At 36.5% G+C, this 43,779-nt stretch carries 38 protein-coding genes; 15 read left to right on the forward strand and 23 right to left on the reverse strand.

Annotated features, from left to right (window positions below):
* Nucleotides 1–167: 167 nt before the first annotated feature.
* Nucleotides 168–509 carry a DUF4907 domain-containing protein gene (locus ACRD7B_RS18460; RefSeq protein ID WP_430826109.1) on the reverse strand — a complete coding sequence of 114 codons (342 nt, stop codon included), beginning with the start codon at nucleotides 507–509 and terminating at the stop codon, nucleotides 168–170.
* Nucleotides 502–1,518: a Kelch repeat-containing protein gene (locus ACRD7B_RS18465; RefSeq protein ID WP_430826110.1), complete on the reverse strand. Its 1,017-nt coding sequence runs from the start codon at nucleotides 1,516–1,518 to the stop codon at nucleotides 502–504. The genes ACRD7B_RS18460 and ACRD7B_RS18465 overlap by 8 nt, the downstream gene beginning before the upstream one ends.
* A 257-nt stretch (nucleotides 1,519–1,775) precedes the next feature.
* Between ACRD7B_RS18465 and ACRD7B_RS18470 the strand changes: the two genes are divergently transcribed.
* A complete protein-coding gene (locus ACRD7B_RS18470; protein WP_430826111.1) occupies nucleotides 1,776–3,122 on the forward strand; it encodes a hypothetical protein in 1,347 nt (448 codons plus the stop codon).
* The gene (gene bamG, locus ACRD7B_RS18475) at nucleotides 3,109–4,356 is read left to right on the forward strand and encodes a BamG family beta-barrel-assembly machinery protein (RefSeq protein WP_430826112.1); all 1,248 of its coding nucleotides are present in this window, start codon (nucleotides 3,109–3,111) and stop codon (nucleotides 4,354–4,356) included. Before ACRD7B_RS18470 ends, bamG begins: the two co-directional genes overlap by 14 nt.
* Nucleotides 4,357–4,642: 286 nt before the next feature.
* Here bamG and ACRD7B_RS18480 read toward each other — a convergent pair whose 3' ends face one another.
* From ACRD7B_RS18480 to ACRD7B_RS18530, 11 genes are all read right to left on the reverse strand, one after another.
* Entirely contained in the window at nucleotides 4,643–4,774 is a 132-nt protein-coding gene (locus ACRD7B_RS18480; protein ID WP_430826113.1) for a hypothetical protein, read from the reverse strand.
* Nucleotides 4,775–4,937: 163 nt separating this feature from the next.
* Nucleotides 4,938–5,399: a VOC family protein gene (locus tag ACRD7B_RS18485; protein ID WP_430826114.1), complete on the reverse strand. Its 462-nt coding sequence runs from the start codon at nucleotides 5,397–5,399 to the stop codon at nucleotides 4,938–4,940.
* 72 nt (nucleotides 5,400–5,471) lie between these two features.
* Nucleotides 5,472–6,047, reverse strand: coding sequence for a YdeI/OmpD-associated family protein (locus ACRD7B_RS18490; protein WP_430826115.1), 576 nt, complete (start codon nucleotides 6,045–6,047; stop codon nucleotides 5,472–5,474).
* A 110-nt stretch (nucleotides 6,048–6,157) separates the two neighbouring features.
* A complete protein-coding gene (locus ACRD7B_RS18495; RefSeq protein WP_430826116.1) occupies nucleotides 6,158–7,081 on the reverse strand; it encodes a helix-turn-helix domain-containing protein in 924 nt (307 codons plus the stop codon).
* A gap of 143 nt (nucleotides 7,082–7,224) precedes the next feature.
* The gene (locus ACRD7B_RS18500; RefSeq protein WP_430826117.1) at nucleotides 7,225–7,599 is read right to left on the reverse strand and encodes a hypothetical protein; all 375 of its coding nucleotides are present in this window, start codon (nucleotides 7,597–7,599) and stop codon (nucleotides 7,225–7,227) included.
* Nucleotides 7,600–7,628: 29 nt separating this feature from the next.
* Nucleotides 7,629–8,582 carry an SDR family oxidoreductase gene (locus ACRD7B_RS18505; RefSeq protein WP_430826119.1) on the reverse strand — a complete coding sequence of 318 codons (954 nt, stop codon included), beginning with the start codon at nucleotides 8,580–8,582 and terminating at the stop codon, nucleotides 7,629–7,631.
* A gap of 217 nt (nucleotides 8,583–8,799) precedes the next feature.
* Nucleotides 8,800–9,366, reverse strand: a complete 567-nt coding sequence (locus ACRD7B_RS18510) for a YdeI/OmpD-associated family protein (protein ID WP_430826120.1) — start codon at nucleotides 9,364–9,366, stop codon at nucleotides 8,800–8,802.
* Nucleotides 9,363–9,725 (reverse strand): class I SAM-dependent methyltransferase, encoded by a 363-nt coding sequence (locus ACRD7B_RS18515; RefSeq protein ID WP_430826121.1) that lies wholly within the window; start codon nucleotides 9,723–9,725, stop codon nucleotides 9,363–9,365. The genes ACRD7B_RS18510 and ACRD7B_RS18515 overlap by 4 nt, the downstream gene beginning before the upstream one ends.
* Before the next feature lie 663 nt (nucleotides 9,726–10,388).
* Nucleotides 10,389–13,019, reverse strand: coding sequence for a glycosyl hydrolase 2 galactose-binding domain-containing protein (locus ACRD7B_RS18520; protein WP_430826122.1), 2,631 nt, complete (start codon nucleotides 13,017–13,019; stop codon nucleotides 10,389–10,391).
* A gap of 169 nt (nucleotides 13,020–13,188) precedes the next feature.
* The gene (locus tag ACRD7B_RS18525; protein ID WP_430826123.1) at nucleotides 13,189–13,905 is read right to left on the reverse strand and encodes a LytR/AlgR family response regulator transcription factor; all 717 of its coding nucleotides are present in this window, start codon (nucleotides 13,903–13,905) and stop codon (nucleotides 13,189–13,191) included.
* On the reverse strand, nucleotides 13,902–14,945 hold the full coding sequence (locus tag ACRD7B_RS18530) for a sensor histidine kinase (protein ID WP_430826124.1): 1,044 nt from the start codon (nucleotides 14,943–14,945) through the stop codon (nucleotides 13,902–13,904). Before ACRD7B_RS18530 ends, ACRD7B_RS18525 begins: the two co-directional genes overlap by 4 nt.
* 236 nt (nucleotides 14,946–15,181) lie before the next feature.
* Here ACRD7B_RS18530 and ACRD7B_RS18535 point away from each other — a divergent pair, with 236 nt between their 5' ends.
* Nucleotides 15,182–16,327, forward strand: a complete 1,146-nt coding sequence (locus ACRD7B_RS18535; RefSeq protein WP_430826125.1) for an acyltransferase family protein — start codon at nucleotides 15,182–15,184, stop codon at nucleotides 16,325–16,327.
* A 215-nt stretch (nucleotides 16,328–16,542) separates the two neighbouring features.
* Here the strand turns inward: ACRD7B_RS18535 and ACRD7B_RS18540 are convergent, their stop codons facing one another.
* From ACRD7B_RS18540 to ACRD7B_RS18575, 8 genes are all read right to left on the reverse strand, one after another.
* Nucleotides 16,543–17,286 (reverse strand): CPBP family intramembrane glutamic endopeptidase, encoded by a 744-nt coding sequence (locus ACRD7B_RS18540; RefSeq protein ID WP_430826126.1) that lies wholly within the window; start codon nucleotides 17,284–17,286, stop codon nucleotides 16,543–16,545.
* Nucleotides 17,287–17,332: 46 nt separating this feature from the next.
* Nucleotides 17,333–17,776 (reverse strand): methyltransferase family protein, encoded by a 444-nt coding sequence (locus tag ACRD7B_RS18545; protein ID WP_430826127.1) that lies wholly within the window; start codon nucleotides 17,774–17,776, stop codon nucleotides 17,333–17,335.
* A gap of 62 nt (nucleotides 17,777–17,838) precedes the next feature.
* A complete protein-coding gene (locus tag ACRD7B_RS18550) occupies nucleotides 17,839–18,414 on the reverse strand; it encodes a Crp/Fnr family transcriptional regulator (RefSeq protein ID WP_430826128.1) in 576 nt (191 codons plus the stop codon).
* A 708-nt stretch (nucleotides 18,415–19,122) separates the two neighbouring features.
* Nucleotides 19,123–20,010, reverse strand: a complete 888-nt coding sequence (locus ACRD7B_RS18555) for a hypothetical protein (RefSeq protein WP_430826129.1) — start codon at nucleotides 20,008–20,010, stop codon at nucleotides 19,123–19,125.
* Between the two features lie 217 nt (nucleotides 20,011–20,227).
* A complete protein-coding gene (locus tag ACRD7B_RS18560) occupies nucleotides 20,228–20,683 on the reverse strand; it encodes a hypothetical protein (RefSeq protein ID WP_430826130.1) in 456 nt (151 codons plus the stop codon).
* A 110-nt stretch (nucleotides 20,684–20,793) separates the two neighbouring features.
* A complete protein-coding gene (locus ACRD7B_RS18565; protein ID WP_430826131.1) occupies nucleotides 20,794–21,606 on the reverse strand; it encodes a hypothetical protein in 813 nt (270 codons plus the stop codon).
* Nucleotides 21,607–21,939: 333 nt separating this feature from the next.
* Complete coding sequence (locus tag ACRD7B_RS18570) at nucleotides 21,940–25,524, reverse strand: M1 family aminopeptidase (RefSeq protein ID WP_430826132.1); 3,585 nt, start codon at nucleotides 25,522–25,524, stop codon at nucleotides 21,940–21,942.
* Nucleotides 25,525–25,542: 18 nt separating this feature from the next.
* Nucleotides 25,543–26,427, reverse strand: a complete 885-nt coding sequence (locus ACRD7B_RS18575) for an ABC transporter ATP-binding protein (protein ID WP_430826133.1) — start codon at nucleotides 26,425–26,427, stop codon at nucleotides 25,543–25,545.
* A 372-nt stretch (nucleotides 26,428–26,799) separates the two neighbouring features.
* Between ACRD7B_RS18575 and ACRD7B_RS18580 the strand changes: the two genes are divergently transcribed.
* Together ACRD7B_RS18580 and ACRD7B_RS18585 are read left to right on the forward strand one after the other, a co-directional pair.
* Entirely contained in the window at nucleotides 26,800–28,632 is a 1,833-nt protein-coding gene (locus ACRD7B_RS18580) for a B12-binding domain-containing radical SAM protein (protein WP_430826134.1), read from the forward strand.
* A 59-nt stretch (nucleotides 28,633–28,691) separates the two neighbouring features.
* Nucleotides 28,692–29,717 carry a J domain-containing protein gene (locus ACRD7B_RS18585; RefSeq protein ID WP_430826135.1) on the forward strand — a complete coding sequence of 342 codons (1,026 nt, stop codon included), beginning with the start codon at nucleotides 28,692–28,694 and terminating at the stop codon, nucleotides 29,715–29,717.
* 73 nt (nucleotides 29,718–29,790) lie between these two features.
* Here the strand turns inward: ACRD7B_RS18585 and ACRD7B_RS18590 are convergent, their stop codons facing one another.
* Nucleotides 29,791–32,076 carry a tetratricopeptide repeat-containing sensor histidine kinase gene (locus ACRD7B_RS18590; RefSeq protein WP_430826136.1) on the reverse strand — a complete coding sequence of 762 codons (2,286 nt, stop codon included), beginning with the start codon at nucleotides 32,074–32,076 and terminating at the stop codon, nucleotides 29,791–29,793.
* 234 nt (nucleotides 32,077–32,310) lie between these two features.
* Between ACRD7B_RS18590 and ACRD7B_RS18595 the strand changes: the two genes are divergently transcribed.
* Nucleotides 32,311–33,270 carry an AEC family transporter gene (locus tag ACRD7B_RS18595; RefSeq protein ID WP_430826137.1) on the forward strand — a complete coding sequence of 320 codons (960 nt, stop codon included), beginning with the start codon at nucleotides 32,311–32,313 and terminating at the stop codon, nucleotides 33,268–33,270.
* A gap of 46 nt (nucleotides 33,271–33,316) precedes the next feature.
* On the opposite strand, the gene ACRD7B_RS18600 is transcribed toward ACRD7B_RS18595, so the two are convergent.
* Entirely contained in the window at nucleotides 33,317–33,892 is a 576-nt protein-coding gene (locus ACRD7B_RS18600) for an ExbD/TolR family protein (protein ID WP_430826138.1), read from the reverse strand.
* 297 nt (nucleotides 33,893–34,189) lie between these two features.
* Between ACRD7B_RS18600 and ACRD7B_RS18605 the strand changes: the two genes are divergently transcribed.
* The 9 genes from ACRD7B_RS18605 to ACRD7B_RS18645 all read left to right on the forward strand — a co-directional run bounded on the left by ACRD7B_RS18605 (nucleotide 34,190) and on the right by ACRD7B_RS18645 (nucleotide 43,748).
* Complete coding sequence (locus ACRD7B_RS18605; RefSeq protein ID WP_430826139.1) at nucleotides 34,190–36,571, forward strand: efflux RND transporter permease subunit; 2,382 nt, start codon at nucleotides 34,190–34,192, stop codon at nucleotides 36,569–36,571.
* Nucleotides 36,568–37,863 (forward strand): 1-acyl-sn-glycerol-3-phosphate acyltransferase, encoded by a 1,296-nt coding sequence (locus tag ACRD7B_RS18610; protein WP_430826140.1) that lies wholly within the window; start codon nucleotides 36,568–36,570, stop codon nucleotides 37,861–37,863. Before ACRD7B_RS18605 ends, ACRD7B_RS18610 begins: the two co-directional genes overlap by 4 nt.
* A gap of 110 nt (nucleotides 37,864–37,973) precedes the next feature.
* A complete protein-coding gene (locus ACRD7B_RS18615) occupies nucleotides 37,974–38,762 on the forward strand; it encodes an SDR family oxidoreductase (RefSeq protein ID WP_430826141.1) in 789 nt (262 codons plus the stop codon).
* A gap of 9 nt (nucleotides 38,763–38,771) precedes the next feature.
* Nucleotides 38,772–39,833: a VOC family protein gene (locus tag ACRD7B_RS18620; protein ID WP_430826142.1), complete on the forward strand. Its 1,062-nt coding sequence runs from the start codon at nucleotides 38,772–38,774 to the stop codon at nucleotides 39,831–39,833.
* 342 nt (nucleotides 39,834–40,175) lie between these two features.
* Nucleotides 40,176–41,009, forward strand: coding sequence for an N-acetylmuramoyl-L-alanine amidase (locus tag ACRD7B_RS18625; RefSeq protein ID WP_430826143.1), 834 nt, complete (start codon nucleotides 40,176–40,178; stop codon nucleotides 41,007–41,009).
* A gap of 4 nt (nucleotides 41,010–41,013) precedes the next feature.
* Nucleotides 41,014–41,763, forward strand: coding sequence for a DUF5675 family protein (locus ACRD7B_RS18630; RefSeq protein WP_430826144.1), 750 nt, complete (start codon nucleotides 41,014–41,016; stop codon nucleotides 41,761–41,763).
* A 2-nt stretch (nucleotides 41,764–41,765) separates the two neighbouring features.
* Entirely contained in the window at nucleotides 41,766–42,563 is a 798-nt protein-coding gene (locus ACRD7B_RS18635; RefSeq protein WP_430826145.1) for a hypothetical protein, read from the forward strand.
* On the forward strand, nucleotides 42,563–43,180 hold the full coding sequence (locus tag ACRD7B_RS18640) for a DUF4230 domain-containing protein (RefSeq protein ID WP_430826146.1): 618 nt from the start codon (nucleotides 42,563–42,565) through the stop codon (nucleotides 43,178–43,180). Before ACRD7B_RS18635 ends, ACRD7B_RS18640 begins: the two co-directional genes overlap by 1 nt.
* Complete coding sequence (locus tag ACRD7B_RS18645) at nucleotides 43,173–43,748, forward strand: hypothetical protein (protein WP_430826147.1); 576 nt, start codon at nucleotides 43,173–43,175, stop codon at nucleotides 43,746–43,748. The genes ACRD7B_RS18640 and ACRD7B_RS18645 overlap by 8 nt, the downstream gene beginning before the upstream one ends.
* Nucleotides 43,749–43,779: the final 31 nt, after the last annotated feature.

The following is a 43,779-nucleotide window of genomic DNA, read 5'->3' on the forward strand; positions in this document are numbered from 1 at the left end:
AACAAAATAGTTCTTCGAATATTTGCCGTAGCATATAGAGAAGAGCCATTTGTGAAATTATCTTGCTAAAAACTTGTTTTTATCTTAGAATGCTCAGGGATCATCTCGATGACCGTTCTTTGTGTTCGAACACCCTGTTTATACGCCGTTATCTAATCAAACAAGAGCTACGGCGCTATATACCCAATGGTTTTTATATCTTCATTAGATAAGCTTGGTGACTTTCCTTTTTCTATTTTTTTAATAACCATTTTAGCTGCCGCTTCAGCATCTTCTTTCATTTTAAAAGGATGATAACCACTAAGGGATGGTATTGATGGTTGATGTATAATTACCTTTTCTTTATTTAAGATGTTGTAACCATAGCCTCCATTTACCGCAATCACCTGATGACTTAGATGACTAGTTGGCTGACTTAAACTGATGGCAAAAAGTAGAAGTGATCCAGCGATAACTAATAGACCACTGTATCGCTTATCTATTAGTCTTAATACCTTTGTTTTAATCATTGTCGTCTTGTGTTGCGTCGGGATCGAATGTCCAAACATCATCCATATAATACGAAGAACTTCGACCAGTAAGCACATATGGTTTGTTGTCGATGGTGAATGCCACAGCTTCGTATCGAGGCGATCCTTCGTGACTGGTTCGTTGTTCCCATAGATCAAGTACCGGATCGTATTCCCAAACATGGTTATTGGGATAGCCAGGTCCGCCTGTGGCTAAATAACCAAGTCCATTGATGCTAAAAGCGACCCCATTTATTCCTGTCATTTCGTAGTCATCATCATAACTTTCATCGGTGTTGGCATCTTTACCAATCTTACGTTTTTGTAACCAACTGTTCTCCAGAGGATCGTATTGCCAAAGGTCTTCGAGGTATTCGCCATTATCTGAGCCCATGCAAACATAGGCCTTGTTATTAATCACAAAAGTGCTTGCATCACGTCGTTTTTTACCACCAATACTAACAATCTGTTCCCAACTATCCATGATGGGGTCATATTGCCAGAAATCTTTAAGAATGTTACCATCATAACCAGTGCCTACATATCCCTTGTCATCAATGCTAAAGGCAACAGATCCATAACGTCCGGTTCCGCCAAAGTCACTTTTTTGAGTCCACTCATTACTTTCTGGATCGTATTCCCAGGTATCCTTTAGTTTAAATTCGCCATCGTAACCTGTTGTAATGAATCCTTTGGTTGAAGTACCAAAGGCAACCGCTCCATTACGTGCTGATGCTGGCAAGCTTTTCACCTGTGTCCAAAAATCTTTTTCGGCATCGTAGCGCCAGAAATCGTTTAAGCGTTCATCTTCATAACCATCATATCCTGTACCTACATACGCATAATTGCCAACGGTAAAAGCCACAGCATCACTTCGAGGTACGCCTTCGAATGAGCCTAAATCAATCCAGTTACCTTGTAATTCTACTTCATCATCATCATCGGAGCAAGAAGCAAATACCATTACGAAAGCAAGCATTACCAATAAGCCATTTATTTTCTTCATCATAATCTGTTTATAATTATGGCTCAAATCTAAAAATGCAAGTCTTCGTGTGGTAATTTAATCTATGAAATGCGCTTTTTCTCCTATACAAGTGTTTTTCATTTCAACAAACGGTTTTTGTTGAAATTATGCTCTATAAGGTTGCGTTGGTTGAATGACTATTCCTTTTTGTAGAATAAATGTTCCGATTCATCGAATAGATTTACGGGTCATCATGAGACCGCTTTTATTTGTGTTGTAATTATAGCACAAATAACTCAATGAATATAGAATTATACAAGTACTCTGTTTTTGGATTTCGCTTTAAATTAATGCTGTTGTTAAGCTTAGTTTATACTTCATGCACAAAAGGGAGTTTAAACCCAGGAAAGGTCTTTGTTAGTTCATCGACGTATACCACACTTATCGATTCTGTTACGGTTCAGTTTTCAACCATTAAGCTCGATTCTTTTGTAACATCTTCGGCTTCATCTGCTTTGATAGGTCACCATGAGCATGCCTTATTGGGAAGTCAGGAGGTGAAAAGTTATTTTCCATTAGTGGCACCCAGCAGTTTTGACTGGGACGATGAAGAGGTGCTGGATAGTATTGTTCTGCGTTTAGTGCCTAATGGATACTACCTGGGTGATACCACAGAATTGTTTGATTTAGAGGTTTATCCTTTATTCGAGGAGATTGAAACCAGCGATGATGGGTATTTATATAATCTTCATTCATTTCAGTATGATGAATCAAATAGCTTAGGTAAAAAGCAATTTAGGCCTAAGCCCGGAAAGGGTAGTGCAATTGAGGTAAGGCTTAAGGATGAATTTGCACGAGAGATTGTTGATTTTATGCAAGCTTATGAAAATCATGTGGATAAGATAACGCTTTTTAAAGAACGATTTAACGGTGTAGTGCTTAACTGTGATAGAAACACAACGAATAGCGTTTTAGGTATCACCTTAGCAGATTCGGTACCACATGTGCGATTGTATTCACACAAGGTATCCCTCGAAAAAGAAACCATAATCAGGGATTTAAATCTGGAAGTGTCGTCGCGTAATTTTAATCAATTTATTAATCATGATTCGGATAACGATTATTCTACGATTGCATCCGGACAAGATAAATTGGTAGAAACAGCAAGCAATGGCCTTTTGGCTTTACAGGCAGGATCGGGTTATGAAATCCGTGTCGACTTTCCATATTTAAATAATTTGCTTGAGATAAAACAGTTAGGTCATGAGGTGAAAGCTGAATTACACATTCGACCCAACTCAAAGTTAAGCCCATGGAGTGAGTTGCCTGATCTGGTTTATATATCGGAGTTGGATCGTATTAACGCCAACAGAAATCCATTATTAACGAGTGAAGAGACTGCATTAAGTGGAACCTTATACTTAGATAAAGTCTACAATGAGGAAACGTTTTATGTGTTCGATGTTTCCGATTATCTCAATTATCGCCTCACTGAGAGTATTGTTGATACTGAAAAAGGTTTAGTGTTTAGTCTTCCAAGCGATGATTTGGTTAACTCATTTGCCAGTTTAATCGTGAACGGATCAAGTTTTTCAAACAACGCATCACAATTATATATCTACTACTATTATTATGACAATCAATAAAACAAGCTTTGTCTTTTTATTCATTATATGCTTCTCGTTTTACTTTAAAGGGGAGGCTCAAAACAGTGTGTCTTCCCCTTATTCTATCTTTGGTGTTGGAGTGCTCGAACCTAAAAGTGATGCTACAAATGCTGGTATGGGACACACAGGTATTGCGCTTTCATCCGATGGATACATCAATACTTTAAACCCTGCATCGTTATCAGGCCTTGATAGCACCACCTTTTTATTTAATATTCAAGGCAAGGCATCGTTTTCAAAATTTGAAACTCAGCTCGAGTCGCAACATAATTTTGATGCCAATCTGGATGCTTTTCAAATGGCTTTTAAAGTGAATCGGAATTGGGGAATGAGTTTTAGTTTGCAGCCATTCTCAAGTATTGGCTATAATATTTACAGCGAGAAATATATTCTGGGCACCATGTCAACCTATCCTGTCGAATACATTGGCGAAGGTGGTATTTCGCAGGTGTCATGGTCGAATGGGATAAGGATAGCAAAAGGATTTTCGCTCGGTTTAAGTGCTTCTTTTTTGTGGGGTAATACCGATGTTATTGAAAATTCGTACTATCCAAGTATAACTGGTGAGACCATAACAAACAGCAGATCGTATAAAGTCAACTCTTTGTTATTAGAATATGGTTTTCAATACCACCAGCCAATAGGATCGAGTGTCCTGTCTTTTGGGGCTAGGATAAATACAGAATCGCAATTGCATAATTCGTATGAACACAACATTAGTAACGATAACGGAGTTCAATTGCTAGAATCATCGGATGGAGGGGCTGATCTTTTTCTTCCTTGTAGTTATGGCTTTGGTGTAGCCTTACAATTTCGTGATGCCTGGTTGTTCACAGGCGATTACCGTTATGGAAATTGGAGTGAAAGTCAATTAAATATTGGTGCGGGTGAATATAAGGATACCCATGGAGCGAGTTTAGGTATTCAGTTCACACCACAGAAGAATTATTATAGGTCGTATTTTAATCAAATAAAATACCGTGCTGGAGTTTTTTACAATCAAAACTATTTTGCTATTAATGGTATTAACCTCGATGAAAAAGGTGTGACATTTGGAGCTACATTGCCGGTTAAAGCATCAAAAATAAATATAGCTTATGAGTACAAGCAAAGTGGCACGATGGAGGGTGGTCTGATTAAAGAAAACTACCACAATATTAAAGTGGGTTTCACCTTTAACGAAACTTGGTTTAGAAAAAGTAAATTTCAATAATGTTGTTAAAGGCCTAAAGATTAGGCAGAAATGAGTTTATAGATAATTGAGGAGAATGTGTACTTGAAGTGTTAGGTGAGTTTAAGCAATTCCAGTGGATTAACCGTAGTTTTTATGAACGAAGCAGGTGAAGTCGGCGGGCGTTTTGTCCAGCTATGGCGGGAAGCCTAGCGGCTTGAGCGAAAGGAACAGTTCGGGTAACAATAATACCTTAAACGTGTGAAATAATATATGAACCTCGCCCCGATAGCTAACGGTAGCGTCCTAAACACTTTTATTCAAAGCTCTAAACATCTTGTTGCCAAAAGGCCTCAGCAGGTGAGGCAAAAAACAAGGTTGAGATGACGCTTAAGAATTGTTTTTTGTTTGAGCCTTTTCGAGGAACGAGAAAGGGTGAGTTTAAAACAATTTCAGTCATCAACTGTAGTTTTTTGAGCGAAGCTGGTGTAGCCTAGACCTTTTTTGCTTCCGTTTTTTGTGTCATGACAAAAAATGAAGTCAGGTTTGGGCGGATAGCCCAATTGATAAAACTATTAGGACAACTTTGGTTTGCTACTCATCTTTTCATTTTTTTTTTTTTATTAAAACATAAGCACATCTTCTTCCTTTATGAATTGTTGAATTTCAAACTTGTGACCTTCCGCATCATCAAAGAAGAAAGAGCGAAGTGGAATGCTTTCAAAGTGCTTCATTTCGGTTAAATTATACACGTTTAATTGTCCAACTCTTTTGTATTCTTCATCTACATTGTTGGTAGTTAATGAGAACAAGGTGCTACCTGCTACATCAGTACTGTCTTTTTCTTCTACTATACCCAAAAAAGCTTTTTCATTAACCTGATAAACACGCGCAAAGCCTTGATCCATGACTAAGTCTAATTGCAGTGTGTTCTCCATGAAGTCAATGCCGTACTTGAAATCTTTATAATACAAGAAGGTAATGGATGATGAATATTTCATGTTTTTTTCCTTTTCTGTTTTTTGAGTGCAGCAAGTCATAATTGTGATAAATACAATTAATAGTATTTGAGGTTTTGTTTTCATTACATCATATGTTTTCGTTCAAAGCCTAACAAAGTACAGGAATAGTAGTTAAATTAACTCTTGCACTTTATCTTATCTGAATTGCTTGGGTTTCATATTTAGCATGGCGTTATCTGCTATTTCTAATACCCTCTTTTGTCTTGTCTCTTTTCGTTTAGCAGAAACAACCCAGTATAATAAACCCTTTTTTACCGATTTACTCAAACCCTTAAAGTATTGCGCTGCGCCATCATGTTTTTCCAGTTCATCTTCTAAATCTTGTGGAACAACCAATGCTTCAATTTCATCTAAAATAGTCCACGAACCATTTTCTTTGGCAATTTCAATGCTCTTAAAACCTGCTTCTTGCATAAGGCCTTGGTCAATTAAGGTAAGCACTTTGTCCTTATTTATCTTCGACCAATTACTCTTTGCTTTTCGTTTGCTAAAATATTGTTTGAATTTCTCACTGTCAATGCTCTTTTTAACGCTATCAATCCAACCAAAACAAAGTGCTTCATCAACCGACTCACTCCAGCTCATATTATGACTGGGAGAGCTTTTCTTATGAAAAATAACCCATACGGCTTCTTTTTTATCGTGGTTCAACTCCAGCCATTTTCTCCACTCATTTTGGTTAGCAGGCCTAAAGGTCTCAATATCTGTCATATGGAAGTTTCTGTTTTTATGGATTGGGTCTGTTTAATGAGCTTTTAAAACACAATTGTTTCAAACGAAAAAGTAGCCAAAACTACGTTTTTACAGTAAGCCTTCAAATATTAATTTGCCGATGCATTCTCTATGTATTCTTTCGGACTCACACCCACCTTCTTTTTGAACAGTCGAGAAAAATACTGCGGATATTCAAAGCCTAGCTTGTAGGCTGTTTCTGAAATAGAGGCATGGGGAGCCAGCAAAAGATTCTTTGCTTCTTCAACTAAATACAAGTTAATTTGGTCAACAGCTGTTTTTCCTGTTTCAGCTTTAATGGTGTCGCGCATGTACCTATGACTCACACCTAACTGGTTTGCCAACCATTCAACCGTTGGTATTCCTTTTTCTTCTAATTGATCCGATTCAAAATACACATCCAGTATTTCCTTAAAACGTGTAAAGAGTGCCTTATTAATGTCTTTTCGGTTCAGGAACTGACGCTTGTAAAAGCGGTCGGCATATTTTAGCAAGGCTTCCAAATGGGTTAGAATAATTTCCTTACTAAACTCATCCTGGTTGTTCTGATATTCTGCTTCGATGTTTTTTAAAATTGACTTTATGGTAAGCTCTTCCTTCGGACTTAGGTGCAACGCTTCATTTACATTGTAGTTGAAGAAATTATATTTCTTAATACGCTTCTGAATATCGAGCCCCCGAATAAAATCTTCGTGAAAAGCGATAAACCACGATTCGGAACTAATAACAATATCTTTAACGGTATAGGTTTGATTGGGTGCCGAAAACAATAATGTTCCAGTTTCGCAATCGTACTTTGTGCGGCCATAAAGTATTTCGCCCGAAACAATGTTCTTTAAACTGATGATGTAAAACTGGTTGGTATAACTCACTTCTTTGTTTGAAGAAACACAATTTTGTACTTCATCAGCATTCATGCTTTTATGCCCGATGCTAAAAAGAGGATTCTCAGGATCAGGTAAGTTCTGCGCCCGATTAAATTCCGTTATATTATTAAAAATGATAGCTTCCATTATTAGCAATTTATTCTTGTTTCTCAGCTTCAATTAACTGCTTGTTGTAATTCTCAATTCTTGCAGAGGCGGTACCATCAATCAACAATATAACTACTAACATAGCAATGCTTGTTATCAAACCTGCCCGCCAACCCGAAGAGTTAACAAAGATTATTACAATGGCGCAAATGGCAATAATAATAGGAATAGCTGTAAAAACTATGTTTTTGTATTCTTTTTATTGTGGCATCGGCACGTTCTAACTCCGATTGAACAAAGGCTGGTGCATCGGCATGATAAGCTTTCTCAAATTGTGAAACTCTGGCTTTATTGGTAAAGAATAAGCCAAAGCCAATTATCATGAGCATAACACCAGCTACCAATGTGGGTATAATATAGGCTTTGGCCATGTCGGTTTTACCCAGTTGCCAAAAACCAATACTTGCGGCTACAAATAAAATTCCAAATACTATGAAAAAAGGTGTTGAAAACAATTCGGCTTTTGCCCAATCGCTTGCTGATTTTAGTATATCCATGGTCTTGTGCTTTTTAATAATTCAGTAATTTACAAATTCCATTTTACACCCGTTTCTTTTTCCGATAAATCCCACAACTTCTTGGCTACTTTTTTATTCTTTGCATGTGGTTCTAATTTACATTCGCCAACTGGACCCTTAAAATAACCGTATCCTGTAGGACCATAAAAACCATTTTCATCCAGATTAACTTCAGTGGCGCACATCAATTCCGGATAAGCACCTTTCTCAGCCGATTGTACCAATGGAGACAATTTCATCAGTTGCCATACGAAACGAGTCATTAAGCTACCGCTGGTTTTGATCAATGATGTTCTGGAAGCGCCCGGGTGACAGGCATATGCTTTAACTTCTGTTTTTCCTGCTTCTTTCAATCTATCCTGTAGTTCGTATATCGACATTATCTGTGCCAACTTACTTTGGCTATATACACCATTAGGACTATAGTTCTTATCCCAGTTCATATCATCGAACTGTATGGTTCTAAGCCCTAAATTATAACCCATGCTACCAACTGTCACAATACGTCCTTTAGATTCAGCAATGCGTGGGTAAAGCAGTGTTTGAAGCAAGAAGTTACCATAGTGGTTTACACCCAACTGACTTTCAAAGCCGTCAACGGTAAAGGTTTGTTTGGGCACTTGTGCAATGGCGGCGTTTAATATCAATGCATCTATTTTAGTATACATTTTAAGTACTTCTTCTGCTGCCGCTTTTACGGAGGCTTGTTCTGCCAAATCCATTCTTATGTAGGATACATCAATAGTATTTCCAAGCTTTTGTTTCAATTCTGCAATGGTATCTTCCGATTTTTTTGAGTTGCGATTTAACATCACCACTTTTGCTCCCTTTGAAAGCAATATGCGCGCTGCTTCAAATCCTGTACCACTTGTTGTTCCGGTAATAACAAATGTTTTGCCTTTCTGCGATTTCATTAACTCTGGTGTCCATCCCTTTTTTTCAAATGTGTTTTTAGTAGTCATAATTCAAAGCTTTTCGTTTTATAAATTATCATGCTACAAAGATCATCTATGAATGGCCTTTAGTACTTAAACATTTTGGCAGAAGATGTATACTTTTCTGCATGAGCCGGACTTGCTGATAATACTTCAAGTATGAAGTTAATAAAATTGGCTAGGGTGTGTCAAGTCTGGCCTTAGTTGCTTGTGGAGAAGTGATTCTCAATTTCTTTGGGCAGTTTTAATAGTACTTATTAATTCCACCAAACCCTTTAATGAGTTTATTCTCTTTTGTTTTGTGAAAGAAATTCTGAAGACGTTTTTCAAATTCCTCAGGTCTTTTTCTTGCGCTATCGATATAGGCAATCCTTATTCGTTTATAGGGTTCCGAAAAGTTTTGATAGTTTTCCCAAACAGTCTTATCCATCTTAAGCAGTTTAAGTATGTCTTTCGGAAACTTAAATTCTGCTTGAATTATTTTTTGTATATCATTCCTTATTGAGTCGTGAATCAAGTTGTTTTCAAAGAGCCATTTCAGGCGTTCGATGTTAGGTTGTGAGAAGGAAGTGTTTTTTCTTCGTTTACAAAATCGTTGAATGCTAGTATCATCGTTTAACGATTTAACAGTGCTGTCAATCCATCCAAAGCAGAGAGCTTCTTCCACCGCATCATTATACATAATTCGTTTTTTACCTGTCTTCTTTAATGGATACTCCAACCAAACATCATCGGCACTTTCAAAATTGGTTGAGAGCCACTTTCTCCATTCTTTTCTATCGATAAAATATTTACAGGTTATTTCACTCATCTTTTAGCAACTACAAATATTTTTAATGTAGATGGCAGATTAAGTCGATGAGCTCTTAAGTCGTATCCGGCACCTAATATAACATACTGTTCTACCTCATTGGCCGTGCTTTTTTCGAGAAGGTCATCTATGAAGCGAGTTCGTGAAATTAAATGTTCGTGAAAACCTGCTGCGAACTTTTGAGTTATCCAAACACTCAACTTATGTCCCATAAGTTTGATTATACCTGCCCCAAGCACAAATTTTTCAGCATAAGGGTCATATATAACACGTTTATCAGCTTTAGCGAGCGATTCAATCAAACGCTGTTTCGCAACCCCTTGGGCAGTACCATCTTTTCTAAATATCGAGTCACTCATGTTTGCGTTTGTTTGATTTGTTAAAGGTTTCAATAAAAATACTTTTTATTCTTCATACCAGTGTGCATTTTGTGCCTTTTAAGTTTCTACAGTATAAATCAGTTTGTGAGCTGATTATTTATTCCTAAATATATAGCTTTCGAATGAGCATTTTACGCTTTTTAAACCTTTTAATATTAGAGAATACTTTTTAGTGAAATAACAAATTTCTAAAAAAAATACATGTAAAAAACCGCAAAGCTTGCGCCCCGCGGTTCCTGTTGAATTGATTGATGTTTAATGAAGTTCTAAAGTTTCAAAATTGAGTAAGAAACATTAGTATGCAAACCGACATCAGCCAGTGATCCAAAAAACAGGATTGAAATGACGTTTAAAAATTGTTTTCTGTTTGAACCCTTTTGAGGAACGAGAAAGGGTGAGTTTAAAACAATTTCAGTCATGAAACCTAGTTTTTTGAGTGAAGTGGATGCAGTCGGCGGACTTTTTATTTACTTTTTTGACTGTAGAAAAAAGTAAAAGCCTCCACGGCTCGAGCAATTCTGACCTTAGAGATCGCCCTATTGCTATAAGAAAGGGAGTAACCGAAAGTTGACTTCAATAAAAAGTTATACAAAAAAACCGCAAAGCTTGCGCCCCGCGGTTCCTGTTGAATTGATTGAAAATTTATTTCACATCAACGTTATATCCTTTTACTTTCAACTCTAATTCATCACTATTCGTATTAGTGCCAGGTGTATACTTTACAACTCGCGTTTCGCCTGGAAGAAGAGAAAGGTAATTGTCGCTCCAAAAGGCTGGCAATAACGTCAGCTTACTTTCTTTATCAACAAAGGCCAACTCAATTAAAAAGGCCAGTTTATCCGATTGGTTTGTAAGCGTAACTTCTGCTTCACCCTTATCATTGATGAAGTTATTTGAAACACTTACTTCCGCACGTGGTAAGGTGCGCAGCTCACTTAGGTCTGCAAAGCTTTTATTCGGTGTATGAATCCAGGTGGTCTTATCCCAATCCATCACATCTTTCTTGTTCGACAACCAATAGAAGTTACGACTGATTTCTTTTTCACTTTCATCGTTTAATGTTAAAGCCACAAAGTAAAGTGATGTTAGGTTTTTAATTTCAGGTAATTCAAATACCAAAGCAGAGCTGTTAGCTGTAACATCACAACTTACTTCCTTGCTAAATACCTCCTTGCTATTTGAATCCAGAATCTGAATGTTTGCCTTTAAACCATCAAAAGCTTTCAGGTGATCGTTGTTGATGTAAATGTTATTGTCACCATAATTGTAAATCAGGTTGAGTGGCTGATTGGCTGCTCGTGTACCATAAAAGGCACCATTGGGCATCATGTACCAATCGTACAACTGCCAAAATGTTTCAGGCCAGGCTGAGTTCAACATCCACTGCACCACACCCGTTGCTTCATCGTGTTTATTAACCGAGAAAGCCTCGAACATAGCGCGCATCGCTTCATAGTTATTGGCCTGTGCCAATAGGGCAAAATCTTCAATGTTATTGCTTTCGCCATAACGGCCATTGAAGGCAGTTAAATAACGATCGAGTGTGTGGAAGGAATGACGCCCATTGTGATACATCCACATCTCATTGGTAGGAGGCCATAGGGCATCTTCCGGAATCATCTTTTTGATGCTTTCCAAAGGTGGTACTTGTGCACCCGGTCCTGTTTCTGTATTAAAGCCATAGGCTCCACCAAATTCTTTATCGATGTACCAATAGTTAGGTGTGACGTAGGAGTAGGGGCCACGCATTTTAACGCCTGCTTCTCCTGTAATCTCACTTATCTCTGGTTCAGGGTTGCCAATCACATGGCCACGACAAGTTGACAATATCGGACGAGTGCCATCGTACTTGGTCAATATATCATGCATCTTGGTTTCTACTTCAGGGCTCACCATACGGTCGCTACCCAATACCCATAAAAACACACTTGGGTGGTTACGTAACCAGATGGCTTGATCCTGATAACCCTTGGTTTGAACCCGAATGTCATCTGGCGTTTCAATGTTCATGTAACGCTGTTCCTTACGGCCAGTGTACGATTCCCATTCCCACTCACAGCTCCAACCAATCAATATGAGTATACCGTTTTCATCAGCCTTGTCATAAATGGTTTTGTTCTTGCCCCAGAAGCCTTCCAGACGGATAGAATTCATATTCATGTGTTTCACATAGTCGAGCTGGGCAGCCACTTTTTCATCCGAGTCGCCAAGGAATAAATCATCAACCCATCCGCCCGAACGTAACATCACTTTCTCGCCGTTTATCTTCCAGCCCTTATGACCATCAGCGGTCTTAAACTCTTCTAACTCACGTATACCGAAACGAACGGATTGCTCATCGCTTTTTTTGCCATCAACAAAGAGTTCCAGATCCAGTGTGTATAAGTTTGGCTCACCCATATTGTTGGGCCACCATAGCTTTGGCTTGTTGATGAGTAATTCTTTGACAGTGCTCTCATCCAGATTAGCATTTAATTGACTGTTGGCTTCAATGGTATATGATTGACTGAAGTTGATGTCTCCGATACGTCCCACAAGCTTTGCTGAAATGGCTTTATCCGTATTATTCTTTAATACTGAACTAATCGACAGACTTGCCTTATTTAGTGTTTCAGTATCTACATCTGTTTTTACGTATACTTCGTCTAGCGAAGCTGCTCCTGATAACTTAAGACTAACACCACGCCATAGGCCCATATTACGATCCGGTGCAGGTGGGTTCCAATCAACAAAACCAATGGTTAAGTCCCCATACTTCATCGGGATAATCTCAATGGCCAGTGTGTTTACACCTTTAATTAGATGCTTTTTCACTTCCAGATCGAACATGTTAAAGGCACCTTCTATTTGCTTTGAATCAGCAATAAGTTTACCGTTAAGCCAAATATTAGCCTTGTAGTTAAGTCCTTCGAAAATCAAACGAGCACTCTGGTAGCTGACTTCATCTAACGTAAATGTTTTACGATACCACCATGGGCACTGAAATTGTTTGCTATCAATTTTGTCAAGGTTCTTACCCATAAAGATGTCAGGATACTTACCGCTTTCAACCAGTGCATTCATTACCGTTGATGGAACCGATGTACTAATCCATCCTTCTGTTTGGTAGTTGACTGTTGAAATTTGTTCGCCCTTATCAGTGGCCACTTCCGACGACTGAATTTGCCAATCATCGTTGAGCGATTGTTTAAATGTGCCTTGCGATTGGACACAACTCGTGCTGAGCATCATGGTAATGCAGAACATTACCGTGCTTAAAATTTTAGATTTCATGTTTGTAATACTTTAGGTTTATCTCTTATATCAATTGAAATTTTTCTATTGCCAATTAAATAATTTTATACATCATGCTAATTACCGACATCAGCCAATGAGCCAAAAAAACAATTACTATCATAAATGACTCCTATCTTCGGACTATGGACTATCGGACTAATTTGTTTTACTCTCCAAGTAATTTATAATTGAGCTTTTCGAAAACTTGTTTGCTGTACATACGACCAATGGGTAATTCCTTATTGTGTATTTCAATGCTGTTGGCCGAGAACCCACTGATGTGTTTAATGCCTATGATGAAAGAGCGATGAATGCGTATGAAATCAGTCGTATTCAAATTCTCTTCCAAGGTGTTAAGTGCGTATTTAGCCACAATCTCTTTATTGTTGGTCACTATCTTCACATAGTCCTTTAAGCTTTCGATGTAATGAATATCATTCAACAATACCTTATGCACCTTCTTGTTGCCCTTTACAAAAATGTGTTTTTCATCATTTTCCAAAGGAGTAGAACTGCTCACTGGTACACTTCGTTGGTTGATGTATTTATTAACAGCTTTCAGAAAACGATCGAAGGGAATCGGTTTCAGTAAATAATCGATGGCATTTAGTTCATAGCCTTCTATGGCATAATCGCGATAAGCCGTTGTAAAGATTACTGCAGGCGGGTGTTGCAGTGTTTTTACCAGATCGATACCACTAATGCCCGGCATCTTAATGTCGAGAAAGATTAAATCAACTTCCATGGTTTTTAGCATGGTAAAAGCATCGGCAGCACGGTTACATGTGCCTACCACTTCTAACAAATCAATGTTGTCGATGTGTTTCTGAATCACTTTTATGGCAAGTGGTTCATCGTCTATTATGAGGCATTTTGATATCATCGTATAATTGGGTTCCAGTAAAGTTTCAGACTTAATTTAAATGTAAGGTTCTCCTTTTTGATCTCCAGTTTGTAGGCATTTTTATACAAAAGTTCCAAACGTTTCTTAATGTTGCTGATGCCTATACCATCGTTGTGCACTTTATTTTTGTCGGCCTCTGGTATCGAGTTTTCAGCATAAAAGTCCAAATGGGTTTCATAGCTTTTGATACGGACGTTGATATAAGCTTCGTCCTCACTTTTATCTACCCCATGCTTAAAACAATTCTCGATGATAGGTAATAATAGGAGTGGAGCAATATTTTGGTTGAGGTTGTTGGCATCTATGTCAAGTTTAATACTAACTATATCTGCATTGTGTCTGATTTTTTGCAAACTCATATAGTTCTCGATAAACTCCATCTCCTTATTGAAATTTACATAGTCCACATTGCAATCGTATAGCGTATAGTTAAGCAATTGACTCAATTTAATAACAACATTAGGTGCTTCGTCCGATTTAATCAGTGTTAAAGAGTAAAGGTTATTAAGTGTATTGAATAGGAAATGTGGATGAATCTGTGTCTTTAGAAAATTGAGCTCGGCCTGATGCTTTTCATTTAGTAATTGTTGTTTCTTGCTCTGATCGATGTACCATGTTTTAAACAACTTGATAATAACCGCCATGGTAGCGATGATGTAGTTGACTAATATGGTTGTTAGCAACTGTCCAAGATCGAGTAGTGGCTGGGTTGTTGAAGGGGCTATCTCTATAAAATAGATGCTGCTCCAAATGAGCCAGCCATACACCAAGGCATGAATGGCACAAAGGCCAAAGAAAGCAAAGTATCTTTTCTTGAGCAGAAACTGTGGCAATAAGTAATAAATCAACGAATACACGCCTAGCATGCGCAGCGGTAACAGTAGGAGGTTGGTAATTAACTCACCTCTATAATTGTCCTGGTATTCGCCATAGGTTATTACATAGAACAGGTAGACAAAGACCCAAAACAGGACGTGCCAGAGTAGGCGGTTTCTAAATATGAAGAGGTTTCTGCTCATGCATTTTATTAATTGATCCTAAATGTATTTTAATCTAACATTATCTGCAAGGCGCATCTATCAAATGATCTTAAAAAGCGACAGATATATGATTTCGAAGGATGGAATACAGATGTCCTTAGTAATATGGCTTATAACTGTTGATAATAGCTTTTGGTAGATCTTGTAATTAAGCCTCATATGCTGTAGATATATTTACAAGCAATAAGTCTAATCAAATCCCAAATTTTACATTTATGAATACTACTAGTAAACGTTTATTTTCCCTCGATGCCTTTCGTGGCTTATGCATGTTAGGTATGTTGTTGGTTGATTATCCTGGCGACTGGGGCAATAAATACAAACCACTCATTCATGCCAGTTGGAATGGCTTTACTTTGGCCGATCTTATATTCCCATCCTTCCTATTTATTGTTGGTGTGGCCATGATTTTTTCCTTGCAAAAAAGAGTGCAGAATGGCGATAGTCATGCTAAGATCATGAAACATGTAGCTAAGCGAGCTATCATCCTTATTCTCCTAGGTTGGCTGAGCAATGCCTTTTTGGATAGTCAACCCATTTATAGCTTAAAGACTTTACGTATAATGGGCGTTCTTCAACGCATTGCCTTGGTATATGTTATCTGTTCATTTCTGTTTTTAAAGCTCAATGTCAAACAGTTGTTATGGACTGGCATTGGAATGTTAATAGCCTTTTGGGGTATTTCTACATTGATTCCTGTGCCAGGTTATGGCATGCCCAACCTTAATGTCTTGCCTGCCGATGGCATTGCTAACCTTTCTGTTTGGATTGATTCCGTTGTGCTCGAAGGCCATGTGGCAGAATGGAACAAACCATTCGACAATGAAGGTATACTCGGAACGATACCTGCAGTAGTCACGTGTTTACTGGGAATGCTGGTTGGCCTATTACTTAAATCAGATAAAGATGGAGCCACTAAAACAGCTTGGTTATTCTTGAGTGGATGTGCCTTGTTAGCCATTGCATCTGTTTGGAATGTATGGTATCCAATTAATAAGTTGTTATGGTCCAGTACCTTTGTTTTATATTCAGGTGGATGGTCTTTGTTAATCCTTGCCGCCTTCTATTGGTTGATTGATGTGCAGGGATATACGCGCTGGAGCAGACCGTTTCAAATACTTGGCAAGAATGCTGTATTAGTGTTTACAGCTGCTCTGTGTTTTCAAGGCGCTTTCTGGCGTATTCAAATACCTTATGAGGGAGCCGAAACAGCATTGCGCTGGGCGGTCTATTCCAAGTTCTATGCACCACTATTTACCGATCCATTAAAAAGCTCCATCCTCTACACTTTCACAGTGATTTTGTTTTGGTACGGTGTATCTTATATCCTAGATAAAAAGAAGATATATTTAAGAGCATAATCGTCTTATTTTTGATAGATCCTATATCAAAAAGAAGGAACGCCCCTTGATGTCAAACTCAAGGGGCGTTCTGTAATAATGTGATTATTCGGTAGCTTTCACTGAATGTCCGAAAAATTGTTGCAACTTCAAACCTTGTGCTGTGGGCCGAATTCCCCTTTAGGGGCTAGGGGTAAGGCTAAACAGGCAAAAAGTTGGACTCTAAATAACTTCATTTACAACAAATAAAATATACAATAAATCATACCCAGATTAAATCCAGAATGGCATAAAACAGCACCCCATAAGGAATTAGTGAGTTCTTTCATTTTAAAAAACAGAATACTTACACCAAACATGCTCATTACCCAAATCAGTGTAGGAACTAAATAAAAGTCCCAGCTACTATTTACAAACACCAATCCAAAATGAGAAATGTGTGTTAAAGCAAAAGCCATACTATCAATAATAGATGCTTTTTTATCTCCAATTGATTTCGCAAAACTCCCATGAACAATACCTCGAAAAAACAGCTCTTCACCAATCGGACTGAAAGTCATTCCGGTAATCGCCATGATTATAAACATGACTTTTTTATCATGAGCAGCAATACCTTCTGTTATATTATATGATTTACCAATATATGCGTACCAATTTTCATAGGTATTATCAAAGAGGCAAATGCCTACAAAATGCAATAAGACACTAAAAGCAAGACCTGACATCAACGCATATACTAGAAACTTATATTTTGATGTTTTCTTAAGCCCTATTTGATTTAATCCATGTTTGTTAAGAAATATAAAAGGTAGCAAAGCAGAAATAAGCATTACTAAACCAATTAGGCTGTAATTTCCTGTCTCATTTGCTTTAAGAACTAATATGAACCTGGGAATACAGATTATCAATAATAGAAATAGCCCAAATTTCCAATTCAATCTGAATACTCTATTCCAAATTTTTCTTAATCCATTCTCCATATGTGTTACTGTCTATGTTAAGCATTCGATTTAATCACCAGTAGATTTATATCCACTTCCTCACTTTTGATTTATACTTTTTATACTCATCCCCAAATGTCTGTTCCATAATTCGCTCTTCAAACGGAATATAGTAATTATTTGTTATTACAATAAAAAGTAAACAGCCAATAATAGGAAGAACTGTTCCTAAAAGAACCCAAAGCCCAAATAAACTAATTGTAAAGCCAAGATAAATGGGATTCCTGCTATATTTAAAAAGTCCAGTGCTTACAAGTTTTCCTGGGACTTTAAATGTGTGTATTTCTGTGTTAATCTTTTCAAACCCTTTTCTTACAACTACTGTCATTAGGAATCCAAATATCAAAAATACTATACCAATGTAATTAAACGGTTCTTGAATAATTTCTTTAAAAACGAATAGGTTCCTTAGTGCAAGCATAATGATTATGCAGATTAAGAAAAGGAATGGTGGAATTAGTTTTTTCATACTTTAAGTTTTTTGTTTCCTCAAAGCTACTTTGAAGTAATTCCACTTGCATTAACCTAGGTTTATACTTGCATCTTTTTTCTGATTCGACTTAAAGCTATTGGTGTTATTCCAAGATACGAAGCAACCATGTGTTGTTTTACTCTGCTTTCTAAATTCGGATATTCTTCCAGGAATATTTTATACCTGCTTTCTGCATCTAACAATAAAAATTCACGCTCCCGTTTTTCTTTTACTGCATATCCCTTTTCTAAAAGCTTTATTAGTAATGAATTCCATTTGGGCTTGTGTTCTCTCAGTTTTTGCCATTTGTCGTGCGAGATTACCAAGACTTTTGAATCTTCTATTGCTTCGATAAAAAAGAAAGAACTTGTTTTTGAAATCATTGCTGAATAGGAACTAATAAAACTCTTTTCAGGCATAAAAACCTTTGTGAGTTCTTTTCCTTGTTCCGAAATATAAACGTATCGGAATAATCCGCTTAAAACGAATCCAAATTCAGTGGGGATTTGTCCGGCTCTAATAAAATTATCTTTCGCTTTAAAGGACCTTATACTTGATATTTCGATAAATTCAGAAATCTCCGATTCCGTTAAATCAGTAAGTTGTTTTATCGTATTTGTAATTTCTACGGTCATTTTTTATTGCTTCATTTAGCCAGTTGTTTCTATTATCGACCACAACTTAATTATTTTATTTAAATCATAGATATAGACAACTATTAGGGTTTATCATCCAATCTGTAAATCAATAAAACTTTAAATGTCTAATACTGCAATGGTCCCTAATACGTATATAATTGATATAGTTATTCTAAAGTACTTTAGAAACCCTTTATCATGTTCCCATTTGTCAAGTAGTTTTTCATATGTTATTACCTTTTTATATCTAATTATATTAAAGGTCAAGGGTAAAATTGCGATAGAAATAATTAAAACAAGATTAGGATTAGATTTAATATTAGGATTCAAAATCTTTATAATGACTAATATATTTAACCATTGGAGTAAACTTGTAAATACAATACCTGCAAACACGCAATTGCCCGAATAATCGAAAACTCTATCATAAAGTAATGCAATATGATAAAATACGATGTCAAAAAATCTTATAGGGTTCATATGGTAATTTAAATCTTTAGGTTTCTTTTAATTATTAGCAATGTTTTACGTGCGTAGCCTCTTGATGTCAAACTCAAGGGGCGTTCTGTAAAAATATGATTATTCGGTAGCTTTCCCTGAATGTCCGAAAAATTGTTTTCAACTTCAAACCTTGCGCTGTGGGCCGAATTCCCCTTTAGGGGGTAGGGGTGAGTGCTGCAAATAGTTGAACTATAAAAGTTTCTTCTACAAAAGTTCAATTGTCTTTATAATATCTTTCAGTTTATCTAGTTTATTTATGTCTGTAATAGTCCCAATTATTAATATGTCAAAATTATTACAATAAATGACTGCCATACAGTTGTAGGAAATTTGAGAACCCTTTTGACTTTTATAAGTTATTAAATCTGAATTAAGGCTACAGACACTTAAAGTTTCTTTCGAGATTTGTTCTCTAATTGGAAAGTATTTGTTTGCAAAATAATCATATAAATCAGTTTGATTAAATTTTTCAAAATTAGCCTTTTCGCTCCTAACAAGATTCAAGTATGATGCTAGCTCATTATTATCATCTCTTTCTTCAAACCTTAAACTAACAGCGCTTGCACTTACTTCCTTCAGAAATGTCTGATTCGTATCAACTCTGAAACCAATAAGCTTATAGGGATCTAATTTTATTGTTGAATCATATTTCCCATTTAAAACCACATTTCTTAATTCTTCTTTCCTCTCTTTTGTATAACTTGATAATATAGCAATTTGTAAATTATCTTCACCAAAAAGTAGTACACATTCTTCTAATTCTGAAGTGGGATTTTTCACCGTTAATTGAAGAGCTCTATATCCATTGTATTTGAATTCCTTTTCTTCCAAGATACTAAATCCTTGTTGTAGAATTATTCCAACCTGCTGAATTATCCAATCTCTAAAAATAATTGGAACAGCCATCTCTGAAACTTTAATAAATGAAGAGTCCTCTCGAGATTCGTATCCAGAAATTTTATCTGACTTAACAAAATCATGAGGAATTTCAATAAGAACTTTTGTTCCCTCAACTTGGACAAAGTTTTGCCCATAAGTAATACTGCAATGCGTTATTAAAAAAAATAGTAATACTAAGGATAATTTACTCATACTATAAAATCTTATGTCTCATAATTGTAAACAATGGTCTCACTGCATGACGTCGTGAGGAATTTTAACCATATTAACTTTCCATTCCGATAACCTTCGAGAGAGCGGTACCAAAGTTATCGATTGTTTTATCTTTTCAAAAGCCAATTCTAAGATTAGGCAGAGGTCAACTATTCAACCTAAATCCTAAGCACTCATTAACGCCTAATGCTTTATACTAGTGTATTACACTAGTTTTTATTGCTTTTGTTCTAGGGTCAAGAGTCAATGTATTTAACTCTTTAGTAATTTGATATTCCCAACCAATCCCATACTCTTGGATTATAAATCTGTAATAGTTTAATGCATAGGGGTTTGCTGAGTCACCATCTTGAATCTCGTAGCTGTTTATTCTATACCCAATTGTCCCACAAGTATCTTGATAATTATTAATGTCAATAATTTCTTTTGCAAGTCTTTTAAGTTCTTCGGGGCTTTGGTAAAGATTATAGCTATTTAGCAATCTTAAAAGAGTCGAATTGTGCATTAAAACAGTCCGTAGTTCTATATTCTTCTGTTTTAGTATTTCTATTTCGGTGGTCGTATTTTCTTTGCTAAAACTGACATTTGAAAGCAAAAGTCCTATTGAAATACCAATTACAAGAATTGTAACTATTTTCAGATATTTTTGCATTTGAATAATTGATTTATTGAATTTAAGTGAATGCTATGGTTGACTAGGTCAAGTGATTGGTAATCTATGAACCAAACCTTTCAAAGCTCCACTGAGCCAAAGTGCCGTTTTTATTTTATTATTCCTCTAAAAAAATCTTTTGTTTTATCATAAAAGAGAACGCCAACTACATTTTTACCATTTTTGTCTTTCATAATTACAGGATATCCTTCACCTTCATGCTGCAATTGTTTGCGAGCTTTGAGAAACATACTTTGAAATTCATAAGAAAGAAGAAAAGAATAACAAAACCTTTGTGTCCATTCATCAAAGCTTATTTTCTCTATTTCCCAATCTTCACCCTTATAATTAGTTAAAACTATTTGTGAATTGTGTTTGTCAAAATAAAACTCTGAATGAGCAAAAGAGTTCCTTAAAGACGAATGGTAACCCTTTTTAATTACGTTTCCTATTTGTAGTTCCTTACTATCAAAAATTTCTCGTACTTCCTGACGTATAAATTTATGTTTTGTAAAGTCTGGAATTTCAACCTTCCATCCATATTCTTCGGAGTTAGTCATTAATGCAAGGCGTTTTAACTGCCTTAGAAATGGTTTGGACTCCCATATATGAGTATAAATCATTAGTTCCCTAGCGATTTTATCTTCTGAATCTGCAGTTTCATCATCTTCAAATGTATAAGCTTCATTCAGATAGCGAGTTAAGTGATTAATCCTGAAAGCATCTCGGTGTCTATGTTCTGTGTAGTCAATTATATACGGATTAACGTTAGCTCCTTCTAAACTCTCAAGATATTCTGAATGAGCTAAAAATTGAATAAAGTCATTTTCATTTAAAGAATTATTATGCGCAAAAATGAATGAATCTTGTATCGCTTTTTTAACTTCTTTCCAGATGGCAATAAATTCTTTTCGTTTAATCATTGTTTAATTCATTTTAGGTATTCGTACAATAATAACACCCAACTTGTCAACATGCCGTGTCTTATCTATATATCCCATATGGTCGGATAGGTACTAGCCATCTTTTACCATAAGTATTATCTCTTTTAAAACTAAACAAAATAGTAGTAAGGATTAATATGTATTGGCTAATCTAGAACAATTCTACAATATGCTTGGCACACTAAAGTGGTGGTCTTATGAAAGATATTGGCTATTCATGCTAATAAAAAACCGCAAAGCTTAGGCTCTGCGGTTTTTTATTCAAATCTTATCGATCATCTTTTTAATATCAATAGCGTATCTTATTTTTTTTTACTCTTCCGAAATCGTTTTAATGTTATCGGAATAAACACGGTCAATCAATAAATGACGAGGATCAATGGCTGCTTTGGCAGGCAATGTATCCAGAACAAAACTAAAGTTCATTACATCCTGATTAATTAAAACACGTTTCTCCTGATATAACTGCTCTTCATCATCATCAAGGAAGAAACCAATGTCCACCCAGTCGTTCATCGCCAAGCGGTTTTCGTTACCCAAGCTATCGGCTTTAATCTTGTGCGAATTAATTTCCATTGTAACTTCATACTTACCGTTATCCAATTCTTTGTAATTGGCTTCTTTCACACGATTATCGTAGAGTGTAATCTCTTTGAACCAATCGGTAATCAAGTATTGCAACGAATCGGGTACCTGTGGCTCCAAATGATCAAGGAAATCCAATGAGGTTGAATAATAGGGAGCACCCTTGTATTTATACTCATTCAGGTAATCGCGCATGGCTTGGTTCACCTTATCTTCACCTATGTAATCTTGTAAAGCATACAACACGACACTTCCTTTTCGGTAATGGATGTAGCCTTGGTTCTCAACTTTGTATAGCGGCAATTCCTTTTCCAACTCTTGTCCACGACCACGTAAATAGCTATTGTGGTTGTACTTCAAGAATTCGCGCATCTTCATTGGAGTCTCGGCCAATTGCTTCATGGTCATCAGCGCGGAGTACTCCGAGAAGCTCTCACTCATTAAGGTACTGCCTTGCATGTGTGCACCAATTACCTGATGTGCCCACCATTGATGCGCCATTTCATGTGCTATTACTTCATCAACAATGTTGTTGTCGGTATCTTCTCCTTCCAAATCTATGACAAAACCAATGGACTCAGAATACGGCATGGTTCCCGGGAAGGCCTGAGCAAATGTTGAGTAACGCGGAAACTCAATAATACGACATTGCTTATGGTAATAAGGACCAAAATTAGTTGAGTAATACTCCAAAGAGCGTTCAACGGCATCCATCATCATTTCAATATTCTGAGGATGTTTGGCATCATAGTACACTTCAATATCCACATTGTTCCATTTGCGTGTCGCTTTTTCGAAACGCGCTGAAATGAAAGAGTAGAAATTCTGCGAAGGATGATCTACCTTATAATGGTAGTAGTTTCTTCCATCTTCGGTCCATTGTTTCAATAACGAACCTGGTGCAATGGCTGTTTGATCACCTGCAGTTGAAATAACCGTTTCCACATTAATGAAATCAGATCGGCCATCTGTGAGGTAATTGGCCATATGGTATTTGCAGGAATCTTTTGTTAGTGCCGGCATACGGTCCTTAGGAGGTAAATCATGTTTCTTGCGATCATTCTTATCGCTTAATTCGCCAGCCGGATTATATCCAAGACCAGGCAGTACTTCCATGTTGTTCAGGAAGGTACCATTGTTGATAATGCTGGTATTACCGCGCGAGTTGGAGAAACCTAAGGAAATATGCTCCGACCTTACTTCCACTTCAATGGTTTGTTGAGGTTGAAGAGCTGGCTCAAGTTGATAAATCACATAGTCCAGTTCTTCATCATTATGCACCAGTTTTGCATTTGGAATATTCAATTCTGTTTCCCAAAAATCACTAAGGCTAAGATGAAGCGAGTCAATGGCAACATCCGTCTCGTTGGTTAACTTTAGGATGGCTTTGATTTTAGCATCGCGCTTATACGGATAGATATCGATAAAATACTTGGCATCCGTTATTTTCGGCATTGCTACGTGTTCGTACTTCTTGTACTTCGTTTCGTAGTCAACCGCCATTTGCTCCCTCTCATCACTTGTGTCATAGGGATTTAATATTTGCGTGTTATAATAAACAAATCCTGCCACAGCAGCCCATACAACAAAAACGCTCAAGGTGATGTATTTGTAATTTTTCGGAACTTGTTTGTTAGCGGCTACTATTCGGCTTTTTAACGAGCCTAACATACCTCTGTTCCATACAGCTCCGGCAAGTAATAAGGCCAGTATGCTAAGTAATACCCAATAGAGATTAAACCAGAAAGCACCTAATAAGCCTGGGCCAAAGCCATTCATATCAGAATACATCAGTGATGGACCTTCGCCAAGGTGTAACATGGCACTTTCCACATCAAAGATGGATAGCATAATGCTCCAAACAAATATGAGTAAGATAGAAACAAAGTAGCCGATGTATTTATTGTTGACCAATACCTGAATCATGATCATGACACCACTAAAGATGACATAGGCCCAAAGGTTGGTATAAAAGAAATCTAATAGATACACATTCAATTCAATGCGTGTGTAACCATTCAATAATTGGTAAATAACTCCGCAAATAATAAAGAAAACATTAAGTATGCTTGTGGCGGCTATTAGTGATAAAGCTTTAGCAGCAAGCGAAATAAATGAGGTATGTGGAGACGAGTCCATTACTTCATTTATTTTACTGTCTCTGTCGCGCCAAATGAGTTCGCCACTGAAAAATACCAATATAATAAGAAGGAATAGCGAGGTGCTATCAGTAATTGAATCAATTACCTTGTAGGTTAATGGGTACGATTTTAACCCATAATATTCAAAACCTGCAAACAGATCAGTGACCAGCAAAATGGCACTAAAGAGAAACATTATTTTGAAGGTTACGCTTTTAACGATGCTCAAGAAGCTAATTTTGAAAAAGCTTTTTAAGTGCAACCACTCAGTGTGACCATTAAAAGCAAGGTTTAATTCAGGAAGATTAAAATCAACTACTTTCTTTGCCTTACTTGCTTTCTGTTTTTTAAGTTTCTTGTTCTTTTCCTTGAATGAATGTAAGGTATAAGAAACAATAAGTATAAGTATACCTACGCCTGTCCATATTAAGCGGTTGGTAAGCAGAATGCCATTAAAGCCGGGACTTAAGGTATTGCGTTCAACTGCTGTATAGTATTTACTTTCGAGCGAATAAGAATTAATGCCAAACACATCAACTAAACCAGCAATGGTTTCATTATCGATATCTGACATTAGCGTGGATGAAATGATGTATCCAATTATTATCAGAAACGCTCCGGTGAAAGAGATAACCGTACTTTTCCATTTGTTGGCGGTGGCAAAGATGATGGCACCAGCAAAAAACATGTTAGGTAGAATGAATAGGAAATAGTTGTTAATGAACATTTCGGATGAGAACTCCCCAAAGCGTTCAGCTTCAATCCAGCCAAAGGCCGGGGCTGAAATGGTTCCTATATACGATCCTAAAAATATACCTAGTAAAGGAATGGTCGACAAGATTAAGGCTCCAAAGAAACGACCGAAAAAGTAGCCGGCCTTACTCAGTGGAGTGGTAAATAGTATCTCGTTGAAATTGTTTGAATGATCGCGCAGGGCGGCATTGTTAAAGAATGCCGTGGCCACTAATAATCCAAAAATAGATAGTATGGATGTGAAAATGGCTAGAGTGTATGGTGAATTGCGGTGCACATTACCCACCGATCCGCCAATCATAACATTATCACTCGCCGTAGCTCCAAACACAAGTAGCGTGAAAAGAGCCAGGAATATATACACCATGGGTTGTTTCAGGGTGTATTTTATTTCGGTAAAAAAGAATGTCTTAAACATAGTTAATCGTTTGGGTGGTTAAACAAGTACATTGGCCGTGTTAATCTTCGAGAAGAAGACATCTTCCAAATTAGGATTCACTTGTTCAAAACCATTTTCAGGATGCTCATCGCTGAAGACATGAATGAGTGGCTGACCACCCACCATTTTATTTGATATGATGGAATACTTACGGGCGTAATCTTCCAAATCGGTTCGTGTTACTATCTTCTGATAAACCTTACCATTTATGCTGTCAATGGCATTCTGCGGTGTATCCTGAAATACGATCTGTCCCAGATTCATGATGGCCATTTTGGTGCATAGTTCACGCACATCATCAACAATATGGGTTGATAAAATTACAATGACCTCTTCACCTACATCAGCCAGTAGGTTATGAAAGCGGTTACGCTCGCCTGGATCTAAACCCGCGGTAGGTTCATCCACAATAATCAATTTAGGATTACCAATTAAGGCTTGAGCAATACCAACACGTTGCTTCATTCCACCTGAGAATCCTTTAACGTGTTTGTTCTTAATGTCGTATAGGTTAACCTTGTTTAGTAGATAGGCTACCAAGTCTTTTCTTTCTCCTTTATTGGTGATCCCCTTAAGTACGGCAATGTGGTTTAATAACTGTTCTGCCGTAATACGCGGATATACGCCAAACTCCTGTGGTAGATAACCGAGTACCTTACGCAATTCGCCTGGTTGTTTAAATATATCAATATCATCTAAGGTAGCTGTACCTGTATCTGCTTCTTGAAGCGAAGCAAGTGTACGCATCAAGGTAGACTTACCAGCGCCATTTGGGCCTAAGAGACCAAACATGCCGTTTGATAATTCCAGATTAACGTTATCCAGCGCTTTTACACCATTGGGGTAGGTTTTTGATAGGTTCGTGATCTTTAATGTACTCATAGTGGGTTAAGTGTTTTATTGATAATTGTATTGGTGCTTGTGTAACAAATATAGTTAAATCTTGATAGTGTAATACTTATTCATCTTTTATTGTTTGTATTTATAAATCGTAAATCGTGTATTTTATTTTACTTTGTTTAGAGTGTTTTCTAATAAGTTGAACTAAAATCATTATACCTCAGATAATTCAACTCAGTTTGGGACTATATAAAAGAATCTAACTACTGCCTTCCGACTATATACTGACAAACTATCTTAATATATAAATGTTTGATTTGTTCTTTAGGTTGCCTTCTGCCAAGTTTTTTTAATTTTGTCGCAGTCAAATTGCTGTGCTAATGCAGTTGTTAGGGCGAAAATAAACACTTTCCAATGAAGATACTTCTGAATTGCCTACCTCCTACAGATGTTAATAGTCCTACTATTTCGCTGTCTATCCTTAAGAAGTTCATGAATAATAATGGCTTTGAGACCATAATTAAGTACTGGAATTTTTCATTATCACTTATGGCGGAACATACCGATAGTGAAGATACTGAAATACGACTCATTCCATTTTTGTCAATTCTTAACGATAAACAAAATAATCTCGTAGGCAATGCACGCATTATTTCGCAACTCCAGCTCTTAAAGCCTGAATATAAGATAGAGGGGCCTGGTTATTATTCTGAATTACTCGACGAGTTGAAACAGGGTGTGTACACAGTAATTCGGGATGAAATAAGTAAGATTGATTTTAGTGAAATTTCACTATTTGGTATAAGTGCCAAGTACAATCAATGGATTCCAGGCATGATTCTGGCTGAAGAGATTAAAAGAGTGGCTCCGCATTTAAAAATTATAGTAGGCGGATTTGGCAGCAAAGGTGTTGCCGAGGAGGCCATGAAGCTTTGTCCACATTTTGATTATGGAACCTGGGGAGAGGGAGAATATCCATTGTTAGAATTAGCAAAACAATTAGATAGTAATACGCTTGATTTAAGTACGGTGCCTCGTTTGATTTATCGCGAGGGCGAACGGCTTATTCAATCAGAACTCATAAAGAGTCAGTATCTCGATTTTAAGAATTACATCTACCCCGATTACGATGATTTTGTAAACACCTTTCCCGATGATGAGGATAAGGATTTGATTAGCATCCCAATAAATTCGATAAGATCATGTCATTGGCGAAAGTGTAAGTTTTGTGACTTTAACCAAGGTTATAAATTGCGGGCCAGAACACCTGAGTGTGTTGTAAAGGAGATAGAAGAGCTAAGGCAACAATACGGATTTACAACTTTTACCTTTGTTGATAGCGATACCTTTGGTAATCTGACTCATTTCGAGAAGTTGTTGGATTTACTTATCGACCTACGATATCGCACTGAAGAAGATTATTCTTTTTGGGCAGAGCTGATACCAAATAATCAATACAATGCCGACTTAATGCAAAAGATGGCCATTGCCGGATTTAAAAACCTGTTTATTGGTTACGATGGTTTATCGGATGCTCTATTAAGCAAGATGAATAAGAGCAATACCTTTTCTGATAATGTGTTCTTTGTCAAATATTCCTTAAAGAACGGTATCGCGCCAGTTGTGAATGTAATTAAGCACATACCCGACGAAACTGAGGCAGATGTGCAAGAGTGCATAGATAACCTGCATTACTTGCGCTTCTTTTACAAGGATCCTGTGGTTGAGTTCACGCACATCTATGTCGATTTGGTTTTGTCTTCCATGTCGAAGTATTATTCGATGTTATCGGAAGAGGAAAGAGAAACCTACAATACTGACGATTTAAGCTATATGTTGCCTGCTGAGTATTCTAATCATGAGGATAGATTTCACCTTTTTAGATTTAAAAAGGATAAGCCTGCCAACGAACGAGAGTGGAAGAAGTTAGTAGAGGTGGAGGAGTATTACAAGCAAAACAAGTTTAGTTATAAGATTCAAGAATTGAATGGTATATGTTATTATACCGAGTATTGTAACGACGAGGAGATAGAAAACATTGTTTTTGGTGAGCCCGAATATGCATTTATTCTGAAAGCAACGGAAAAATGCGTTCGAACATTCTCGGAACTTTTAACAGATATTCAGGTGCCCCATCCTTTGGTAACAGAGGAACGTTTGAAAGAATTATTAAGCCATTTAAAAGCGAGTTATCTTATTTATTGTAATGCCGAATATTCCAATATTATCTCGCTTATACATTTATAAAAGCCAATTTTATTATCCAATCGGTATTATTACATTAGTGGCTCAATGCATTGTTATACATGATTGATTATTACAAGATATTAGGCATTACTCAGAATGCTACCCTGGATCAGATTAAAAAAGCCTATCGTTCAAAGGCTAAAATGTATCATCCTGATATAAACAAGTCAGATGATGCGCACGACAAGTTTATATTGCTGAACGAGGCATATGAATACTTCGTCAAGTTAAAAGATCCGAAAAGGCAGAAGCAACGTACAACAAATACCAAAGCGAATAACGAGGAATTCTGGAATGAGTGGCAACAACGAGAAAAACAAAAGGCAAGACAACGTGCCCAGGCCTATGCTAAAATGCGTTACGAAGCTTATATAAAATCTGACGTATACCGAACTGCCGAAGTGGTAAATTCTATTGTAGATTTTTTTGGGGGAGTGTTTATATTACTTTTTGTGATTGGCTTACCCATTATGTTGTTTGTTCAATATGGAGCGGTAACGCTTTTAGTAAGTGCCATTCTAATTTTGCCCACTTCACCTTTATGGCTTCGGTTTTTATTCCGAACCTTTAATAAGGATGCTATTAATTCCTTTTTTAGAATCCGTAATGCCAGCTTGCGAACTAAAATAATGCGTTTAATACTGTTTGTAGCTATCAATATTTGGCTATTTTTCACTTTTACTTTAAATACACTGGTTGAGTTAAAGGTGTTGGGAGGTGCTTTTGCACTGTCTTTTGTACTAGCTTTAGTGGCTTCCAGACTGGTGAAATCCTTGTACTACAGATACCTATTATTTGCGTTGGTAGCTCCCTTACTTATTAATCTGTTTTTTGTAATAAATTTTAGTTTCTCTTCATCGCCCCAAATAAACTCGTATTACTACACATACTCTTATAATGGTAATACCACATTTACAAGTATTCATCTGGAAGATGGACAATACGATAACTATAAAGGGATTCGCTATTTTACTGATTTCAGACCTTTCATAGCTAAGTCGTGTGTCACCTATACCATTGAAGATGGTTTGTTTGGTATAAAGGTGGTGAAGGATGTGTTGGCAACTTATCAAATGGTAGAGTAGATATCGGTTGGTCAATATTTCTTGTTTTTAAGGAAGTGATTTGTTTATTATAGTTTTATGATCTATGTCTATCTTAAATAATGCTTTTCGCTTCAGGTAAAGTAAACCAGAAGGTTGTACCAGCTTCTTGACTGGAGTTCACACCGATTTGTCCGCCGTGCGATTCAATGGCCATAGTGCAATAGGTGAGACCTATACCTGTCGAGTGCATTTTAGTTTTGGCATGAGCTTTAACCTGAGCAAAGCGATTAAAAATATGCTTTTGTTGTTCCTCGGATATAAATGAACCAATGTTGTGCACTGATACTTTTAATAAGTCACTATTCGATATTGTAGCTTTAATAGTTACCGTTTCGCTTGGTGATGAGAACTTAACAGCATTTGATAAGATGTTGGAGAATACCCTGCGTAAAACCATGGCATCTGAATTAACTTCAATTTTATTTTCGACTTGTACATCAAAACTTAGCTCGTTCATTCTTGCCAAGAATCCCACTTCTTCGATGGCACCATTAACGATCCCATGTATGTCTTTATATTCCTTATGAAGCATCAAGTCAATGCTTTCATTTCGATATACATCTAAAGTGTTTTCAATCATGCTGAGCATGCGCAGCGATAAATGTTTAATCAATTCATCTTTTTCATCCAATTCAGATAAAATATCAATATTTACTAAGGTTGACAGTGGGTTTTTAAGATCATGAATAACCATGTTAGTCATATCTTCCTTAAACTGCGATAATTGTTCCAGCGATTTATTGGTATTAATGAGCTCCTCTTTCTGCTTATTAATTTCAAGGTTTTTGGCGCGTAGTTGGCGATTTGTCTTTTTCTTTTCAATAGAACTTCTCCAAATACTTACCACTAAAAGTAACATGAATAGAAACCCAACAATAAAAGTGTTTCTAAAAGCTTTCTGTTTTTTTAGTTCTGCCTCTTGAAGTCGATCTTTTTTGTCTTGTTCACGTTTAGCTATGGCTTTCTCTTTTGCCGATTTATACTCGTATTCTAAGTTACTAATTCGTCTTATGTTTTCTTTATTAAACAAGCTATCGCTCATTGTTTTAAATGCTATATGAGCGCCAAGCGCTTCCTTGTAAAGTCCTAAGCGTTCACTAGTTTTGGCAAGCATTTTAGCGCTTTCACTAATGAGTTGTATGTCATCCAATTCTGTTGCCATCAGATAGGCTTTTTTGCTATAGAGATAAGCTTCTGTGTGTTTGTTCTGCTTATCGTAAATAGTGGAAATACCTATGTAGCTACTAATTTCTGTACGTTTATAAGATATGGTCTGGCTCAGGTTAACGGCCTTGTTATACAGTTCCATGGCATCCACAAGTTTATCCGTCAAAACAAGAATGTTAGCCAAATCTCTTAAGGCATTCAGCTCTCCTTGTTTGTTTCCTATTTCCTGTTGGAGCTTAAGCGTCTTGTTCTGGTATTCCCATGCTTTATCGTAAGCCCCTTTTTTTGTGTAAATGCGGCCCATGTATTCATAATTATAACACAGTCCGGTTTTAAATCCAATTTCTTCGGCATACCCCAATCCTTTTAAACAATACTTCAAAGCATCACTGTAGTTGCTTTCCACAATATAAATATGAGCAATGTTGGAAGCAGCAATTGAGGCATCTTTATAGTTATTTTGACGCTCATCAATGAGAAAGCTTTTTTGATAGCATTCAAGTGCTTTGGGCCAGTTGCCATGATGTTCATATACTACGCCCAGATTGTTGAGTGTAAAAGACATGGCCTCTTCATCATTGATCTTGGTTGCTATTTCAAGAGCCAGTTCGGCGTATTGTAGTGCTAAATCATAATTGCCTATGTCGGCATAATTGGTGCCTAAACTGGCATAGTTGTAACAAATAGATGCACTGTCTTTTAATGCAATATTTATTCTAAGAGCTTGCTTTATGAATTTAGTAGCTTTGTCTACTTCACCTTGAAAATATTGTATTTTACCTATGTAATAGTAGTTTTTTGCAAGTCCTTTTTGGTTGTTAATGGATTGATTGATTAATAAGCTTTTGTTAGAATACTCTTGTACCTTACAGAACTCGGAAATTACATAATAATACATGGCCATTTGATCGTAATAATCTGCTTTCCCTTTTGGGTAATTTATTTCTTCTACAATTTCACCAGCTTCTTTAAGGTGCTTAAAGGCATTTTGTGGATTGATGTTTTGAAATGCTTCCGCAGCCGAATTTAAAAGGTCAACGCGCACACTATCTCTGATGGAGTGATTTGATAATTGCCTTTCAATGCTATCAATAGTTGATGATTGAGCCTGAGAAATAGGAGTAGACGTGATGTGAAAAAATATGCAAATAAAATAAAAAGCTACCCTCATGTAATATTATTTTCCAAGGCTAATATACCTAATTTACATCAACAATATTTGGCATGTAGATAAGTTTTTTGTTTTTGTATATAGGTGAAGGGTGTCTAACTCTTTAGTGTTAAGTGGCTTTATTTCGTACTATTTGGCAGATTGCACTATTCAATTTATAATTGGTCACTTCACTTTATTGGACTAAATTTGAATAAATAAGAATGTTGAAGTATTAGAGAATAGTAAATATATATGATCACAAGCACATTTATACCTGTTTTTAAAGCTGTTCTCAGCATATTTTTAATAGCCATAGCAAGTGGTGTATTGGTAAGGCGTAATATTATTAGGCAAAGTGATATTCAGAGTATGTCGCATATTACTATTGTGATATTGCTACCATGCCTTTTCTTTTCGAAGATCATTGGAAGTTTTGACCCAGCTAGTTTCGTGTATTGGTGGATTTTGCCCTTGGTGGCTTTTGTTATGATAGGTTTTGCTTTAGGTTTATCGTATTTATTCTTTTACAAAAAACGTAAACAAAAGAAGGCCATAATGGCAGTTGCATCTTTTATGAATGCCAATTACATGGTACTGCCTATTGCAACTATGTTATATGTTGAAGATTTGAATACATTTTTAACTTATTGCTTCATGTTTATTTTAGGTGTAAGCACTGCATTGTGGAGTGTAGGAAAGTACATGGTGACCTCTGGCGAAAATGAAAAGATCAGATTAAAAGAAATTGTGAATCCGCCATTAATTGCAAGTTTGGGTTCAATATTAATTGTTCTACTTGGTTTGGAGAATTACGTTCCTTCAGCTATTTTAATCCCTGTTGATTTCCTTGGGCAAGCTGCCATTCCTATTGCCACTATTGTATTAGGTGCTACATTGGGTTCTATCTCGGTAAGGCAAATGCCCTCCATTATCGATTCAATTAAGGTAGTGGGAATAAAGTTATTTTTAATGCCCGCCATTGTTATTGCTCTATTATATTGGACGCAATGGCTAAACACTTACCCTTTAATCGCCGACTTATTAGTATTACAGGCCTCGGTTGCCCCGGCTACTCTGTTAATTGTTCAGGTTCGTAAATATGGAGGTAATGCACAGGAGGTGGGTAGTATGATGCTAATCAATTATATCGTTTGTCTTTTAACGATACCCGCATGGCTTACTATTTGGCGTATGCTTATTGCTTCCTATTAATAGTGTAAGGAAACCAGCTTAATGCCAGTTTCCCTTTCAATTATTTTTAGTTTGAAGCTAGTTTAACTGGTTCGGCTTCCGAAATGTATTTTGGACAGACTTCACGAACTGCATCTTTTTCTGTTTTGCCTAACTTTTTATATTCTTTCCCAAACTTACTTTTGGCAATGTCGTTTCGCATTTCATTAAATGCTCGTAATACTTCATTTTGCACCAATAAGTAGGCGTGGTATTCGGTATCATTGGTGGTTTGAATCGAAATAATACCCTTACTAACTTCAGTGGGACCGAAGTACTTAATATTTTTACTTTCCTTGTCCGATAGCTGTAGTTTATCGTTAGGGTTTAAAATGAATTCTTTAGTTGCCTCAGTTAGGTTTCGTATGTCCATTTGGGATTTTTCGACCATTAGTTGATTATTGGAGTTAACCAATATTTCAAATACATTACGATCATGCTTAAGGGGCGTATCAATATCTGGTTTATCTTGATACGGGGGAAGAAGTGTACTTAATCCCTGATCTGTGTCCATTGTTGTTGATACCAAGAAGAATATTAGTAACAAAAACGCGATGTCGGCCATTGAACCGGCATTTACTTCAGTAGTTTCTCTTTGTTTCATAATAGATCATTTAATTATTTATTAATAATTAATGACCCTGCATAATATGATTCCGAAATTGACACCATTAATATACAAAAAAAATAACAGTTTACACTTTATGTGGTCAATTAAATTTATGATCAACTATCTTATTGTGCCCAGAATAAGATTGGTTAAAAAGAATTAAGCTGCTTTCTGCAAAAACTGGAATCTCAGGTTCATTTTGTCGTAATTTGGCGTTAGTTTTCTTGAGTAAAAGGTAGCGCGTGCTGCATATTTATTACCTTTGTACGCTAATTTTGAAATATACAATAAGTGAATCATCTTTCCGTCAATCATATAATCATTCGCTATCGATTAGCCATTTTAGCTGCTGTCGCTTTTTTAACTTTGTTTTTTGGTTTTCAGGCTAGTAAAGTAACCTTGGATTATAAGTTAGCCCAGCTTCTTCCAAAAACAGATTCAACGTTTATTGAATACGAGAATTTTAAGAAAATATATGGTGAGGATGCTAAGCTCATACTGTTAGGAATTAATGATTCTACAATTCTTGAACTTGATAAGTTTAATGCCCTTTATGACCTTACTGAAGCTATTGCTGCTATTACTGTTTCAGGCGATGATGGTGAGCAAATAGTAGGTGCTAAAAGTGTATTGTCTTTAAGTAGAATAAGTGAGTTAAATAGGGTGAATGATAAGTTAGAGTTAAAAACTTTATTTCCTCAAAAACCTAGCTCTCAATATCAATTGGATAGTATTTTAGGCATCGTTGATAAACAATTGTTTTATAAAGACCTATTATTTAAGCAGACAGATAGCTCGTTTGTGACCATATTGAGTATTACTCTTCGCAATGATATGGTTAATTCAAAACGGCGAATTGCCTTTGTGAATAATGTATATGAAACTACCGAATTGTTTAGTGAAAAAACGGGGGTTGATGTGCATTACTCGGGGCTGCCATATATCCGAACACGTGTAATGGATAAAGTAAGAGGCGAGTTGAGCCTTTTTATTATTTTGGCTGCTATTGTATTGGCCATTATACTGTATCTGTTTTTCCGCTCGTTTAAAATAGTTGGAACATCCCTCTTGGTTGTTGGTATTTCAGTTATTTGGGTATTTGGTTTTATTGGTTTGTTTGGTTTTAAAATAACAGTACTAACAGGATTGATCCCCCCACTAATCATCGTTATTGGAATACCCAATTCCATTTTCATGATTAATAAGTATCATCAGGAATGCAGTAATCATGGAAATCAATGGGCCGCATTGGAGCGAATGATAAAGAAAATTGGCGGAGTTATTTTCTTGACCAATCTAACTACAGCTTCTGGTTTTGCTACATTCATACTTACTAGTTCTACCATTTTGGTTGAATTTGGAATTATAGCAGCGATTAATATTATCTGCCTGTTTTTTATTTCCATCACCATTTTTCCAATCATAACAAGCTTTCAGAAAATGCCATCTGCAAGGCATATCAAGCATCTGGAGAATAAATCGTTAAATTCATCAATTAAATGGTTAGTGATAACCGCCATGAAGAATAGGCGATGGGTATATGTTGGTACGTTGTTTTTAGTACTATTTAGTGCATTGGGTATTAGTTTAATAAAAACATCGGGTAATGTCGTTGATGATATTCCTAAGAGTGATGCTATTTATCAGGATCTTCTCTTTTTTGAAGAACAGTTCAAGGGCGTATTGCCTTTCGAAATTGTGATAGACACTAAGGTAGAGAATGGTGTTTTTAGAGAAGGGGGAAAAACCTTGTATAAAATGCGACGTTTAGAGAAGGTTTTAGCTCGCGATTCTTTGTTTACGCCTTACTTTTCGAAACCGTTATCTATTAATGATGGGGTGAAATATATCTATCAAGCCCATATGGGAGGCGATCCTAAGTTTTATAATGTGCCGTCACCTAGTAAATTGACCGGGCTAAAAAAGTATTTCTCAAGCGAATCATCGGAACATTCTGAGAGTTTAAGTGCTTTTATCGATTCATCAAAACAGATAACACGGATGACGGTTAAGATGGCGAATGTTAATACCGATCAGATTCAAAGTATAAAAGATTCACTTAGGATAAAGGTTGATAAAATATTCAGCCCAGCCGATTATAAGGTGAGTTTTACTGGTACAAGTTTAGTGTTTTTAAAAGGAACCAATTTTCTTATACGCAACTTATTTGTGAGTCTGGCCATAGCCATTCTGTTAATATCGGTTTTTATAGCTTTCATGTTTCGATCTTTCCGAATGGTTTTTATATCACTTATCCCTAATATAATTCCATTACTTTTTACCGCTGGAATTATGGGTTATTTTGGTATTCATATAAAACCATCCACTATATTGGTATTTAGCATTGCCTTTGGTATTTCAATTGATGATAGTATTCATTTCTTGGCCAAATATCGTCAGGAATTAAAGATACATGGAGGACGTATTAAGTTTTCGGTGGTCGAAGCTATAAAGGAATCGGGGGTGAGCATGATTTATACATCTATTGTTTTATTCTTTGGATTCTCCATATTTACAGCTTCAAGTTTTGGTGGTACTATAGCCCTGGGTTTATTGGTGTCATTAACTTTATTAGTGGCAATGTTAACCAACTTGATATTGTTACCTGCAATGCTTTTGTCATTAGAGAAGGCCAAGCGTAAAGAAGAAAAAAAGATTAAAAAGAAGAAATGATATACTACTGGTTAAGATATACAATGCCCATTGCATTAAGGCTTTATTTTAAACATATCTTTTTTGTTCATCGACATAAGATTCCTAAAAAAGGACCAGTCATATTAGCCTCGATGCATCCAAATTCATTCATTGATGATTTTGTGATTGGTATTTTTGCAGGACGCAAACTAAGGTTTCTTGCCAGGGGAGATGTATTTGCTACTAAGCTCGCACGTGTTTTATTGGAATCAATGCGCGTATCGCCTGTTTATAGAGCCATGGATAACACGCAGGATGTAAAGAAGAATTTGGAGGCTTTTGATATTTATACGCAAACATTGAAATATAATGGCACCTTATTAATTCATTCCGAGGGAGTATGTGTTGTTGAGAAACGCGTGCGTAAACTTAAGAAAGGAACGGCTCGAATTGCCTTTAAAGCTGAAGAAGAAAATGATTTTAAGCTGGGGGTACAGATTGTTCCGATCTCTTTAAATTATACCAATGGGCCAAAAATAAGAGAAACATTAATGGCACAATGTGCCGATCCCATTTTGGTGAGTGATTATAAAGATATCTACCTTGAAAATCCAGCAAAGGCGGCAAAAGCCCTGAATGATGATTTATACGCAGCGCTTAATGAAGGGGCCGTTGTTATTGAATCTAAAGAGTGTGAAACCACGGTAGAACAGTGTTTCGAAATTGCTCGAAATAACAAGTTAGTGGGGGCTCTACCTATTGCTAATGCCAACCCTGTGCCATTTCAGATTGAGAATAAAATAAGTTCACATATTAATCAACTCTTTTCAGATTCAAAAGAGCAGTATAAGGAACTAAAAGAAAAAGCTCAAGTTTATTTTGATTTGTTAGGTAAGTATAGGATTACCGATCGGGAAGTGGCCTGTGATAAAACTTCATACTATCTTAAGGCATTGCTTTTAGTGGTTGTGTTACCCATTTTTTCTCTTGGCTACTTAGCCAATGTTTTACCTGTTTATTTAGGCCGTAAGGTGGCAGATAAAGTCGTGAAAACACGTGAGTTTTATGGTTCGGTTTACGTTGGAGCCAATTGGTTGTTTGTACAGCTGTATTACCTTGTTTTATTCATATTAGGAGGGGTGTTTGCAGGACTTATGGGGCTTTTATTGGTGTTGAGTATTGCTGTTATAGGGTTCTGGTCGGTACTATTACGCGATCAATATTTGCTGTTTTTTGAACGCTTTAGGTTCAATAAGTTCAAGTCGAAACATACAGCTGATTATAAACAGGCTAAGCTGTATAGAGATGAACTGTCTAAGCTTCTTGGATAGTTGAGTAAGAGTATTGTAGTATTATAGATAGGCAGATTAAATTCATTTAATTGCTTTTTTGATTAAAAACAATAATTACTTTTGTTTACTAATAAAAAGATAAAATAATTTTGGCAGATAGTGTAGTTTGGATAACAGGAGCTTCGTCGGGAATAGGTGAAGAATTGGCATACGCATATGCAAGAGAAGGTGCAAGGCTGGTTCTGACAGCGCGAAGAGAAGATAAACTTAATTTGGTACGAGAGAAGTGTCTTTCGTATACAAAAGAATGTTTTGTATTCCCTGCCGACCTGTCATCAACAGATCAGTTAGAAGACTTAGTTGATAATGTCATAAAACAAACTGGAACCATTGACGTTTTAGTTAATAATGCTGGAATAAGCCAACGTTCCTTAGCCCATGCAACGCCTCTCGAAAATGATCGAAAAATTATGGAGATAAATTTCTTTAGTGCAGTAGCATTAACGAAGTTGGTTTTACCATACATGATTAAAAATAGAAGTGGTCATATAGTTGCCATCAGCAGTATAGTTGGAAAGTTTGGTTTTCCATTACGTAGTGCCTATTCTGCGGCAAAGCATGCCTTGCAAGGTTTTTTTGAGTCTTTAAGGGCAGAACTTAAGGCAGATAATATAAAAGTAACCATTGTGTCTCCGGGGAGAATTAAAACCGAGGTATCGAAAAATGCGTTAACAAAAGAAGGTGTTGCGCATGGTGAAATGGATCCAGGACAGGATAAAGGAATGCGAGCAGATGTGTGTGCAAACATTATTCTCAAAGCGATTAAAAAAGAGAAGAAGGATATTTTAGTGGGTGGTAAGGAATTGTTAATGGTTTATATTTACAAGTATTTACCAGCTCTATATAATCGTATTGTAACTAAAGTAAGTAGTAAATAATATAATCCTATGGTCAAAACTATAAGCGGGATTCAACAAATTGGTGTTGGAGTAAAAGATGCTCAAGAAGCATGGAAGTGGTATCGCACCCAATTTGGAATGGATATTAATGTTTTTGAAGATACTGCGGTGGCTGAGATTATGCTTCCTCATACCGAAGGTAAGACCAGGGAACGTTACGCTGCTTTAGCCGTTAATATGGAGGGTGGCGGAGGTTTTGAAATATGGCAGCACACAGGTATTGAACCTAAAGCGCCCAATTTTGAAGTCCAGTTAGGCGATTATGGTATATTTATCACTAAAATTAAAAGTCGCGATATTGAGAAATCGTATCGAGTACATAAAGAGCGCGGCTTGAATATACTTGGTGAGCTTTACAAAGATCCGAGTGGGAATGATCATTATTTTATCAAAGATCCCTACAATAATATCTTTCAGATTGTAGCTGAGCCAGTTTTTTATAAGAAACAAAAATCAGTTACTGGAGGAACCAATGGTTGTTTAATTGGCGTATCAGATATTGAGGCAGCCATGAAGGTTTATTCCGATATTCTACAATACGATGAAGTGGTTTATGACAAGGAAGATGTGTTTGCCGATTTCGCACAGCTACCAGGAGGTGATCAGAAATGTCGTCGTGTGTTACTTAAGCATAAAGAAACAAGAACAGGCACGTTCAGTCGTTTATTTGGCCCCACACAAATTGAATTGGTAAAAGTATATGATCGTGAACCTCGTAAAATATTCGAAAACAGAATATGGGGTGAGCTAGGATTTATCCACTTGTGTTTTGATATTACGGGTATGGACTTTTTGCGTGAAGAATGCAAATCCAAAGGTTTTGCGTTTACCGTTGATAGTGCTGATAGTTTTGATATGGGTGTGGCAGCTGGCCATTTCTCTTATATCGAAGATCCAGATGGTACGCTCATTGAATTTGTAGAAACACATAAATTACCAATCATTGAAAAGTTTGGCTGGTACATGAATCTTAAAGGGAGAGATCCAAAGAAGAGTCTGCCGAATTGGATGGTTAATACACTTGCTTTTAATCGCATTAAGGATAAGTAGAATATTCTTTGAAATAAAATACAAGGCCATTTCTCATTTTACTCTGAGAAATGGCTTTTTTATAACAACTTCACTAAGTTTTTATTTTGAGATCTAACCTCCTCTTAAAAGGAGTTTGTTATTGGCGTGAAGATTGTTTTAGAAAGGGTATGCTTTGTTGTGCATGAAAAAAGAGATGTGTGAATGTTAGTTGGTATTGTAAGATGATTGTTCAGGGATGAGGAATTCTATTTGCTTGGTTAATAGAATTTAATTACACTAGAGTGCAAAATTATTTAACACTATGATTGACAAAGTTAAATATTGTTTATAATTTGTGTGTGCATTATAAACCAATTTACCATGTCGTCAAAATCAAACCTATCTATTTCAGATCACCTTTTGAAAGGTGATGGCATCATTCCCTATTTATTAGAGCACACAAAAGGAGGAGAATTTCAATCTTCTTATCCTGATTCTGTCATCATACATTATACGGCAGGCGGCAGTGCTGAATCATCGGCTCGTCATTTACGAAATAAAGACGTTAAAGCATCGGCACATTTGGTTATTGGCCGCGCTGGAGAAATATACCAGATAGTGCCCTTTAATTATCAGGCTTGGCATGCCGGTAAAAGCAAATATGGTTCGCGTGTTGGGTACAACAAGTTTTCCATAGGTATTGAATTGGATAATGCCGGCGTATTAACCAAGGCAGGTACTGAATATGTATCATGGTTTGGTAAAAAATATCAGCAGAATGATGTACTTCAAGCGCGTCATCGCAACGAACAGGATTTAAAATATTGGCACCTCTATACACCTGAGCAGATAGCGGCTTGCGAACGAGTTGTTAAGTTACTTATTGAAAATTACGGAATAAAGGAGATATTAGGTCACGAAGAAATAGCACCGGGAAGAAAACAAGATCCTGGACCAGCATTTCCTTTGGATCGATTTAGAAATAGGCTTTTGTTCGAAGATAGAGCCGATGATGAAACACCCTTAAAAGGTAAAAACTATAAAGTTACAGCAAGTCAATTGAATATTAGGGAAGGTGCTGGCGGACAGTTCAAAAAGGTGGCTCAACCTTTAAAAAAAGGTAGCGAGGTAACCATTCTGGAAGAGAAAGATGGCTGGTGTAAGGTAAAAACAACGATTACTGGTTGGGTTAGTAAAGGGCATCTAGATATTTAGTCATATGCAACGATTTCTTTTGTTAATAGTAATTGCAGGTATCGTTTTCTTGCTGGTACTCTTTGTTAATCGACCCGATTTAATTGAAAACATCTGGATTTGGTTGGTGGGATTGGCGGGCAGCATCGTAAAATCCTTTCAATTAATAATCGACTTCTTTAAAGATCGATTTGGTAACGCGACAACTGACACGGATCAGAACAAAAATGGAAATAAGAGTAATACATCTAATGGTCGTGAATCAAGTAAAACAGATGCGACCATTGAAGCTTTTAAGGGCACTACCATTACCGTATTGCGTATTTCAGATGATGAGGAAACGACCATCGGTTTGTTGTACATTGATTCAAGCTTTTATTGTTATACACTCGAGGATACTTATAATGAGGTTAAAATAAAAGGGCAAACGCGCATACCTGCAGGTACCTATAATATTGATTTTCTGAGGCAGGAAACACCGCTTACTTTAAAGTACAGAGAAAGGTATCCCGACTGGTTTAATTTTCACTTACACATTCAGAATGTACCAGGATTTACAGGTATTTATATTCATAGTGGCGGCAATCATCAGCATACCGAAGGGTGTTTGTTAGTCAGTAATAGTTTGTCTGTTGGAACTGATAATTCGTACTTAACCAATTCGAGAACAACCTTTAAGAACTTGTATAAATATTTGGAGGAGCGTTTGACTAATAAGCATAAGCTTAGAATTATTATACGAGATGAAAACTGGATCAAAGAACTAAATCATTAATCATGGCTACTAAAGAAATCAACTATACCGATCAAATTGCTAGCACTTTGCGAGAAAAGAAAAACTTAAATCGCCTTTTAGTTGGTGCAGTGCTTTTTCTTGAGCTTATCATTTTTATTGGTGTTGTGCTAACGGCACGGGTCTATTATTGCGATGATACACAGCATTTCAAAGACATTTTCTACGTCATAGCATTGTCATTAATCTTAATTTGGTTTGGCATTTTTGTCGCTTATCTCACATGGGCTATCTACTTTTATAACATTAACCTTGGGCTTACAAATCAATCGTGGGCTGAGTTAAGACAACGTATAGCTGAATCGCCCGAACTGGAGCTGAAAGAACCAAGAGTGAATCCACACGCCAACGAAACTTTAGGCTTGCCTAAAGGCACCATTAGGGGGATGGTAGCAATCACTCTTTTAATTGGTGGTTTGTCCATGGCCATTGCCTCCTTAGGTTATGACTCAGAACTTAAACAAGATTCGTTTTTTATCGATCATTTCGACTTTTTTAAGACTGCTTTTTTAATGATGATTGCCTTTTATTTTGGTAATAAATCATTGGAGCTTATTGGTTATAAAAGTTCTAAAGTGATTGGTGCAAATACCACCCAAGCTCAATCACAAAATGCAACTGCTGGCAGTGAATCTGAGGTGCCGATGTCTACAGTTAGCAATGGTGCAAGCGGAATGAAAAATAATTTATTGAACGACGTATCTGGTGAAAGTAATATTGAGGATTCAGCTACTTCGCCAAAAGATCAGGAAGATTTTAATGTTGATAACGCACAAGGTTAATGCTTCGATTTAAACAAATAGCGTTTGTGTTATTAGCAACAAGCATGTTGTTGGCTTGTAAGCGCGAAAAAAGGTGGTTGGTCATCAGTAAAATAAAAAGTACAGCTAAACTAGCCACAACACAAACCACGATTGATAAAGTTGTGATTGGTAACAAGCAACGAAAAGCTTTTGGTTTGGTGCGTATAAGCAGTTCTGATTTTGTTGCATATTCCGAAGCAACTGTCTTAACAGGAATTGATCTGACCAAACTCGATCGAAAAGACGTTGAAATTGATGGGGATGTGATAGAGCTTAAACTGCCTGCGGTTGAAGTATTAGATTTTAACTACCCTTTTGAGAAGTTTGAAATTGATCATCATCTTTCCAATAATAAATTCATGAGTACCATTGATGTGATTGATATGGAGTCGTTTTTCAGACAGGCTGAGAGTGATATTCGTGAGCATTTGAAATACATGGGAATTACAGAACAAACAGAGGAGAACACACGGAAAATGTTGGAAGGGCTCTTGAAAAACATGGGTTATAAGGAAATTTATATAGAATTTAAGAATGATTCGACTGAACTAATTCCTAAAATAAACTGGGACAAATACCTTAACAGTAATGATTAGTTTATTCTCAAAAGGGTTTTCGTTTTTGCTTCAAGTAATACTTGTGGTGGCTGTGGTATTGCTGTTCTCGTGGTTCGACCCATTTGACCTGTTGGCACCAACTAAGACAAAACTAAAAAATACACCTATACAGGTTGAAAGCATAAAGGAGATTGGGAAACTCATTACTGCTGAGTATTATGGCGAGGTCATTGCCTCATTGGGTGAGGTAGTGGATCAAGAAAATAAAAAAGATACCGAGCTTTTTAGCCTAGGAATTAAAGATGTACATGCTGAATTTACGGATTGTTTAGCGACTCTGTCTCTGCTAGATTTTAAAAACAAGGGCGATAATTGTTATGAGGAATTTTTGAAGTTAAATACTTTTTTACACCGAAGTCCTTTGTTTGAGCGTTATTTATATTTCATCTTCGATAATATAAGCGGTAGAACGTATAAAGTCTCCGAATTAAATCAGGAGCTCGGTTCAGGTAAAAAAGAAAGACTTTTCAGGCGATTACAGGATATGGAGTTGCTAAATTTACACGGACGATTTTTTAGAGATATTAAGACCAAAATAATATCTTAGAAAAATGAGTACACAGAAAAAGTATTACAGT

This window comes from Carboxylicivirga fragile, from assembly GCF_050589805.1.
Lineage (GTDB): Bacteria > Bacteroidota > Bacteroidia > Bacteroidales > Marinilabiliaceae > Carboxylicivirga > Carboxylicivirga fragile.

Excerpts from the sequence above, each read along its gene's own strand:
- ACRD7B_RS18595 (WP_430826137.1), top strand. The coding sequence starts at position 32,311 with ATGATCACAAGCACATTTATACCTGTTTTTAAAGCTGTTCTCAGCATA.
- ACRD7B_RS18555 (WP_430826129.1), bottom strand. The coding sequence starts at position 20,010 with ATGAGTAAATTATCCTTAGTATTACTATTTTTTTTAATAACGCATTGC.
- ACRD7B_RS18640 (WP_430826146.1), top strand. The coding sequence starts at position 42,563 with ATGCTTCGATTTAAACAAATAGCGTTTGTGTTATTAGCAACAAGCATG.
- ACRD7B_RS18495 (WP_430826116.1), bottom strand. The coding sequence starts at position 7,081 with ATGGAAGCTATCATTTTTAATAATATAACGGAATTTAATCGGGCGCAG.
- ACRD7B_RS18625 (WP_430826143.1), top strand. The coding sequence starts at position 40,176 with ATGTCGTCAAAATCAAACCTATCTATTTCAGATCACCTTTTGAAAGGT.
- ACRD7B_RS18470 (WP_430826111.1), top strand. The coding sequence starts at position 1,776 with ATGAATATAGAATTATACAAGTACTCTGTTTTTGGATTTCGCTTTAAA.
- ACRD7B_RS18580 (WP_430826134.1), top strand. The coding sequence starts at position 26,800 with ATGAAGATACTTCTGAATTGCCTACCTCCTACAGATGTTAATAGTCCT.
- ACRD7B_RS18635 (WP_430826145.1), top strand. The coding sequence starts at position 41,766 with ATGGCTACTAAAGAAATCAACTATACCGATCAAATTGCTAGCACTTTG.
- ACRD7B_RS18525 (WP_430826123.1), bottom strand. The coding sequence starts at position 13,905 with ATGATATCAAAATGCCTCATAATAGACGATGAACCACTTGCCATAAAA.
- ACRD7B_RS18540 (WP_430826126.1), bottom strand. The coding sequence starts at position 17,286 with ATGGAGAATGGATTAAGAAAAATTTGGAATAGAGTATTCAGATTGAAT.
- ACRD7B_RS18490 (WP_430826115.1), bottom strand. The coding sequence starts at position 6,047 with ATGACAGATATTGAGACCTTTAGGCCTGCTAACCAAAATGAGTGGAGA.
- ACRD7B_RS18480 (WP_430826113.1), bottom strand. The coding sequence starts at position 4,774 with ATGACTGAAATTGTTTTAAACTCACCCTTTCTCGTTCCTCGAAAAGGC.
- ACRD7B_RS18600 (WP_430826138.1), bottom strand. The coding sequence starts at position 33,892 with ATGAAACAAAGAGAAACTACTGAAGTAAATGCCGGTTCAATGGCCGAC.
- ACRD7B_RS18485 (WP_430826114.1), bottom strand. The coding sequence starts at position 5,399 with ATGAAAACAAAACCTCAAATACTATTAATTGTATTTATCACAATTATG.
- ACRD7B_RS18590 (WP_430826136.1), bottom strand. The coding sequence starts at position 32,076 with ATGAGGGTAGCTTTTTATTTTATTTGCATATTTTTTCACATCACGTCT.
- ACRD7B_RS18645 (WP_430826147.1), top strand. The coding sequence starts at position 43,173 with ATGATTAGTTTATTCTCAAAAGGGTTTTCGTTTTTGCTTCAAGTAATA.
- ACRD7B_RS18585 (WP_430826135.1), top strand. The coding sequence starts at position 28,692 with ATGATTGATTATTACAAGATATTAGGCATTACTCAGAATGCTACCCTG.
- ACRD7B_RS18550 (WP_430826128.1), bottom strand. The coding sequence starts at position 18,414 with ATGACCGTAGAAATTACAAATACGATAAAACAACTTACTGATTTAACG.
- ACRD7B_RS18505 (WP_430826119.1), bottom strand. The coding sequence starts at position 8,582 with ATGACTACTAAAAACACATTTGAAAAAAAGGGATGGACACCAGAGTTA.
- ACRD7B_RS18575 (WP_430826133.1), bottom strand. The coding sequence starts at position 26,427 with ATGAGTACATTAAAGATCACGAACCTATCAAAAACCTACCCCAATGGT.
- ACRD7B_RS18630 (WP_430826144.1), top strand. The coding sequence starts at position 41,014 with ATGCAACGATTTCTTTTGTTAATAGTAATTGCAGGTATCGTTTTCTTG.
- ACRD7B_RS18535 (WP_430826125.1), top strand. The coding sequence starts at position 15,182 with ATGAATACTACTAGTAAACGTTTATTTTCCCTCGATGCCTTTCGTGGC.
- bamG (WP_430826112.1), top strand. The coding sequence starts at position 3,109 with ATGACAATCAATAAAACAAGCTTTGTCTTTTTATTCATTATATGCTTC.
- ACRD7B_RS18520 (WP_430826122.1), bottom strand. The coding sequence starts at position 13,019 with ATGAAATCTAAAATTTTAAGCACGGTAATGTTCTGCATTACCATGATG.
- ACRD7B_RS18570 (WP_430826132.1), bottom strand. The coding sequence starts at position 25,524 with ATGTTTAAGACATTCTTTTTTACCGAAATAAAATACACCCTGAAACAA.
- ACRD7B_RS18460 (WP_430826109.1), bottom strand. The coding sequence starts at position 509 with ATGATTAAAACAAAGGTATTAAGACTAATAGATAAGCGATACAGTGGT.
- ACRD7B_RS18465 (WP_430826110.1), bottom strand. The coding sequence starts at position 1,518 with ATGATGAAGAAAATAAATGGCTTATTGGTAATGCTTGCTTTCGTAATG.
- ACRD7B_RS18545 (WP_430826127.1), bottom strand. The coding sequence starts at position 17,776 with ATGAAAAAACTAATTCCACCATTCCTTTTCTTAATCTGCATAATCATT.
- ACRD7B_RS18560 (WP_430826130.1), bottom strand. The coding sequence starts at position 20,683 with ATGCAAAAATATCTGAAAATAGTTACAATTCTTGTAATTGGTATTTCA.
- ACRD7B_RS18515 (WP_430826121.1), bottom strand. The coding sequence starts at position 9,725 with ATGAGTGACTCGATATTTAGAAAAGATGGTACTGCCCAAGGGGTTGCG.
- ACRD7B_RS18510 (WP_430826120.1), bottom strand. The coding sequence starts at position 9,366 with ATGAGTGAAATAACCTGTAAATATTTTATCGATAGAAAAGAATGGAGA.
- ACRD7B_RS18565 (WP_430826131.1), bottom strand. The coding sequence starts at position 21,606 with ATGATTAAACGAAAAGAATTTATTGCCATCTGGAAAGAAGTTAAAAAA.
- ACRD7B_RS18610 (WP_430826140.1), top strand. The coding sequence starts at position 36,568 with ATGATATACTACTGGTTAAGATATACAATGCCCATTGCATTAAGGCTT.
- ACRD7B_RS18500 (WP_430826117.1), bottom strand. The coding sequence starts at position 7,599 with ATGGATATACTAAAATCAGCAAGCGATTGGGCAAAAGCCGAATTGTTT.
- ACRD7B_RS18530 (WP_430826124.1), bottom strand. The coding sequence starts at position 14,945 with ATGAGCAGAAACCTCTTCATATTTAGAAACCGCCTACTCTGGCACGTC.
- ACRD7B_RS18620 (WP_430826142.1), top strand. The coding sequence starts at position 38,772 with ATGGTCAAAACTATAAGCGGGATTCAACAAATTGGTGTTGGAGTAAAA.